Source organism: Paenarthrobacter sp. NCHU4564 (genome assembly GCF_052156435.1).
In the GTDB taxonomy this organism is placed as follows: domain Bacteria; phylum Actinomycetota; class Actinomycetes; order Actinomycetales; family Micrococcaceae; genus Arthrobacter.
Window position 1 is genome coordinate 1 of sequence record NZ_JBQLIS010000009.1, and the last position, 57,671, is coordinate 57,671.

General features: G+C 64.2%; 50 protein-coding genes (1 of these 50 running past the window's edge). 21 read left to right on the top strand and 29 right to left on the bottom strand.

All coding sequences use genetic code 11. The features are described 5' to 3' along the window. Positions 1-129: 129 nt before the first annotated feature. Positions 130-2,547, bottom strand: a complete 2,418-nt coding sequence (locus ACSVIE_RS11020; protein WP_442423842.1) for a Tex family protein — start codon at positions 2,545-2,547, stop codon at positions 130-132. An 87-nt stretch (positions 2,548-2,634) separates the two neighbouring features. Here ACSVIE_RS11020 and ACSVIE_RS11025 point away from each other — a divergent pair, with 87 nt between their 5' ends. Next, a complete protein-coding gene (locus tag ACSVIE_RS11025) occupies positions 2,635-2,931 on the top strand; it encodes a hypothetical protein (protein ID WP_426006298.1) in 297 nt (98 codons plus the stop codon). An 82-nt stretch (positions 2,932-3,013) separates the two neighbouring features. Here ACSVIE_RS11025 and ACSVIE_RS11030 read toward each other — a convergent pair whose 3' ends face one another. Next, complete coding sequence (locus ACSVIE_RS11030) at positions 3,014-3,445, bottom strand: CBS domain-containing protein (protein ID WP_426006297.1); 432 nt, start codon at positions 3,443-3,445, stop codon at positions 3,014-3,016. Between the two features lie 316 nt (positions 3,446-3,761). On the opposite strand from ACSVIE_RS11030, the gene ACSVIE_RS11035 reads away from it, so the two are divergent. Beyond that, positions 3,762-6,038 carry a hypothetical protein gene (locus ACSVIE_RS11035; RefSeq protein ID WP_442423843.1) on the top strand — a complete coding sequence of 759 codons (2,277 nt, stop codon included), beginning with the start codon at positions 3,762-3,764 and terminating at the stop codon, positions 6,036-6,038. A gap of 107 nt (positions 6,039-6,145) precedes the next feature. Here ACSVIE_RS11035 and ACSVIE_RS11040 read toward each other — a convergent pair whose 3' ends face one another. Further along, a complete protein-coding gene (locus ACSVIE_RS11040; protein WP_426006295.1) occupies positions 6,146-6,610 on the bottom strand; it encodes a nucleoside deaminase in 465 nt (154 codons plus the stop codon). 98 nt (positions 6,611-6,708) lie between these two features. On the opposite strand from ACSVIE_RS11040, the gene ACSVIE_RS11045 reads away from it, so the two are divergent. Then, positions 6,709-10,272: a TM0106 family RecB-like putative nuclease gene (locus tag ACSVIE_RS11045; RefSeq protein ID WP_442423844.1), complete on the top strand. Its 3,564-nt coding sequence runs from the start codon at positions 6,709-6,711 to the stop codon at positions 10,270-10,272. Between the two features lie 102 nt (positions 10,273-10,374). On the opposite strand, the gene ACSVIE_RS11050 is transcribed toward ACSVIE_RS11045, so the two are convergent. From ACSVIE_RS11050 to ACSVIE_RS11095, 10 genes are all read right to left on the bottom strand, one after another. Further along, positions 10,375-11,142: a triose-phosphate isomerase family protein gene (locus tag ACSVIE_RS11050; protein WP_442423845.1), complete on the bottom strand. Its 768-nt coding sequence runs from the start codon at positions 11,140-11,142 to the stop codon at positions 10,375-10,377. Continuing rightward, entirely contained in the window at positions 11,139-12,488 is a 1,350-nt protein-coding gene (locus ACSVIE_RS11055) for an MFS transporter (RefSeq protein WP_442423846.1), read from the bottom strand. Before ACSVIE_RS11055 ends, ACSVIE_RS11050 begins: the two co-directional genes overlap by 4 nt. Before the next feature lie 201 nt (positions 12,489-12,689). Next, positions 12,690-13,454, bottom strand: a complete 765-nt coding sequence (locus ACSVIE_RS11060; protein ID WP_442423847.1) for an SDR family NAD(P)-dependent oxidoreductase — start codon at positions 13,452-13,454, stop codon at positions 12,690-12,692. A 19-nt stretch (positions 13,455-13,473) separates the two neighbouring features. Then, complete coding sequence (locus ACSVIE_RS11065; protein WP_442423848.1) at positions 13,474-14,442, bottom strand: 3-hydroxyacyl-CoA dehydrogenase family protein; 969 nt, start codon at positions 14,440-14,442, stop codon at positions 13,474-13,476. 2 nt (positions 14,443-14,444) lie between these two features. After that, positions 14,445-14,927, bottom strand: a complete 483-nt coding sequence (locus ACSVIE_RS11070; RefSeq protein ID WP_426006288.1) for a ribose-5-phosphate isomerase — start codon at positions 14,925-14,927, stop codon at positions 14,445-14,447. Beyond that, positions 14,924-16,678 (bottom strand): dihydroxyacetone kinase subunit DhaL, encoded by a 1,755-nt coding sequence (gene dhaL / locus ACSVIE_RS11075; RefSeq protein ID WP_442423849.1) that lies wholly within the window; start codon positions 16,676-16,678, stop codon positions 14,924-14,926. The genes ACSVIE_RS11070 and dhaL overlap by 4 nt, the downstream gene beginning before the upstream one ends. 5 nt (positions 16,679-16,683) lie before the next feature. Further along, positions 16,684-17,688 (bottom strand): sugar phosphate isomerase/epimerase family protein, encoded by a 1,005-nt coding sequence (locus ACSVIE_RS11080; protein WP_442423850.1) that lies wholly within the window; start codon positions 17,686-17,688, stop codon positions 16,684-16,686. A gap of 265 nt (positions 17,689-17,953) precedes the next feature. Further along, positions 17,954-18,652, bottom strand: a complete 699-nt coding sequence (locus ACSVIE_RS11085) for a GntR family transcriptional regulator (RefSeq protein ID WP_426006283.1) — start codon at positions 18,650-18,652, stop codon at positions 17,954-17,956. Between the two features lie 225 nt (positions 18,653-18,877). Beyond that, positions 18,878-19,948: an alkene reductase gene (locus tag ACSVIE_RS11090; protein ID WP_442423851.1), complete on the bottom strand. Its 1,071-nt coding sequence runs from the start codon at positions 19,946-19,948 to the stop codon at positions 18,878-18,880. Between the two features lie 78 nt (positions 19,949-20,026). Beyond that, positions 20,027-20,632: a PadR family transcriptional regulator gene (locus ACSVIE_RS11095; protein WP_442423852.1), complete on the bottom strand. Its 606-nt coding sequence runs from the start codon at positions 20,630-20,632 to the stop codon at positions 20,027-20,029. Between the two features lie 164 nt (positions 20,633-20,796). Between ACSVIE_RS11095 and ACSVIE_RS11100 the strand changes: the two genes are divergently transcribed. From ACSVIE_RS11100 to ACSVIE_RS11110, 3 genes are read left to right on the top strand one after another with little or no spacing between them, the layout of a single operon-like run. Further along, entirely contained in the window at positions 20,797-21,900 is a 1,104-nt protein-coding gene (locus tag ACSVIE_RS11100; protein WP_426006279.1) for an aromatic ring-hydroxylating dioxygenase subunit alpha, read from the top strand. Positions 21,901-21,917: 17 nt separating this feature from the next. Continuing rightward, complete coding sequence (locus ACSVIE_RS11105; protein WP_426006277.1) at positions 21,918-22,919, top strand: PDR/VanB family oxidoreductase; 1,002 nt, start codon at positions 21,918-21,920, stop codon at positions 22,917-22,919. A gap of 14 nt (positions 22,920-22,933) precedes the next feature. Beyond that, entirely contained in the window at positions 22,934-24,280 is a 1,347-nt protein-coding gene (locus ACSVIE_RS11110; protein WP_426006276.1) for an MFS transporter, read from the top strand. Between the two features lie 80 nt (positions 24,281-24,360). Here the strand turns inward: ACSVIE_RS11110 and ACSVIE_RS11115 are convergent, their stop codons facing one another. The 4 genes from ACSVIE_RS11115 to ACSVIE_RS11130 all read right to left on the bottom strand — a co-directional run bounded on the left by ACSVIE_RS11115 (position 24,361) and on the right by ACSVIE_RS11130 (position 26,535). Continuing rightward, positions 24,361-24,981, bottom strand: coding sequence for an SIS domain-containing protein (locus tag ACSVIE_RS11115; RefSeq protein WP_426006274.1), 621 nt, complete (start codon positions 24,979-24,981; stop codon positions 24,361-24,363). Positions 24,982-25,009: 28 nt separating this feature from the next. Further along, positions 25,010-25,639 (bottom strand): hypothetical protein, encoded by a 630-nt coding sequence (locus ACSVIE_RS11120; protein ID WP_442423853.1) that lies wholly within the window; start codon positions 25,637-25,639, stop codon positions 25,010-25,012. A 108-nt stretch (positions 25,640-25,747) separates the two neighbouring features. Next, positions 25,748-26,179: a hypothetical protein gene (locus tag ACSVIE_RS11125; protein ID WP_442423854.1), complete on the bottom strand. Its 432-nt coding sequence runs from the start codon at positions 26,177-26,179 to the stop codon at positions 25,748-25,750. 152 nt (positions 26,180-26,331) lie between these two features. Next, a complete protein-coding gene (locus ACSVIE_RS11130; RefSeq protein ID WP_442423855.1) occupies positions 26,332-26,535 on the bottom strand; it encodes a hypothetical protein in 204 nt (67 codons plus the stop codon). A 130-nt stretch (positions 26,536-26,665) separates the two neighbouring features. Between ACSVIE_RS11130 and ACSVIE_RS11135 the strand changes: the two genes are divergently transcribed. Continuing rightward, on the top strand, positions 26,666-27,841 hold the full coding sequence (locus ACSVIE_RS11135) for a zinc-dependent alcohol dehydrogenase (RefSeq protein ID WP_442423856.1): 1,176 nt from the start codon (positions 26,666-26,668) through the stop codon (positions 27,839-27,841). 71 nt (positions 27,842-27,912) lie between these two features. On the opposite strand, the gene ACSVIE_RS11140 is transcribed toward ACSVIE_RS11135, so the two are convergent. Next, the gene (locus ACSVIE_RS11140; protein ID WP_442423857.1) at positions 27,913-29,589 is read right to left on the bottom strand and encodes a purine-cytosine permease family protein; all 1,677 of its coding nucleotides are present in this window, start codon (positions 29,587-29,589) and stop codon (positions 27,913-27,915) included. A 232-nt stretch (positions 29,590-29,821) separates the two neighbouring features. Here ACSVIE_RS11140 and bioB point away from each other — a divergent pair, with 232 nt between their 5' ends. From bioB to ACSVIE_RS11155, 3 genes are read left to right on the top strand one after another with little or no spacing between them, the layout of a single operon-like run. Next, positions 29,822-30,847, top strand: a complete 1,026-nt coding sequence (bioB, locus tag ACSVIE_RS11145; RefSeq protein WP_442423858.1) for a biotin synthase BioB — start codon at positions 29,822-29,824, stop codon at positions 30,845-30,847. Further along, the gene (gene bsaP, locus ACSVIE_RS11150) at positions 30,844-31,053 is read left to right on the top strand and encodes a biotin synthase auxiliary protein BsaP (RefSeq protein ID WP_442423859.1); all 210 of its coding nucleotides are present in this window, start codon (positions 30,844-30,846) and stop codon (positions 31,051-31,053) included. Before bioB ends, bsaP begins: the two co-directional genes overlap by 4 nt. Before the next feature lie 9 nt (positions 31,054-31,062). Beyond that, on the top strand, positions 31,063-31,542 hold the full coding sequence (locus ACSVIE_RS11155) for a very short patch repair endonuclease (protein ID WP_426006265.1): 480 nt from the start codon (positions 31,063-31,065) through the stop codon (positions 31,540-31,542). Here ACSVIE_RS11155 and ACSVIE_RS11160 read toward each other — a convergent pair. Then, positions 31,512-31,694, bottom strand: a complete 183-nt coding sequence (locus ACSVIE_RS11160) for a hypothetical protein (RefSeq protein ID WP_426006263.1) — start codon at positions 31,692-31,694, stop codon at positions 31,512-31,514. The genes ACSVIE_RS11155 and ACSVIE_RS11160 overlap by 31 nt on opposite strands. 180 nt (positions 31,695-31,874) lie before the next feature. Here ACSVIE_RS11160 and ACSVIE_RS11165 point away from each other — a divergent pair, with 180 nt between their 5' ends. The 10 genes from ACSVIE_RS11165 (at position 31,875) to fdxA (ending at position 41,473) form a co-directional block, all read left to right on the top strand. Continuing rightward, positions 31,875-32,255 (top strand): Hpt domain-containing protein, encoded by a 381-nt coding sequence (locus ACSVIE_RS11165; protein ID WP_442423860.1) that lies wholly within the window; start codon positions 31,875-31,877, stop codon positions 32,253-32,255. A 90-nt stretch (positions 32,256-32,345) separates the two neighbouring features. Then, the gene (locus ACSVIE_RS11170; protein WP_442423861.1) at positions 32,346-32,945 is read left to right on the top strand and encodes a helix-turn-helix domain-containing protein; all 600 of its coding nucleotides are present in this window, start codon (positions 32,346-32,348) and stop codon (positions 32,943-32,945) included. A 164-nt stretch (positions 32,946-33,109) separates the two neighbouring features. Then, positions 33,110-34,438, top strand: coding sequence for an MFS transporter (locus ACSVIE_RS11175; RefSeq protein WP_442423862.1), 1,329 nt, complete (start codon positions 33,110-33,112; stop codon positions 34,436-34,438). Between the two features lie 11 nt (positions 34,439-34,449). After that, positions 34,450-35,814, top strand: a complete 1,365-nt coding sequence (locus ACSVIE_RS11180) for an FAD-dependent oxidoreductase (protein WP_442423863.1) — start codon at positions 34,450-34,452, stop codon at positions 35,812-35,814. Between the two features lie 5 nt (positions 35,815-35,819). Then, positions 35,820-37,061, top strand: coding sequence for a CaiB/BaiF CoA transferase family protein (locus ACSVIE_RS11185; RefSeq protein ID WP_442423931.1), 1,242 nt, complete (start codon positions 35,820-35,822; stop codon positions 37,059-37,061). Next, entirely contained in the window at positions 37,058-37,864 is an 807-nt protein-coding gene (locus ACSVIE_RS11190; RefSeq protein WP_442423864.1) for an enoyl-CoA hydratase-related protein, read from the top strand. Before ACSVIE_RS11185 ends, ACSVIE_RS11190 begins: the two co-directional genes overlap by 4 nt. A gap of 53 nt (positions 37,865-37,917) precedes the next feature. After that, the gene (locus ACSVIE_RS11195; RefSeq protein ID WP_442423865.1) at positions 37,918-38,859 is read left to right on the top strand and encodes a dihydrodipicolinate synthase family protein; all 942 of its coding nucleotides are present in this window, start codon (positions 37,918-37,920) and stop codon (positions 38,857-38,859) included. Then, on the top strand, positions 38,859-39,686 hold the full coding sequence (locus ACSVIE_RS11200) for an SDR family oxidoreductase (protein ID WP_442423866.1): 828 nt from the start codon (positions 38,859-38,861) through the stop codon (positions 39,684-39,686). Before ACSVIE_RS11195 ends, ACSVIE_RS11200 begins: the two co-directional genes overlap by 1 nt. 19 nt (positions 39,687-39,705) lie before the next feature. Next, positions 39,706-41,181 carry an aldehyde dehydrogenase family protein gene (locus ACSVIE_RS11205; RefSeq protein ID WP_442423867.1) on the top strand — a complete coding sequence of 492 codons (1,476 nt, stop codon included), beginning with the start codon at positions 39,706-39,708 and terminating at the stop codon, positions 41,179-41,181. A 7-nt stretch (positions 41,182-41,188) separates the two neighbouring features. Further along, the gene (gene fdxA / locus ACSVIE_RS11210) at positions 41,189-41,473 is read left to right on the top strand and encodes a ferredoxin (RefSeq protein WP_442423868.1); all 285 of its coding nucleotides are present in this window, start codon (positions 41,189-41,191) and stop codon (positions 41,471-41,473) included. A gap of 96 nt (positions 41,474-41,569) precedes the next feature. Here the strand turns inward: fdxA and ACSVIE_RS11215 are convergent, their stop codons facing one another. Beyond that, a complete protein-coding gene (locus tag ACSVIE_RS11215) occupies positions 41,570-42,316 on the bottom strand; it encodes a response regulator transcription factor (protein WP_426006259.1) in 747 nt (248 codons plus the stop codon). A 100-nt stretch (positions 42,317-42,416) separates the two neighbouring features. Here ACSVIE_RS11215 and ACSVIE_RS11220 point away from each other — a divergent pair, with 100 nt between their 5' ends. Beyond that, positions 42,417-44,087, top strand: coding sequence for a sensor histidine kinase (locus ACSVIE_RS11220; protein ID WP_426006258.1), 1,671 nt, complete (start codon positions 42,417-42,419; stop codon positions 44,085-44,087). On the opposite strand, the gene ACSVIE_RS11225 is transcribed toward ACSVIE_RS11220, so the two are convergent. The 9 genes from ACSVIE_RS11225 to ACSVIE_RS11265 form a co-directional block, all read right to left on the bottom strand. Continuing rightward, a complete protein-coding gene (locus ACSVIE_RS11225) occupies positions 44,088-44,336 on the bottom strand; it encodes a PLD nuclease N-terminal domain-containing protein (protein WP_426006257.1) in 249 nt (82 codons plus the stop codon). Between the two features lie 33 nt (positions 44,337-44,369). Further along, complete coding sequence (locus tag ACSVIE_RS11230; protein ID WP_426006256.1) at positions 44,370-45,578, bottom strand: 5-methylcytosine restriction system specificity protein McrC; 1,209 nt, start codon at positions 45,576-45,578, stop codon at positions 44,370-44,372. Positions 45,579-45,660: 82 nt separating this feature from the next. After that, complete coding sequence (locus ACSVIE_RS11235; protein WP_442423869.1) at positions 45,661-47,889, bottom strand: McrB family protein; 2,229 nt, start codon at positions 47,887-47,889, stop codon at positions 45,661-45,663. Positions 47,890-47,909: 20 nt separating this feature from the next. Further along, complete coding sequence (locus tag ACSVIE_RS11240) at positions 47,910-49,868, bottom strand: DUF5107 domain-containing protein (RefSeq protein ID WP_442423870.1); 1,959 nt, start codon at positions 49,866-49,868, stop codon at positions 47,910-47,912. Position 49,869: 1 nt separating this feature from the next. Continuing rightward, complete coding sequence (locus ACSVIE_RS11245) at positions 49,870-52,809, bottom strand: glycoside hydrolase domain-containing protein (RefSeq protein WP_442423871.1); 2,940 nt, start codon at positions 52,807-52,809, stop codon at positions 49,870-49,872. A gap of 230 nt (positions 52,810-53,039) precedes the next feature. Beyond that, positions 53,040-53,804, bottom strand: coding sequence for a copper homeostasis protein CutC (locus ACSVIE_RS11250; protein WP_442423872.1), 765 nt, complete (start codon positions 53,802-53,804; stop codon positions 53,040-53,042). Between the two features lie 85 nt (positions 53,805-53,889). Then, positions 53,890-54,306, bottom strand: a complete 417-nt coding sequence (locus ACSVIE_RS11255) for an acyl-CoA thioesterase (protein WP_426007493.1) — start codon at positions 54,304-54,306, stop codon at positions 53,890-53,892. A 38-nt stretch (positions 54,307-54,344) separates the two neighbouring features. After that, on the bottom strand, positions 54,345-56,429 hold the full coding sequence (locus ACSVIE_RS11260) for an ABC transporter ATP-binding protein (protein ID WP_442423873.1): 2,085 nt from the start codon (positions 56,427-56,429) through the stop codon (positions 54,345-54,347). Then, positions 56,426-57,671 carry the 3' portion of an ABC transporter ATP-binding protein gene (locus ACSVIE_RS11265; RefSeq protein WP_442423874.1) on the bottom strand. It continues 488 nt past the right edge of the window, so only the last 1,246 of its 1,734 coding nucleotides appear in the window; the start codon falls outside the window, past its right edge; it ends in the stop codon at positions 56,426-56,428. Before ACSVIE_RS11265 ends, ACSVIE_RS11260 begins: the two co-directional genes overlap by 4 nt.

Here is a 57,671-nt window from a genome sequence, read left to right on the forward strand (position 1 = left end):
GGCATTTCAGGGCCACTAAGCCCCGGGCTTCCCCAACTGGGTCGCAGTTAAGCGCGTTATGAGCCCTCAAAACGCGCACAACTGCGACCTACTTGGGTGAGGGGTGGGTATCTGTGGGCTGGGGCGGTGTTATTTGCCGAGGCCGGCGCGTCGGAGGGCTTCGGCCATGGCCGTGTCCGCCGGCGCGGGACTGCCTTGGCGGGGGCTACCGGTGCGCGGGTTGCCCTGGCCCTGCCGACGGTCGCCCTGCCTGTTATCACCCTGCTTGCGCTGGCCCTGCCCACGCTGGCCATTCCCGCGCTGGCCGCTGTCACGTTCGCCTGCGCTCCGTCCACCCGCACCACGCCCGGCGGTACCGGGTTCGTCGTCGAGCCTCAACGTCAACGAGATGCGCTTGCGCTCCGGATCGGCTTCGAGCACCTTGACCCTTACCACCTGGCCGGACTTCACGATCTCGCGTGGATCGGAGACGAACTTGTTGGACAGGGCAGAAACGTGGACGAGTCCGTCCTGGTGTACGCCGACATCCACAAAGGCACCGAACGCGGCAACGTTGGTCACCGTACCTTCCAGGATCATGCCGGGCACCAGGTCCGAGATCTTCTCGATCCCCTCGGAGAACGAGGCTGCCTTGAAGGCAGGACGGGGGTCACGGCCGGGCTTTTCGAGCTCGGACATGATGTCCTTGACCGTCGGCAACCCGAAGGTTCCATCAACAAAAGCCTGCGGATCCAGGGACGTGGCTGGACCACCGCCGGCAGCAACCAGGATTTTTCGAGCGACTGAGTAGGCTTCCGGGTGAACGCTGGAGGCATCGAGCGGCTCTGCCCCGCCAGTGATCCGGAGGAATCCCGCGCACTGTTCAAACGCCTTGGCCCCCAGCCGGGGTACCTTCTTCAGGTCGCTGCGCTTGCCGAAGGGACCGTTCTCATTCCGGTAGGCCACGATGTTCTCGCTGAGCAGCGGACCAACACCTGCCACGCGGCTCAGGAGCGCCGGGGAGGCGGTGTTGACGTCCACGCCCACGGCATTCACGCAGTCTTCCACCACGGCATCGAGCGAACGGTCGAGCTTGGCCGCCGTGACATCGTGCTGGTACTGCCCCACGCCGATCGACTTGGGTTCGATCTTGACCAGTTCCGCCAAGGGATCCTGCAGGCGGCGCGCAATGGAAACCGCGCCGCGGAGCGAAACGTCCATGCCCGGAAGCTCGGAGGCAGCCAGTGCCGACGCGGAATACACAGATGCGCCGGCCTCCGAGACCACCAGCTTCTGCACCCCTGGCATGCCTGCGGCATCGAGGGACTTGATGAGCTCCGTTGCCAGCTTGTCCGTTTCCCGCGAAGCTGTGCCGTTGCCGATGGCCACCAGTTCCACGCTGTGCTGCCTGGCCAAGCGTGCCAACGTGGCCAAAGCCTCGTCCCACTTCTTCGCCGGCGCGTGCGGATAGATGGTGTCCGTGGCAACCACTTTGCCCGTGCCGTCCACCACAGCCACCTTGACGCCGGTCCGGAGCCCGGGGTCGAGCCCCAGCGTGGCCCGGTTGCCGGCGGGAGCGGCCAACAGGACGTCCCGGAGGTTGGCAGCGAAGACACGGACGGCCTCATCCTCGGCGTCGGCGAAGAGACGACCGCGAAGGTCGGTGGTGAGCCGGTCCAGAATGCGTCCGCGCCACGCGAGCTGTGCCGTCTGTGTCAGCCACAGGTCAGCGGGGCGGCCCTGGTTGGCGACTCCAAGGCACTTGGCCACAGCGTTCTCGTACCTGGTGCGGGCGGCGGCCAGGGCGTCGTCGTCCGCGGGATCTGCCTCGGCGAGGTCCAACTCCAGGACACCGTCCTTTTCGCCGCGCAAGAGGGCAAGCACGCGGTGCGACGGCATTCCGGACGGGACCTGGGTGAAGTCGAAGTAGTCCTTGAACTTCTGGCCTTCGCTTTCCATCCCCTTCTTGACGCGGGACACCATGCGTCCCTGCTTCCACAGGCGTTCACGCAGGTCCTCAGCGAGGTCGGGATCCTGGGCCACGCGCTCCACCAGGATTGCCCGGGCACCGGCGAGCGCTGCCGCAGAGTCCTCCACCGCGTGCTCTGCGTTGAGGTACTTGGCGGCTTCCGTCACGGGGTCCAGCCGGGGGTTTGCCAGCAGCGCGTCGGCCAGCGGCTCCAGCCCGGCTTCGCGGGCTATCTGCGCTTTGGTGCGTCGCTTGGACTTGAAGGGCAGGTAAATGTCTTCCAGCCGCGCCTTGGTGTCTGCGCCCACGACGGCGGCACGCAGTTCCGGGGTCAGCTTGCCTTGGGCTTCGATCGCTTCGAGGACGCTCTTGCGGCGTTCTTCAAGCTCCCGCAGGTAGCGGAGCCGTTCTTCCAGGTCCCGCAGTTGGGTGTCATCCAGCGTCCCGGTGGCTTCCTTACGGTAGCGGGCGATGAACGGAACGGTGGATCCGGCGTCGAGCAGTTCCACGGCGGCCTTGACCTGCCAGGCTTTGACACCAAGTTCCTTGGCGATCAGTTCATAGATGGCAGCGTCTGTGTGGAGTAGTTCAGTCACCATGACAGTTTGCCTTACCCGGCTGACAGTTTTCAGGTCGGGGCAGCACAGGGCCTATCCGGAACGGGGTCTTGGTGCTGTAGTTGGAGCATGCAGGAACTGCTGATCATCCTCCAGGACGGGTTCGAGTCCGATGACGTGTCGGTGACCGTCAACGGCAAGGAAGCCGTGTCCCAGCGGAACGTTTCCACCAAGATGCTGCTGGGCATGGCCGATGAATTGACAGTGGAGCTGCCGGCCAAGGGCGCCACCGTGGGCGTGGAGGTCAGCAGCAGGAATCTCAGCGCCACCAGGAAGCTGGCGGGAAAACCCAAGAGCCTGATCGTCTCCATCGAGGAGGGCGGGCTGGTGTTGCGTGAAGGAACGGGCCGCGAGGCGTTCCTCTGACGGGGAGCGCTTCGCGGCGGCTGGATTCATGGGTTTGGGCCGGATGGTTGACTGCCCCAGGGCCTCAACGACGGCGGACGCCTCAGTGGTGCATGTGCTCCTTGGCGGAGATGTGCTCCACCATTTCGCCCACGCGCTGTTCCGAGTAGTTCCTGGCGATGTCGCCCTGGCTGATGATGCCTACCAGCTTGTGGTCGCTGATGACAGGAAGCCGGCGCACCTGGTGCTCCTCCATCATGGAGATGGCCTCGTCAACGTTGGCGTCCGCGTCGATCCAGTAGGGCTTGCCGGTAGCGAGTTCGCTGGCACGGACTTCGCGTGCATCCTTGCCCTCGGCCAGGCACTTGACCACGATGTCGCGGTCGGTGATGAAGCCGGTGAGCTTGCCGTCCATGCCGCAGATCGGGAGTGAACCGCAGTCCAGATCCCTCATCATGCGGGCGGCTTCCTGGAGAGTCCTGTCTTCCGGGATACATTGGGCATCCGTTGTCATGAATTCGCGTACGACACTCATGGGTCCTCCTTCATCGATTGGGATTCATCGACGCGGGGTCCTTCGGCTCCTGCGCCGATACATGCCAGCCTACGCTTGGCTGCTACCGCTGACCAGCGGCCGGAACATCCCGGAGGGGAGAAAATTCCGCAACCCCTCTGGATATATTCCATTCGCTGGAGTATCCTCATTTTCGGGTTACGCACGGCTTCTGGGCACTGGCCATCCTTGACTCGTAAGGGCTTCCACATTCGCACCCCCTGCCCGGAACCGGCATGCCGCCTGAGCGAACTCCCAGGCGAACGCACATGTGATTCCAGCGCGAGAAAGAACCCCCATGGACTCCCCCAACGTCCCCGGATCCCAATTCACACCTGTCCCCGACGGCCCCCTTCCCGTACCGCCGCTCCCGCCGGTCCCACCGGGCCCTGGCCCCTTTCCCCTTCCTGATCCTTCGCCCCTGCCGCACGGTCCTGTTCCGTGGCCACCGGAAGACTGGTGGCGGTGCTGGCGGTCCACAGCAATCAGCGGCAGGTACGAAGGCCGCCAGGGAGGTGCTGCCCTGATCGGCAGTTCCCTGGATTTGCGCCTGGATATCGATCCACGAAGGAACCTGGAGGGCCCTGTCCTGAACAAAGTCAGCGGCGACTTCTACAGCACCCGGTTCGTCCGTGTGGGTGGACGGTTCCAGCTGGTGAAGACGTATGTGGAATCGTGGATCGTGGACAGGCCGACGGTCAGCATCACCAGGTGCAACGCCCACATCACCGGAACTGTCCGCTACTGGAAAGGAACCCATCCGGCCACCACTGTGAAGATCGTGGTGTCCTGGTCGCAAGGCGCGATCACCGGGGCTGTGGCAACCTTCACCAGCGGGGGCACAGCGGGCCAGCCATACGCCTGCGAGTACCGCTCGGACTGCTTCCGCGATATCAATCTTGAGTTGGATTACTGCGCCTCGGTGGATTCCGAGCCCAAGGTCCCCGTGTACAACACGCACCTCCACAACAACAGGCCGGCCGACCTTTCCAACCGCACCATCACGATCGAGTCCGCCTACCGCGACGCCGGAGTGGCGGTCACGGTGGATCCCGTCCACACGGTGATTGATGACAGTGCTGCCGGCTTCTCGTCCTGGAGCGTCGGTGAACTGCACGACGCCATGGAAACCTCGTTCGGCAAGTTCACCTCCGGCTGGCCGGCGTGGAACATGTGGGGCATCCAGGCCGGCATCTTTGACAATGCCGGGGTGGGTGGCATCATGTTCGACGCCGCCGCCGGTTTTGGCGGTGCCGGCCGCGGACCGGACAGGCAGGGCTTCGCAGTGTTCCGCAACCATTCGTGGTTCACCAACCTGGTGATCACCCCCACCACCCAGGACCAGGCATGGGCAATGCGCCACTTCCTGTACACCTGGGTCCACGAGGCCGGCCACGCTTTCAACTACCTGCACGCCTGGGACAAGGCGCGGCCCGATTCCCTCTCCTGGATGAACTACGACTGGAAGTACGACCAGCGCAACGGCGCAGATACCTTCTGGGGCAACTTCAGGTTCCGCTTCGACGACGACGAGTTGCTCCACCTGCGCCACGGGGATCGAGCCGCCGTGATCATGGGCGGCGATCCATGGGCGTCCGGCGGCCACCTGGAATCCCCGGCCGGGTCCATGACGGTCTCCGGTCCCGGCAGCGATGTGGAACTGATGCTGTCCTCCAAGCCCCATTTCGACTACATGGAGCCGGTGGCGATCGAATTCCGACTGAGGAACACCAGCGACGCTCCACTGCTGGTGGACGGGCGGCTTGATCCGCGTTTTGGAAATACCACCGTGTACGTGCAGAAGCCCAATGGCACCGTGGTGCTCCACGAATCCGTGGTGTGCTTCTACGGCCTTCCGGAACCGGTGACCCTGGCACCGGCGGGTGGGGACAGCGACGGCAGCGACCGGTACAGCGAATTGGTCCAGCTGGCTTTTGGCGTTGAAGGATTCGCCTTCGACGAGCCGGGCCAGTACCTGGTCCGGGCCGTGTACTCCACTGACGGCATCGTCCAGGCGTCGAACACCTTGCCGCTGCGCGTTGGTTTCCCTGTCACCCGGGAAGAGGACCGCTTCGCTCCTGTATTCTTCACCCGCGAGGTCGGTCTCACCCTCGCTTTCGAAGGGTCCATGTCCCCGTACCTGAGCAAGGGCCTGGATACCCTGACCGAGGCAGCCGAGCGTTTCGGCGGCGAGCCTTTGGGCGTCAAGGCCGCGACCGCCGTCGCGCAGTCCGTGGGAGACGACTTCTACCGCCGGAAGGAAGCAAAGCTTGTCAAGCACCACAGCGCCGACCCGGAACGGGCACTCGCCCTGACCGACCCGGGGCTTGCCAGCTACCGGGAAGGCGGAGGCGCGGCGAACAACATCGCCTACCGGAACCTGGTGGAGCTGCGGACCGGATTGCATGTCATGGCGGACGATGCTGCTGCAGCGAAGTCCGAGGTGGAGAAACTGGCCAAGGACCTGGGCAGCCGGGGTGCCAACCCCACCGTGGTGGCCCAGGTCAAAGAACTGATCCCTTCCACTCCGGCGGCCCGTTCCCGCCGGTCGGCTCCAGGGAAGCCTGCCAAATAGTCGTCGGATGACTCTTTGACATGTGGCTCCCAGCAGCCGGCGACGGCGGCACCCCGCCCTTGGTGCCGCCGTCGCACCTTTACCACTGGTCTTCCACGCGATGGCCGCTACTCGGCGATGTCCTCCGCCCACAGTTCGGGGCGTTCGCGCTGGAAGGTCCGCATCATGTCCACGCACCGGGGGTCGTTGAGGACCAGCACCTCAACGCCTCTGGAGCGCAGGAGGTCGAATTCGCCGGGGAAGGTCTCAGCCTCCCCCACCACGACGCGCGGGATCTTGAACTGGATAATGGTCCCGGTACACATGGCACAGGGAGCCAGCGTGGTGTAAAGGGTGGTGTCCCTGTAGCTCTTTTGACGCCCTGCTGCCCGCAGGGCTGACATCTCGCCGTGGGCGATCGGGTCGCCGTTCTGTACCCGCTCGTTGTGGCCGCTGGCGATAATTTCACCGCCTCGCGCCAAAGCGGCTCCGATCGGGATGCCGCCTTCCCGCAGGCTCTTCTGTGCTGCCTCAAAAGCTGCCTCGAAAGCTGCTTCGAAGGCGGGGTCCGTAGTGTGGGTTCCTTGCGTCATGGGGGCAGTCTAGAGGCACCGCACGCTAAATACGTCGGTGGCCGCTGATAGCTTGGCTGCAAGGGTTTCAGCTTTGCTTGGATAAGGAGTAGGTCACCGTGTTCTTCCTCGATCCGGAAGCGGCGGACGCACCGCAGGACCTAGTCTATTCGGCCAGCGACCTCGTCATAGCTGCCACCTGCGAGTACCAGCTGCTGCGCACACTGGACGTGAAACTGGGACGCTCGCCAGCCCCGGATTTCGCCAAGGACGCCATGCTGGAACGCACCGCCAAGCTGGGCGATCTTCACGAACACCGTGTTTTGGACGACTTCATCGCCGAGTTCGGGCCTTGGGATGCGGCTACTGGAAAAGGCGTGTACGACGTCGAACCCGCCACCGCGATGGACCGCGCCAGCCTTTCGGCCAAGCACGCGGAATCCATCGACGCCCTGCGGTCCGGGGCGGACATCGTATTCCAGGCTGCGTTCTTCGACGGACAATTCCACGGACGCTCCGACTTCCTGGTCAGGAAACCGGGCGGCACATACGCTGTGTTCGACACCAAACTGGCCCGGCACGCCAAGGTCACTGCGTTGCTGCAGTTGGCAGCTTATGGCGATCAGCTCCTCAAGGCCGGGATCATGCCTGACCCGACCGTGACGTTGGTCCTGGGCAACCGGGTCCACTCGGACCACCCTTTGTTGGAGATCCTGCCTGTTTTCCGGGAACGCCGGGACCGGTTCCTCAGAATGACGGTAGAGCATGTTGCCGCATCCGGCCCGGTCCAGTGGGGAGATCCCCGCTATACCGCGTGCGGCCGCTGCGATTTCTGTGCCGAGCAGGTCCTGCTGCATCGAGACCTTCTGATGGTGGCGGGCATGCGCCTGAGCCGGAGGAAGAAGCTGATCGAGTCCGGCGTCACCACCATCGACCAACTGGCGGCCCTTCCCCAGGAGGGTGACCACACCCTCCTGCGGCTCCGCGAACAGGCCCAGCTCCAGACCGGCACCGGGAATCCGGACGGAACGGTCAACTACACGGACAAAGCGGGTACGGCCAAGACCGTGAGCTACAAGATCCTGCCGGACAACACCCTGGGCAGGCTGCCCGATCCTGATCCGGGAGATATCTTCTTCGATTTTGAAGGCGACCCCCTCTGGCAGGACCCGGTAACCGGCAAATGGGGACTGGAGTACTTGTTCGGGATCATCGAAAACCCCGCCGAACCCGGGGCAATACCAGTGTTCCGGCCGTTCTGGGCGCACTCCCGGCCTGAAGAGGGGCAAGCCTTCGTCGACTTCCTGGACTACGTTGCCAAGCGCCGGGCGCAGTACCCTGGCATGCACATCTACCACTACGCCGCCTACGAGAAAACCGCCCTTCGGAACCTGTCACTGACACATGTGGTGGGTGAGGCCGCCGTCGACGACCTCCTGCGCCAGGGCGTCCTGGTGGACCTGTATGACACCGTCCGGCACAGCCTCCGGGTGTCGGAGAACTCCTACAGCATCAAGAAACTCGAGCCCCTGTACATGGGCCGGCACTTGCGGTCCGGTGACGTGACCGACGCCGGCGCCTCCGTGGTTGCCTACGCCGACTACTGCACGGCACGGGACACCGGACAAGCGGAGCAGGCAGCAGCCATCCTGGAAAGCATCCGCGACTACAACGAGTACGACTGCCTCTCCACCCTGGAACTGCGCAACTGGCTTCTGGCCCGGGCCGCGGAGCGGGGCATTGTTCCCGGTGGGGCTGATGCCGCGTCGGAGGATTCCGGGCCCCCACCGGAGGAGGACAAGTACCAAGCCGCACCGGAGGAACAGGCGCTGTTCCACTACCTTGACGGGTTGCCGGAGGACCAGCGTGCCTCAACGGATGCGCGGGCCATTGCCATCGTGGCAGCAGGAGTTGGGTATCACCGCCGGGAGGACAAACAGTACTGGTGGGGCCATTTTGATCGCCTTGAGAAACCCACCTCGCAGTGGGAGGACGGGCGGGATTTGTTCATTGTGGACCACGCTGAGGTAGCGAAGGACTGGGCCAAGCCAAGCCCCCGCAAACAGCCGGCAAGGATCGTCAAACTCGTTGGCCGTTCCGGGGACGGTGCCGGGCTGGAGCCGGGCAAGACCTACTTCCGCATGTACGGCCCTCCCCTGCCCGACGCTTTGGCGGCCAAGGAATCCGCAGCGCTCGGCAGGGCGGGGTGGAACAACACAGAGGTCCTCGACGTAGGCGACGAAGGGGACCTGGAGTCGGTCACCATCTGCGAGCCCCTCCGCAAAGACTCAGCAGAATTCAACCAGCTTCCCATGGCACTGACGCCGGACAGTCCCATACCCACCACCGGCCAAAAGGCCGCGTTGGCCGCTCTGGCCACCCGCCTACGTAGCACCCTGCCGGAGTGGCCGGACCACCCTGCGCTGGATCTGGTCCGTAGGAAGCCACCCAGGCTGCGCACGCTAAGCGAGTTGCCGCCCGTACCATCCGGACCGGACGGCTACATCGAAGCGATCACGGCAGCCGTCAAGGATTTGGACAACTCCTACCTTGCCGTCCAGGGACCTCCGGGCAGCGGGAAGACCTACGTGGGGGCCCACGTTTTGGCCCGGCTGGTGGCCGAGGGCTGGAAGGTGGGCGTCGTGGCGCAATCACACGCCGTGGTGGAACATATGCTCTGCGCTGCCGTGGAGAAAGCCGGAGTCGATCCGCAGAGGGTGGCCAAGGAAGTCAAACACAACGACCCCCTGCCGTGGAAGCAATGCGCCAAGGCAGATGTCGAAAGCGTCCTTGCCAAACCCGGGGGTGCCCTGATCGGTGGAACCGCGTGGACCATGGTGGGCGCCACCGTGCCGGAGGGATCACTGGATCTGCTGGTCATCGACGAGGCCGGGCAGTTCTCGCTCGCCAATACCATGGCCGTGAGCCGCGCCGCCAAGCGCCTCCTGCTGTTGGGCGATCCCCAGCAACTGCCACAGGTTACCCAGGGAACACATCCCGAGCCGGTTGATGAATCCGCTTTGGGCTGGCTCTCGGACGGCTACAACACCCTGCCACCGGAGCTCGGCTACTTCCTGGCACTCTCGTGGCGGATGCATCCTGCGCTGTGCGATGCCGTGTCCGCCCTGTCCTACGATGGCCGGCTCGAGGCGGCACCGGCTGCGTCAAAGCGACACCTCGACGCTGCACAGCCCGGGGTTTCGTGCGTCTATGTACACCACACCGGCAACTCCACGTCATCCCCGGAAGAGGCCGCAGAGGTGGTGCGCCAGGTGCAAGCCCATGTGGGCCTCACGTGGCTGGATCCCTCCGAAGAGGAAGCCGCCCCACGCCCCCTCTCCGAGACTGACATTCTGGTGGTCGCGGCCTACAACGCCCAGGTACAACTCATCAAGCACCAGCTCCGTGCCGCCGGGCTCGGCGCAGTCCGGGTGGGAACGGTGGACAAATTCCAGGGCCAGGAGGCTCCGGTGGTCATCGCGTCCATGGCCGCTTCGGCGGCCGACGAAGTTCCGCGGGGCATGGAATTTCTTCTCTCCCGCAACCGGATCAACGTGGCGGTGTCGCGCGGGAAGTGGCGTGCCGTCGTCGTGCGTTCACCCGAACTGACCAACTACCTGCCCACACATCCCGAAGGCCTGGAGAATCTGGGCGGCTTCATCGCCCTCTGCCAGCGCGCCTAAGTACCCAAGTAGGTCGCACTTGTGCGCGTTATGAGCGCTGAAAACGCGCACAAGTGCGACCCAGTTGGGAGAACGGGGGGCTAGCTTGGGGAAACGCGAGGCCTAGCTGGGGAGGGCCAGGGCTTCGTCCAGCACACGGCCGAAGTTCACGGGATCGTGCGCGAAGCGGCCCAGGAACAGCCCGGAAACCCCGTCCAGCTGAGGAAGGAGCCCAGGCTTGGCAGAGCCCCCATAGATGATGGGCAGCCCGGCCAGGTCCTGCGGGGCCAGCAGGCCACGCAGCCGCGACACCACATCAGAGACGAACTGCGCCGAGGCAGGTTCCGCAGCACCGATGGCCCATACAGGTTCGTAGGCAACAGCCAGTTTCCCGGCGAGGGACCAGTCGCCGGACACTGCCGATTCAATCTGCCCGAACACAAAGGCCGCGGCTTCAGCCGGAGGCACCCGTTCGGTCTCCCCGACGCACAGCAAGGGAGTGAGACCATGCTCGACGGCGGCACGCACCTTGAGTGCGATCATCGCCTCGGACTCGCCGAACCAGCGCCGCCGCTCGGCATGCCCGATTTCAACAAGGCCCACCCCCAGCTCGGCCAGCATCGACGGGGAGACCTCGCCTGTCCAGGGCCCGTCCTCCCACCCGCAGTTCTGCGCACCGAGCACCAGGGGCGTACCGGCCACCACGTCGGACGCGTCCGGCAGCACGGGGAAGGACGGGATGACAAACGGGACTACCCGTCCGGCCGCGAGGGCCGGACGGGCGTCCACTTCTTTCACCAGGTGTCGCAACCACGCCAGGGATTGCGCGTAGCCGAGGTACATCTTGGTGCTGACCCCGATGTACTGGGTCCCGCTTTTGAGGAATGTCACTTGCCCAGCAGCTCGTCGGCCTTGTTGCTGAACGCGCGCGTTCCGAACATCATCACTGCGGCGACGAACGGCAGGATACCCAGCGCGTAGACGCCCATGGTTCCTGTGTCTGAGGCCGTGACCTGGTTGACCGTGGTCCGGAGGATCGGAGCCACGAAACCGCCCAGGTTGCCCAGGGAGTTGATCAGGCCGATGCCCGCAGCGGCGGCAGTACCGGTGAGGAACGCTGTCGGGTAGGACCAGCAGATGGGGCCGGTGGACAGGAAGCTGCACACGGCGAGGGTGATGAAGATGATGCCCACCGCCGGGAGGTGGTTGGCGCCGGCCCACGCGGAACCGAAGATGCAGATTCCGGTGGAGACGAAGAGTGCCGTGCCCCAGCGGCGGCGCCGCGCCACAGTGTTGGCGGCCTTGCCGATGAAGTAGCAGGCAAAGATGCCAAAGAACCACGGGATGGCGGCCAGGAGCCCGACGGCGAGCCCCACCTTTTGTCCCGTCAGCTGGGCGACCTGCTGCGGAAGGTAGAACGTGACACCGTACACCGCAACCTGCAGGCAGAAGTAGATCACGGTGAAGTACCAGACGCGGCCGTTCCGCATGGACGCCAGGACGCCGCGCGGGCCGGATTCTTCCTTGACGGTGTCTTCCAGCGCCATGACGTCGGTCAGGGCTTTCTTCTCTTCCTTGCTGAGGAACTTTGCGTCCTGCGGGCTGTTGATGAGGAAGAAGTAGGCGGCGACGCCGGCAACGACAGCCAGCATGCCTTCAACGAAGAACATGACCTGCCATCCGGCGACGCCGGGCACCTGGTCGCCGATGTTGATCAGCCATCCGGACAGCGGTGCACCCATCATCTGGGAGAAGGGCTGTGCCAGGTAGAAGATGGCGAACATCTTGACGCGGACCTTGTTGGGGAACCAGGCAGCAAGGAACATGATGACGCCGGGGAACAGTCCGGCCTCGGTGACACCGAGCAGGAAACGCAGGATCACGAAGGACGTCTCACCCTGGACGAACGCGAAGCAGGCAGAAACAATGCCCCAGGTCACGGCGATGCGGGCAAGCCACACCTTGGCGCCGAACTTGGTGAGCAGCAGGTTGCTGGGAATCTCGAACAGGGCATACCCGATGAAGAAGATCCCGGCACCCAGGGCGTAGGCGCCCGCTGTGATGCCCCGGTCTACTTCCAGCGCGGCCTCCGCGAAGCCAACGTTGGTGCGGTCAAGGAAGGCCACGATGTACAGGATGACAAGCATGGGCATCAGCCGCAGCGATGCCTTGGAAATGGCCGATTTCAGGACCGGCGTTTCCAGCAACTCCTTGGTGGAATTGGTGGCAACAGACATTGAAACTCCTCTTTGAGTAACCACAGGGGTAGTCAGTTTGTGGTGAAGCTGCCGCGCCAGGGCAGCACAAAGCCAGGCAGGGCCTTTGGCAGGGGTGAATCAGCGCGGGAAGAAAATGAGCACGAGGCCCACGGCGCAGGCAAGGACGCCCACGGCAAGGTAGATCTTGCGTTCTCTTGTCCAGGTCCGCATGGTCTGCGCCTAGTGCATGTACAGACCGCCATCCACATTCAGCGTCTGGCCGGAGATGTATCCGGCGTCCTCGCTGATGAGGAAGGCGATGGCTGCGGCGATGTCACGGGTGGAACCGACCCGGTTCACCACGAGGTCCTTGACGAGTTCGTCCTTGCGTTCCTCGCTCAAGGTTCCGCCCATGATGTCGGTATCGATCGGGCCGGGTGAGATCGCGTTGACGGTGATGTCGTACTCTCCCAGTTCCCGTGCCGTTGCGCGGGTCAGGCCGATGACGCCTGCCTTCGCCACTGAGTACGGGGTCTTGGAGAACGTGCCACCGCCGCGCTGCGCGGAGACGGAGGAGATGTTGACGATGCGGCCGATGCCGTTCTTGACCATGGATTCGGCTGCGCGCCGGGTAGCGAAGTGCACGCCGTTGAGGTTGATGCTGAGCACGCGGTCCCATTCGGCGGGTTCGAGTTCCAGGTAGCCGATGGGCGAGCTGACGCCGGCAACGTTGGCCAACGCCACGATCTGCGGCAGTTCGGCTTCCAGTTCGTCGATGGCGGCGCGGACCTCGGCTTCACTGGCCACGTTGGCCCCCACGCCGTGCGCCTGGACACCGTACTCGGCGGCGATTTCCTTGGCTGCAGCCTTGCATGCGGCGTCGTCAAGGTCGATGATGCCGATGTTCCAGCCCTGCGCGGCAAGGTAGTTGACGGTTGCGCGGCCGATGCCACGCTCCGAGACAGCTCCCGTAACGACAGCTGTCCGTGATGCGGGGAAAGTCATGCGTTTTCTCCTGTAAGTGTTAGTTGATCGGTGCCGGGCCAAGCTCTTCAATGAGCTTCTGCATGGCCACATACGCCTTGTTGCGGTAAGCGATAAGTTCCGGCGTGCGCTCGGCCGGAACGTTGAGGAATCCAGCGCCGGTCTTGGTGCCGAGCTTGCCGGCTTCCACCAGGTCGGACAGGATCTTCGGCGTCGCAAAGCGTTCCGGGAACCCGGTCTGCAGCGACTTGTAGCAGAAGTTGTAGACATCCAGGCCGGCCATGTCCGCGATGGCGAACGGACCAAAGAACGGCAGGCGGAAGCCGAACGTCGTACGGACCAGGGTGTCGACGTCGTCCGCTGTTGCGATCCCCTGCTCCACCAGCTGCGCCGCTTCGTGGAACAGCGCGTACTGCAGCCGGTTCAGGACGAATCCGGTGACGTCCTTCACGACGGCGGTCTGCTTGCCGGCCGCGTGCACCAGGTCCCGCGATGCGGACACTGTTTCCACGGAGGTTCCGGCGTGCGGAATGATTTCGACGCCGGGGATGAACGGCGACGGATTGGAGAAGTGAACGCCCAGGAACCGTTCCGGACCCGTGACTGCCTCAGCCAGAGCGGCAATGGAGATCGTGGACGTATTGGAACCGATCAGCGCGTCCGGCTTGGCCGCAGCGCTGATCCTGGCCAGGGTGGCGTGCTTGATCTCAAGCACCTCTGGAACGGCTTCCTCAATGAAGTCGGCGTCGGCAACGGCTTCTTCGATATCTTTGGCGGCCCACAGGTTCTGCTTCAGGATCTCGGTGGAGCCCGCCGGGAACAAACCGTCGGCAATGAACTGGTCGGACTCTTCCAACAAGCGGTCGTAGTTCTTCTGCGCTACTTCGGCGGACACGTCTGCCAGCGCCACGCGCGCGCCACCGAGCGCCAGCACCTGGGCGATGCCGCCGCCCATGTAGCCGGATCCTACGACGGCGATCTTCCGGGCTTGGTTTTCTGTTGACGTCATGGTCAGACTGCCTTCGTGTAGTCGGGTTCGTAGGAGCAGATCGCGTCTACCTTCGCGGCGGACGCAGAGTTCTGGTCGAAGCGGTGATCGAGCCATTCACCCACGAGCTTCTTGGCCAGTTCAAGGCCAATCACCCGCTGGCCGAGGGTAAGGACTTGGGCGTTGTTGCTCAGTACGGAGCGTTCCACAGAGTAGCTGTCGTGGGCTGTCACCGCACGGATGCCAGGGACCTTGTTGGCCGCGATGGCCACACCCAGGCCGGTACCGCAAATCAACAAGGCACGGTCGGCTTCTCCTTCGGCCACCTTGCGTGCGGCATCGACGGCGACGTGCGGGTAGGCGGTGGAGTCATTCGCCCCAACGCCCACGTCCGTCACGGAAGCTACGCGGGGATCGGCTTCAAGCAACGCTTTCAAGGCGTTCTTGTACTCGACGCCTGCCTCGTCATTGCCGACGACGATCCGCCAGCCTTCGGTTGTACTCATGCTTCTGCTCCGTTTCCGGCCGGTGCCGTGAAGGCGGCAGGGGCCAGTTGTGAATCGATGAATTGCGAGATACGTGCCGCGATCAGTCCAAAGGAAACCGCTCCGGGGTCCGGGTGTCCGAGGCTCTTCTCCGCCAGTGGACGGGCGCGGCCCTTGAGGGGCCGCAGGTCCGCGGTTGCCGCGGCAGCGGACTCAGCCGCAGCGGCGGCCACTGCCAGGGCCCGATCAACCGGGGCACCGCCGTCGAGCTCTGCCAGGAAGGTGTCGCGGAACGGCAGCAGGGCGTCCACCATGGTCTTGTCCCCGGTGTCAGCCTTGCCCAGTTCGGTGATGGCGTTGGCGAATGCGGATACGGCTGCCCGGGCGTCGGCTGCTGCGTAGGACTCCCGGTTGCCGAGCGCCTGCCCCGCAGCGATGACGGCCGAACCCCACAGCGCACCGGACGTTCCGCCGGCCCTTTCGCTCCAGGCTTCACCGGCCTCCAGAAGGACCCGCGCGACCGACGCACCGGATGCTGCGTGAGCGGCAGCGGCCGCAGCGTCCACGCCCCGGCGCATGCCGATGCCGTGGTCACCGTCGCCGGCGATCGCGTCCAGCTTGCCGAGTTCGTCCTCATGTTCGACGACGACGTCCCTCACCTGCGCGAGCACGGCCACCGCCTGCCGCCCGAGGTCAGCCGCGGCTTCGGTGGGCTGTTCGCTCTCGGAGGTTTCGGCGTCGTCCGCCAACGCAGCGGTGCGGGGTGCGCGAGGTGCCATGCTTCCCTTGCGGAAGGCGGGCGTGTCGGCGGGCGCGGACCAGTACTGCTCCAGTTCGTCATCCAGCCACAACAGCGTCAGCGACAAACCGGACATGTCCAGGCTCGTTACCAGCTCGCCGCACTCAGGCTCCACAACCTTGAGGCCGGCTGCGGTGAGGAGCTTCTCGATCTTGCCGAACAGCAGGAAGAGTTCGTCGTACTTGACCGTGCCCAGGCCGTTGACGATCGCCACCACACGGTCGCCTGCGTCGTCCGGCTTGTCCGCGAGGAGCCTGGACACCAGGAGATCAGCAAGCTCGGAAGCTGTGGGCATGGGGTGCTCGGAGATGCCGGGTTCGCCGTGGATCCCCAGGCCGAGCGACATCTGGCCCGCGGGAACGTGGAACAGCGGGTCCTTGGCGCCCGGCAACGTGCAGCCGTCAAAGGCCACACCGAGCGAGCGCGTGCGGTAGTTGGTCTTGATGGCCAAACGCTCGACGTCGTCGAGGTTCAGTCCCGCTTCTGCTGCGGCTCCGGCAATCTTGAACACGGTGAGGTCGCCAGCGATGCCGCGGCGCTTCTCGATCTGGTCGAGGGGTGCGCTGGCGATGTCATCAGTAACAAGGACGGTACGGGTTTCGATTCCCTCGGCATTCAGCCGCAACTGGGCCTGGCCAAAGTGGAGGACGTCGCCGGCGTAGTTGCCGTAGCTCAGCAGCACTCCCCCGCCTGCATTGGACGCCTTGGCCACGCGGTACACCTGGCCGGCTGCGGGAGAGGCGAACATGTTGCCGCACGCCGAGCCTGCCGCGATACCAGGGCCCACCAAGCCGGCGAAGGCCGGGTAGTGTCCCGAACCGCCGCCGATCACCAACGCGACCTGGCCTGCGGGGATTTCCGTCGAGCGGACCACGCCGCCGTCAACACGGGCAACGTAGCTGCGGTTGGCGGCCACGAAGCCGTCCAGTGCCTCATCGGCGAAGTCCGCCGGGTTGTCGAAGATCTGAGTCATGGCGGTCAGACTCCGGCGAACTCGGAGGTGGCGGGCTGCTGGCGTCCTTGGGCCACCTTGCTCTGGCCCAGCGCGTACCCGTCCTTCTTGGGGAGGATGTGGCGGCGCAGGTAGTCCTGGTTGCTGGCCGTGACGCTGAGACCGTCGCCGCCGTAGTGCTCTACGCAGAGGATGCCTTGGAAGCCCACGGAGAGAGCGAACTTGAACGCCTCGCGGTAGTTGATCAGGCCGCTCTCCATGGGGGACGGCATGGCGATGTAGCTGTCGCGGGCCACGTCTTCGTCGCGGACGTAGTTCTTCATGTGCCAGTAGTTGGAGTACGGCAGGGTCTTGTGGACCAGTTCACGCCAGTCCTCGATGGGCCGGTGCAAACGGATCAGGTTGCCGAGGTCCGGGTTGAGGCCCACATTGTCAAGGCCAATGTCCTGAACGAGCTGCACGGACGAGTCGCCGGTGCCCAGGAAGGTGTCCTCGTACATCTCCAGGGAAACCAGGATGCCGGCCTCGGCTGCGTGCCGGCCAAGTTCGCGGATGCGGGTGACGGCGTTGTTCCAGGCTTCCTTGTCTCCGACCGGATCCTTGTAGCCCTCAACGGTCCAGAACCACAGCTGCTTCTGCTGTTCCGGCGTGATGGCCTGGTGCAGGCCGAAAGAGACGACTTCGCAGCCAAGTTCCGCAGCGGCATCGATGGTGCGGTGGCTATAGGCAAGGTTGTCAGCCCAGTCCTGCTGGTGGATGACGCTGCGGCGGATCGCCGAGATGACGGGAACGCCGATGCCCACCTCTTTTGCCGTGTGCTTGAACTCTGCGAGGCGCTCCTTGCTGAGGTCGCCTGGGCGGACCCAGCTGTCGGTGAGGTCTGCGTTTGCGAAACCTGCGTCCTTGACTTCCTGGAGGACTGCGGCCCAAACGGAAGCATCGGCGTCGTTGACCTGCTGGCCCGAGGCATCCGTGCCCGGGAACTGCAGGAGGGCCGCGGTGATGGGCCAGTTTTCGGCGGTGTACGCCATGAGTAATCACTCCTTCGTGCAATCCTGTTTCCTATAGGATTTACGAATCAAGGCAAGCTGTCAACCCTTTGCTGGAAACTTCCTAGATCCTATATGTCATACATATGCTTGTGAAGAGGGTCACGGCGTGGGGTCGTTTGCTGCGCATCTCCTACCGCCGATCGCACCTGTACCCACCTATGCGCCGGGCGCGAAAGGGTGCGCTACCGGTTCATATCCGGTGCGTTTGGCGTAAAGGGGTGCGCAATCAATGCGCTCGAGCTTGTCAGTCCTGCGGCGCGTCCGCCATCGCGCGACCCCGGACTTGCTCCACGTGGTCAATCATCGCTTGGGCTGCTTTCTCGGGATCCCCGCCGATCATGGCATCAAGCACGGCCTGGTGTTCCGCGATGGCCTGCTCAGCATCAGTGATGCCAACTCCCCCGAACAATCTGAAACGCTGGATCTGCCCGCCGAGCGTGTTGTACGCGGCAAGGAGGAACTGGTTGCTGGCCTGGGCAGCGATGAGTTGGTGGAACCGCTCGTCGGCTTCAAGGTAGCTGCGATACTCGGCAAAGGTCCCACCACGGGGAGCCGTCTTCAGGTCCTCGACCGCCTGCTTCAGCGCGTCCAGGCCCTCGGGCGTCATCCGTGAGCACGCCAGGCGCGCGTTGACCGGCTCGATCGAAAGCCGTGCTTCCATCAGCTCCGCGAAGTCTTCACGGGTGAACACCGGGGCTACGCGATATCCCTTGAGGGCCACCCGGCGGACCATGCCGGTGTGCTCAAGCCGGGCCAGCGCTTCCCGGACGGGCGTCGGTGAAACCTCGAGTTCCCGCGCCATGCCATCGATGCTGACGGCAGCTCCCGGCTCGAGCCTCCCGTCCATCAGCCACTCAAGAAGTGCCTCATAGACGTGGTCGGCAAGGACTTGGCGGCTCACGGGAAAGCCGGCACGGACGGAGCTCGGGGAAGCTTCAGGCATGCACAAATCCTATAGGAACGTGCACTTCCTGGGCCCGACCCCGCCCAAACTGCCCCCTCCCGGGCGTCACATTCCGCCCCTCCCCCAACTGGGTCGCAGCAGAGCGCGTTTTGGGCGCTCAAAACGCGCTCTGCTGCGACCTAGTTGGGTGCTCGGGGGGGTAACGTACGACGCCGGCACCTCAGGTGGGTGCCGGCGTCGTGGTTTCGCTGGGGTGCTTCGCGCCTAGTTGGCGTAGAAGGGGTAATCCGTATAGCCCTCGGCACCATCGGCGTAGAACGTCGCGGCGTTGGGCTCGTTGAGCGGAAGCCCCTCGCGCCAGCGGCGGGCCAGATCGGGATTCGCGATAGCCGGCCGGCCTACAACTACGCCGTCGGCCAGGCCATCTGCCACCAGGGCGATGGCTTCCTCACGCGTGGTGATCTCGCTGAATCCCGTGTTCACCAGGAACGTGCCGTTGAAGCGCTTGCGGAGGTCCTGGACCAGGGATCCCTTGGGTTCGTGGTGCAGGATGCTCAGATAGGCCAGGTTGAGCGGCGCGATGGTGTCCACCAGGACTTCGTAGGTGGCGCGGACGTCTGCGGCGTCCACCTCGGCAATGCCCTGCACGTTGTGTTCGGGCGAGATACGGATACCCACGCGGTTGGAACCGAGCGCCTCAACCACGGCATTCACGGTCTCGATGACAAAGCGGGCGCGGTTTTCCGGAGAACCGCCGTAGCTGTCAGTGCGGACATTCGAATTCGGCGCGAGGAACTCGTGCAGGAGGTAGCCGTTGGCGGAGTGCAGTTCCACGCCGTCGAAACCGGCCTCGATGGCGTTGCGGGAAGCGGTAACGATCTCCTGGATGACGGCCGGCAACTCATCGGTACGGAGTTCGCGAGGGACCGGGTAGGCCTGCTTGCCGTTCGGCGTGCGGACTTCACCTTCGATGGCGACGGCGCTAGGGCCAACAATCTCGTGACCACCTGTGATGTCTGCGTGGGAAACGCGGCCACCGTGCATGATTTGCGCGAAGATCCGGCCGCCTTCTGCGTGGACCGCGTCAGTGACCTTCTTCCAGCCGGCGATCTGCTCCTCCGTGACCAGGCCGGGCTGGCCCGGGTAGGACTGGCCAGCAGGAGTCGGGTACGTGCCTTCACTGACGATCAGTCCCAGCGATGCGCGCTGGCTGTAGTGCTCGGCGATGAGATCGTTAGGCACTCCATCCAGCCCTGCACGCAGGCGCGTCAACGGCGCCATGACCAGTCGGTTGGGGAGTTCGAGTTCACCGAGTGCCAGCGGAGAAAACAGCATGCGCAGTTCCTTTCAGAATGATCAGGTTCACCCTGAGCAACTGTGCAGCGTCTGCAACTATTCCGATTGAGGTGCAGATCACAACGGATCGGGGCTTTCGGGCCGCTCCGCCTCCCCAAGTATTTGCAGGCCTCTCTTGGCCCAGGCGATTTCCTGCTCGGCACGGGCGAGCTGCCCTTCATATGCGAAGACCTTGAAGCGGACCACCTGCTCCCGCTCCTCTTCGGCATATCGGCCAAGGCGACGGGCAAGAGTGGGATGGACGCGCCGCTCGAGGGCCTCGATCATGTGAAGCGTTTGGAGGCGCTGCTCCTCGTAATGGGCAATGTGGGCCCGCAACTGTTGGGCCGCTACGCCCGGGGGTGCCCACTCGAAGTAGGCAGCTTTGAGGCGTGCAGGATCCCGGTCACGGACGTAGGCCAGGGGCTGACTCTGCCACTCCCGCAGGGCGTCCTCGCCGTCCGGCGTGAGGGCATACTCGGTCTTGGTGGCTCCACGTGTCCCCCATGGCACGGACTGGCCGGAGAGGAGACCCTCGGCGAGCATCTTCCGCAACTCCGGATAGATCTGCGAATCGGGCGCATGCCAGACGTGGCCCACGGAGGAACTGAAGTGCTTGGCCACGTCATAGCCCGTCAGCGGGCCCGAGGACAGCAGCGCCAGCAAGGCCGAGCGAAGAGTCAAGGCGGGTCCTTTCAGGTCGGTATTGAACCCTCACCCAGCTTACTTCCAACAGACCTTTGCATATCACTATGAAGATAGCTAGTATGTGGTCTACCTCACCTACTAGCTATCTTCATAGTTAGTTTGGGTACTATCCGGCCCCCTCAACGATGAAGGACCGCTCCATGTCTGTCTCCGCTTCGAAGACCACAACCACAGCCAAGCTCCTGCCCTCCCCGCTCAACGCCTGGTACGTCGCCGGGTGGGACCACGAGATCACCGCCAAAGGGATCCTGGCCCGCACGGTTGCCGGTCGCCCCTTGGCCCTGTACCGCACCGGTGATGGCCGGGCCGTGGCACTGGCTGACTCCTGCTGGCACCGCCTCGCCCCGCTGTCCCAGGGAAAGCTGGTGGGCCGCGACGAGATCCAGTGCCCCTACCACGGCCTGCGCTACAACGCCGCCGGGCGCTGCACCTCCATGCCCGCGCAGGAAACCCTGAATCCATCGGCTACCGTTCCCTCCTTCCCCGTGGTTGAGCGCTACCGCTATGTGTGGGTGTGGCTCGGTGACCCTACAAAAGCGGACCCGGGCCTCGTACCCGACATGCACCAGCTGCAAAGCTCCGAATGGGCCGGAGACGGTGAGACCATCCATGCACCGTGCAACTACCAACTGGTTTTGGACAATCTCATGGACCTCACCCATGAGGAGTTCGTTCACAGCTCATCGATCGGGCAAGAGGAACTGTCCGAATCCGAGTTCGAGGTGACCCATGACGAGTCCTCAGTGACAGTCACCCGTTGGATGCGCAACATCGACGCGCCGCCGTTCTGGTTGAAGAACATGCGGGACAAGTTCCCGGACTTCGAGGGAAAGGTGGACCGGTGGCAGATCATCCACTACTACTTCCCCTCAACGATCTGCATCGATGTCGGTGTAGCGGAGGCGGGGAGCGGAGCGCCTGAGGGCGACCGCTCACGGGGAGTGAACGGCTACGTCATGAACACCATCACGCCGGAAACCGACCGTTCGTGCCACTACTTCTGGGCTTTCATGCGCAACTACCGGCTGGAGAGCCAGCTCATCACCACACAGCTGCGCAGCGGGGTGCACGGCGTCTTCGGAGAGGACGAGGCGATGCTTCTGGCCCAGCAGTCGGCGATCGACGCCAACCCGGACTACGAGTTCTACAACCTCAACATCGATATGGGCGGGATGTGGGTGCGCCGGCTCCTGGAGCGCGCGCTCGAAGCCGAGGGCCGACTCGCCGCCCTGCCGGACGCCTGAGCAGGAGGAGTTCCACCGTGGCCGATTCCCACCAGATCATCTGGCAGCAGGCAACCATCGACTCAGTGTCCGACGTCGCCGAGAACATCCGTCGCATCGTCCTGCGCCCCGAACGCCCGTGCACTGTGCGCCCGGGCGAGCACGTGGATGTCCGCACAGACATTGCAGGCGAGCAGCATGTCCGTTCGTACTCCGTGGTGGATGCGGCCGAGGACGGCACGCATCTCGCCCTCAGCGTCTTCCAAACCCCTGCTTCCCGGGGAGGCTCCGTGTTCATGCACTCGCTCCGGCCCGGGGACGTCCTGGAGGTTACCCAGCCGCTGCAGAACTTCCCGCTTCGGGTCGGGGCGCCCTCCTATGTCCTGCTCGCCGGCGGCATCGGCATCACCGCTATCGCCGGAATGGCCGCGCTGCTGCGCCGCCTGGGCGCCGACTATCGCCTCGTCTACGTGGCCCGCTCCCGGGAGTCGATGGCCTACCTCGACGACCTTGCCGCCCTCCACGGGGACCGCCTCGAGCCACATATCGACGCCGAGGGCACCTCCCTCGATGTCCGCGCCCTCGTGGGTTCAGTACCGGACGGCGCGGAACTCTACATGTGCGGTCCCATCCGGCTCATGGACGCCGTACGCCGCGGATGGACTGAACGCGAGCTCGACCCCACAAACCTGCGCTACGAGACCTTCGGCAACAGCGGCTGGTACGAGGCTGAACCATTCACTGTCCGCATCCCCCGGCTGGGGATAGCGACAATTGTCGGCCCGGACGAGTCCGTGCTGGATGCCCTCCAGCGCGAGGGCGTGGACATGATGTCCGACTGCCGCAAGGGCGAGTGTGGCCTGTGCCAGGTCAAGGTGCTTGAGCTCAGCGGGCGGATCGACCACCGGGACGTCTTCTACTCGGACCGGCAGAAGGAACCCAACACCAGGATGTGCTGCTGCGTCTCGCGTGCGGTCGCTGCAGAGGCTTCCGCCGCGCCGACGCCCCGCCCCGCCATCCTTACCATCGACGTCCCCTGAGAGGCATCAGCAGCATGGATATCCGACACCAAATCGACGCATCCAGGATGTCGTCGTACCAGTGGATCATCATCGCGGTGACCACCTTCCTCAACGCCCTCGACGGTTATGACGTCCTGGCCATGGCCTTCACAGCAACCTCCGTGACCAAGGAGTTCGGACTCTCCGGCGCCCAGCTCGGCTGGCTGCTCAGCACCGGTCTCATCGGCATGGCTGTAGGCTCCCTGGTCCTCGGACCGTTTGCGGACCGCTACGGACGGCGCAAGATCCTCATCGTGGCCTTGGCGATCAACGCCCTGGGCTTGTTCCTCTCCAGCACGGCGAATTCCGCTTTCGAGCTCGGCCTGTGGCGGGTCCTTACCGGCCTGGGCGTTGGGGGCATCCTCGCCTCGGCTACCGTAATCACGAGCGAGTACGCCAACACCCGCCGCCGCGGCATGGCCGTCAGCATCTTCACGGCCGGCTACGGTGTGGGCGCCACACTCGGCGGCATGGGCGCCACCAACCTGATCCCCGCCTTCGGGTGGCGCTCCGTGTTCCTCACCGGTGGCCTGCTGACCCTGCTGGCGATCGCCCTCACCGCGGCCCTCCTGCCCGAGTCGGTCGACTACCTCCGCACTCGGCGGCCGCAGAACGCCGTCGCGAAACTCCAGCACATTGCCCGCCGCCTGCGGCTCGAAGGCAGCGTCACCCTCGGTCCCGCTGCTGCGGGCAGTGGAAAACAGCAGGGCAGCGTGGCTACACTGCTGAACTCCCGCTACCGCAAAGCCAGCATCCTGCTCTGGATCTCCTTCTTCGTGACCATGTTTGGCTTCTACTTCGCCAACTCCTGGACGCCCCGCCTGCTGGTGGAATCCGGGATGACCGAGCAACAGGGCATCATCGGCGGACTCATGCTCACCATGGGCGGTACCTTCGGCTCGCTGCTCTATGGCGCGCTCACTATCAAGTGGGACGAGCGGCGGACCCTGATGGCCTTTACGGTGCTCTGTGCCGTGACCCTGGTCCTCTTCATTACCACCACCGCTGTTCCCCTGCTGGCGTTCTCGTCAGGTGTGGTGGTGGGCATGCTCGTCAATGGCTGCATCGCCGGTCTCTACACGGTGGCTCCCATGGCCTACGAGCCCGGCGTCCGCACCACAGGGGTGGGGTGGGGCATCGGCGTCGGACGGGCCGGTGCGATCCTCGCCCCTATTGCGGTCGGTGGCATGCTCGACAGCGGCTGGACCCCCACGCAGCTCTATATCGGCGTTGCGGTGGTAGTCCTCCTCGCGGCCGTCGCCCTGTTCCGGCTGCGCCCGTACGAAGAGGCCCAGGACCCCGTAACCGAGGACTCCGCTTCAGCAGCCAGCACCCGATAGAGGCAGGGCTGGGTGCTTTCCCGGGTCGGGAGGGCACCCAGCCTGAAGCCCTGTGCAGTCGGAGGGGAAGAGCGGCTGAGCTAGTTCTTCCCCAATTCCCGCATCGACTCATCGAAGCATTCGCACAGCGCCAGGACTGCAACGAGGTGCGCTTCCTCGGCGTGCGGCGGATCTGTGTTGATATTGATGGCTTCATTGACGGCCTGGGCCAGGTCACGGGACTCCCTTCCGGTGAGAGCCCACACCTTGGCTCCCGCCGACTTCGCGGCCGAAGCGGCATCGCGGAGATCCTCCGTTATGCCTTTGGCAGCCAGGAGCACCACAATGTCACCGCGCCGGACCACGCCCGGGATCTGGCCACTGATGGTCTGCCCTTGGTCCTTGTTTGCGACGATGGCAACAAAGGAACCGTCAGATCCGCCTCCGTTGTGTGCGGCATCGTGGGCCGTGAGCTCGGAGGCAAAGCGCTGGGCTTCATGGGCTGAACCATCGCTGCCGGCGGCGAACACTTTGCCGCCGCGGAGCCTCGCCCTGGCCAACTCTTCACCCCACTCGGCAAGCCGTGACGATTCCCGCCGCAACGCCGCCACGGCCGGACCGATTTCGCCCAAGTGGCCGAGAACCACGTCCACAGCGTGCCGGTTACGCTTCGGATCCGCCGCACGCACCCCTTGGCCGGTCCGCCTCACCACGATGCTCATCTCCTGCCTCCGCTTCTTTCCACAAAAACTAAAGGTTTCTGCCGCCGTCCCGCCGCCCGTCACGGGCAGCACCGTCCCGAACGGAGTCATCACGCGTGGATCCCTCGCCCGCTGCGGTGCCGTTCGGGGAGGCGTCCCGCACTGAGGCGTCCCGGTGCGTGCCGTCCCGGTGGGACCGGTCCCGCAGGAGTCGCTGACCGCCGTCGTGAACGCCGTCCCGGTCCTCCGACCGGCCACGGTCCCCGTTCGAGCGGTCGCGGTCAGAGCGGTCGTGGTCCGAGCGGTCGTGCTCAGAGCGGTCCCCCTCGGAGCGGCCGTCCCGCCCGGTGTTGACGTCGGGGTCGAGCTTGTCCGCGTGGCGCAGGTGCTCCTGGACGCGGCCGTGCGCTTCGTCGGCCTTTTCTGCGTGGCGGTCGGCCTCGCGGCGCAGCCGGTTGGCTTCGACCTCGGCCTGCACTGCGGCTGCCTCGGCCTGGGCCGACTGCGCCTTGGCCTGATGCGCGCCAACGGCTTCCTGCTCGGCCTTCTCACGCAGTTCTTCGGCGCGGTGTCGGTTGGCTTCCGCCTTCTTGCGCCGGCCTACCAGCACGGCGATGATAATGGCGGCCACCACAACCACGGCCACAATGATGATGGTCACCAACAGTCCGGTATCCATGTGGATTACCTCCCTCGTGAACGGCTTTGTTGGGCGCCGTTGCCAGCCCACGTCCGGTTCCCCGTCATGTACCCCATGTCCACTGCGCCCAAACGGTACGCCGGTTGCTCACGCCGGCAGTTCCATACGGAAGCCGCACCTGCATTCCAGGACCCGGGTCTTGAGATATACGTCCATCAGCGGATCATCGTTGTCTTCGGTGGTGATGGGTACGTAAACGCTCTTCGCGGACGACGCGGCAAACTGCATCGGCTCGCCGCAGTGGAAGTACTCCCCGCCAAATTGCAGGAGGCCGGAGATCGCACTCCGGCTGTTGAGGACTGCGGCCACTTCGTGGAACGTGGCGGTATGGGAGAAAGAAGCCTCGCACCGGGTGCACGTGTAGGAGACGGCAACCAGGAGTTCGCCCGTGTGGGGCTCGATGGATTCGATGGTTTCCAGGTCCAGGTTCTCACTTGAGCCACAGTTGGTGCACTTCAGTGGCTGCACGGCGGGACGTGATGTATTTTCCGGAACCGGTGGGTTCTGTATGGTCGACAACCTGCTCACTCCTCGGTCAACTTTGTCCGACAGATGCTCTGCTTGCCAACATCTTAACTAATAATCAGATTGCTTACTAGTTTTTGAACGGCACTCTCCAGAGCAGCGGCGCGGAAGCCGCCGTCGTCATTCCGGGAGCCGGGCGTGACGCGTCAGCTGCCAGTGGCCTCAGGATGCTCCCGCGCCCGCTTCTCCTCCGGCGTCTCGCCGCTGTCATCCGGGATGAACGCAGGGTCCACCTCCGTGGTGAAGTCACCTGTTCCGGGATCGCCTTCAGCCTGCCCGACGTCGGCAGGAACCTCTGTGGCGGACGTTCCGTCAGGTGTTTTGTCCGGTCTGCGCGCTTGGTCACCCATAGCCCCAATCTAGGCCGGGAGACAGCGCGAGTCGAGGCTTCGCCGCCTTGTGCGCCGCCCCCGACTCTGCTTCGCTGGGAGGGTCTCCTGCAGCGCGGGACACCTCCAGCTATGGGCAGGGAGAACAATTGTGAAAGCAGTGACATGGCAAGGCCGGCGCTCGCTGAGCGTCACGGAAGTCCCGGATCCCACCATCCAGGAACCCACGGACGTGATCGTGCGGATCACGTCCACAGCTATCTGCGGTTCGGACCTGCACCTCTACGAAGTCCTCGGCCCTTACATGCACAAGGGCGACGTGATCGGACACGAGCCCATGGGCATTGTGGAAGAGGTGGGCCCGGAAGTCCACCGTCTCAAGAAGGGCGACCGCGTGGTGGTGCCCTTCAACATCTCCTGCGGCCACTGCTACATGTGCAACCAGGGACTGCAGTCGCAGTGCGAGACCACGCAGGTCAAGGAAAAGGGTTCGGGTGCTGCCCTCTTTGGCTACTCCGAGCTCTATGGTTCCGTTCCCGGCGGGCAGGCCCAGTACCTGCGCGTGCCCTTTGGAGACTATGGGCCGGTGAAGATCGACTCCGACCTTCCGGACGAACGGTACCTGTTCCTCTCCGATATCCTTCCCACCGCGTGGCAGGCCGTTGAGTACGCCAATGTGCCGGAGGGCGGCACCCTGGCCGTGCTGGGCCTGGGCCCAGTAGGCCAGTTCGCCGCAAGGATCGGCAAGCACAAAGGCTTTCGTGTCATCGGCGTGGATCCTGTCCCCGAACGCCGAGCCATGGCCGAACAGCACGGCGTCCAAACCATGGATTACAGTCCGGACGTGGCAGGCATGGTCAAGGAGGAGACACTGGGACGCGGCCCCGATGCCGTGGTCGATGCCGTGGGCATGGAAGCGCACGGCTCGCCCGTGGCTTCCTTCCTCCACCGGGCTGTTTCGCTGCTGCCGGACAAGCCGGCCCAAGTGGCCATGGAAACCATCAGCGTGGACCGGCTCGCGGCCCTCCATACAGCCGTGGACATGGTGCGGCGCGGAGGCACGGTCTCCCTCAGCGGCGTCTATGGTGGCCAAGCTGACCCCATGCCCATGCTCACGATGTTCGACAAGCAGATCCAGCTGCGCATGGGCCAATGCAATGTGCGCAGCTGGACTGACCAGTTGCTTCCGCTGGTGGAGGACGACGCCGATCCGCTGGGGGTCATGCACCTGGTCACCCACACCGGCGGTCTGGATGACGCTCCGGAGCTGTACGAGAAATTCCAGAAGAAGCAGGATGGCTGCATCAAGGTCGTCCTGAAACCCTGATCCTGCCGATAAACAGGTAAGCCCCCGGCCCCGGCCTGAACCGGACCGGCCGGGGGCTTCACTGTGCGTGGTTAGTTCTTTTGCGCAGGCAACACGAACGCGCCCGACTTGTCCGTGGATAAGGCGAGTGAGGAGATGAACCGCGGCTCGCCGTCGGGTCCGTCCTGACCCGAGCGGAGCATGTCCGGACGTTCGAACTCCAAACCAGTGACGTGGCAGAGGAGCTTTTGGTCGCTGGGGTTGCCGTCGGAATCGAACATGGGCAGGTCGATACCGTCATCGGTGCGCCGCAGGTAGAAGCGGCCGCGGGTGGCGATCGCCAGGACCGGCGGGAGGATCAGGGCCAGAAGCACCGCGAAGATCGGAGAGTAGGGCTGGACGGACGCACCGAACGCTCCGAAGAAGACGGCGATGGAGACTCCAGCCGAGACCAGCATCGATACAAAGCCCACGGGGTTGACGGCGTGCAACATGCCGCGGCGGAATTCAGGCACCTTCGGCGAGATCTTCAAAAGGTACTTGTTGATGGCGATGTCGGAAGCCACGGTGACCACCCAGGCCATGGCGCAGTTGGCGTAGAAACCGAGGATCGTGTTCAGGAAGTCGAACATGTTCGCTTCCATAAGCACCAGGGCAATCACCAGGTTCACCACCACGAACACCATGCGGCCGGGGTAGGTCTTGGTGATGCGGGTGAACGAATTGGTCCATGCCAGGGAGCCGGAGTAGGCGTTGGTGACGTTGATCTTGATCTGCGAGATGACCACCAGCACCACGGCAAGGGTCATGGCCAGCCATGCCGGCATCATCTCCTGGTACACGCCCAGGAACTGGTGGACCGGCTCATTGGCGTGCACTGAAGCCGCCGGGTCGAGAGTGGCGATCAGGTAGATGGCAATGAACAGCCCGACGACCTGCTTGATCGCCCCGAACAGCACCCATCCCGGGCCGGCCAGGATCACTGCGCGCCACCACGCACCCTTGTTGGCTGCTGTCTTGGGAGGCATGAACCTGAGGTAGTCGATCTGTTCGGCAATTTGTGCCATGAGGGAAAGACAAACTCCTGCGGCCAGCATCACCGAGGCAAGGTTCGGCCCACCATTACCGGATGCACCGGAGTAGGCGAAGAAGGAGTCGATGCTTTCAGGGTGCGAAACCACCAGGTAACCCACCGGGATGACCATGAGCAGCAGCCACAGCGGGGTCGTCCACACCTGCAGGGTGGCGAGGGTCTTCATCCCGTAAACAACCAACGGAATGATGATGACCGTGGACACCGCGTAACCCAGCCATTGCGGGACCCCAAGGCCGAGCTCCAGCCCCTGGGCCATGATGGAGCCTTCCAGCGCGAAAAAGATAAAGGTGAAGGTTGCAAAGATCACGTTGGTCACCACGGATCCGTAGTAACCGAAACCGGATCCACGCGTAATGAGATCGAGGTCGATGTTGTACCGCGCGGCGTAATAGGCGAGCGGGAAGCCGGTCACGAAGATGATGACCGCCGCCACAATGATGCCGAGGACGGCGTTGGCCGTGCCGTAAGCGATGCCGATGTTTGCGCCGATGGAAAAGTCGGCCAGGTAGGCGATGCCTCCCAGCGCACTTGTGGCCACCACCCCAGCGCTCCACTTGCGATAGGACCTGGGTGCAAACCGGAGGGTGTAGTCCTCCAGGCTCTCTTTGGCCGCGCTGATCGCATCGGCATTGGGTGTGGCTTGTCTTTGGCTTTGGGTCAGGACGTCGCTCATCCTTGCTCTCTTTCGCTCATGGGGGTTCTCAGGGGCACCGCTGGAACCCTGGTGCTGCCCACGACGCTAGTCACGCTGGTTGTCCGCACGGTCACGGCGGTGTTTCACAGGTGTAACTTCTGCATCAGCGGTCACGGGCTATGGCGGGTCACGGAAGCGCCCAAAAACGGCCGCGGCCCTTTGTGACTACTCTCCAAAATCAACTGTCACCGCCCCCGATAGCGTCATGTCCATGACCGCAGACACAGCTACTGACGCCACTGCCCATGCCATTCTGGACCTCGCAAGGGAGCAGGTCCTGGGACGGGGCGAGGGCCTCACTGAACCCCAGCTTGTTGACATCCTCCGACTGCCCGACGAGGCAATCCCGGCAGCCCTGCAACTGGCCCATGAGGTCCGGCTGAAGCACTGCGGCGAGGACGTCGAGGTGGAGGGGATCATCTCCATCAAGACCGGCGGGTGCCCCGAAGACTGCCATTTCTGCAGCCAGTCGGGGGTGTTCGATTCACCCGTCCGCGGCGTGTGGCTGGACATTCCGGAACTGGTCAAGGCAGCCAAGGAAACCGCCGCCACCGGAGCCACCGAGTTCTGCATTGTTGCAGCAGTCCGTGGCCCGGACATCAAGCTGATGAACCAGATCAAGTTCGCCATCGACCGCATCAATGAGGAAGTGGACATCAACATCGCCTGCTCGCTGGGCATGCTGACCCAGCGCCAGGTGGACCAATTGGCCGCCTGGGGCGTCCACCGCTACAACCACAACCTGGAAACCGCCCGCAGCTACTTTCCGCAGGTAGTGACCACCCACAGCTACGAGGAACGGCTGGAGACGTGTGCCATGGTCAAGGCTGCCGGCATGGAGCTGTGCTGTGGTGCCTTGATCGGCATGGGCGAGACCTTGGAACAGCGCGCGGAACTCGCAGCGCAGCTGGCCGCCCTGGACCCCCACGAAGTCCCCCTCAACTTCCTCAATCCCCGTCCCGGAACACCTTTGGAGAACCAGGGCATCATGGACGGCAAGGACGCCCTTCGCGCGATCGCCGCTTTCCGCCTCGCCATGCCGCGCACCGTTCTTCGCTACGCGGGCGGCCGCGAACTGACGCTCGGCGACCTTGGGACCCGCGAAGGCCTGCTGGGCGGAATCAACGCCGTGATCGTGGGGAACTACCTCACCACGCTGGGCCGTCCGGCGACTGCCGACCTCAGTCTCCTGGTCGAGCTGAACATGCCCATGAAGGAGCTCCAGAAGTCACTGTGAGCAGCTACTGCAGCCACTGCGGCGGTGCGGTGGGAACCAAAGGCGAGGGCCCGACGTCGGACGCCCACCAGAGCTGCCAACAGCAGCTGTTGATGGAGCCGCCCAGGTTTTGCCCGCACTGTGGCCGGCGCATGAAAGTCCAGGTCACGCCCACGGGATGGACGGCGGAGTGTTCCCGCCACGGCGCCTCCGTCTCCCCTGGGTAGGCTTGTTGCATGGGCGAAAGCCGGGATCTCCTGACGCCGGAACAGCGCAGCCGGAACATGTCCCGGATCCGGGGCAAGAACACCAAACCCGAGTTGTTGGTGCGGAAGTTGCTGCACGCCAAGGGCTACAGGTACAGGCTCCACGGCCAGGCGGGCGGGTCCAAACTGCCGGGGCGGCCGGACCTGGTGTTTGCCGGGCGGCGCAAGGTCATCTTTGTTAACGGCTGCTTCTGGCATTTTCATGACTGCAGGGCAGGACTCCACGCGCCCGCCGCCAACGCGGAGTTCTGGGAGGCCAAACGCGCCCGAACCCGGGAACGCGATGCCCTGCAGCGCCGGCAACTCGACGCTGAGGGGTGGAGGGTGCTTACGGTCTGGGAATGCGAACTGAAAGACCGGGCGGGTTTGGAAAGGCGCCTGACAGGATTCCTGGACAGCGGCTTCGGTACAGCCCGCGACTACGGTGAGGACACTGAATCGGCGGACTGATGGGCCGGGCTGCCGTGGCCCTGCTCCCACAGTGCGAAGGCTGCTGTTCCTCCGATACCCAGCAAAACGGCCAGGCAAAAGACGATCACTGCCATCAGTGCGGCAGAGGGTCGGGCACCACCGTCCATGAGGTTTTCCGTTCCTTCAAACATGCCCGGACTCCCCCATTCCGCGATCATTCGGCTGACCAACCTAACTGTCAGGCCCTCCGATCAAGACTCCCGCGGGGTCCGCTCAAGATTGGATCAAGCTTTCGTTTTGGGGCAGTACGGCTGTTCCGGGACACCTAATGTTGAATCGTGAATCCATTGTTCGGAGGCGGGAGGGGTTTGGTGTCTGACTATGACGAGTGCACAGACTCCCTGGTGGATCCCGCTGTCCTCCTTGGACTCCAGGCCGAACTTGGCGGGGACGCGTCCATCGTCACCACATTCGTCAAGAACTATGTGGAACTGCTTCCCTGGCGCGTAGCACGGCTCCATCAATCCTTGGTCAACCTGGACATGGAAGATGCCATGGACGCGGTCCTGAGCTTGAAGACTTCCAGCCATATGGTGGGGGCCGTCTGCATTGAACGGCTCGCCGCGGAGCTGGAAGTCAGCATGAAGCTGCTGCCCGGTGGTGACCATCTGATGCAGCTCAGCCCACAGCTGGAGGAGATCGACCGCTTCGTCTTCGGGACGATCTGCGAGCTTGGATCACCACTTTCCTAAAAATCTTTACTTAATTGAAAAAAATCATTGACCGGCTAAAAATCTTCACTATAGTTGTGTGAGTTAGCTCATCCAGCAAAGGACCCGGCAATGACCACCGAGACTCCTGCCCCACTGGCCACCAGCGAACTGTTGGCGACCGTCGGGAACAAGGTGCGCACCATGCGCAAGGCAAAGGGCATGACCCTGGCCCAACTCTCGGACATCACCGGCCTCAGCCAAGCGATCGTCAGCCAAATCGAACGCGGCATGGCCAACCCTTCCTTCACCACGTTGGCGCAGTTGGCCCACGGTCTGGACATCCCCGTAGGGAGGTTCTTCATAGGCCAGGACGAGTCCAGGTCACCCGTGGTCAGAAGGTCCGAACGGCGTAACTTGAAAAACGTCACCCGGGAATCCGTGGGCGAGGCAGTCCATGAACTGCTCACCCCCAACCGGGACGGAAGCATCGAAGCGCAATGGATCAGTACGCCCCCAGGGCACGACACCAGCGCAACACCTTTTACCCACAGCGGTGAAGAGTTCTGCTACATCATCTCCGGCCGTAAGGACGTCTACTTGGACGGCGTCTGCTACAGCCTTGAAGAGGGCGACTCGATCACCTACTCCTCAGAGATCCCCCACTGGTACAAGAACAGCTACGAAGAGGTATGCGTAGCCATCTGGGTCAACGCACCACACGCGTGGTAACGCACCCGCCCTCAGGCGGCCTGGGCGTTCTCCCTTAACTGTCCGGACACGATCCCGTGGCCGCTGACACTCCTTGCCACTTTCGCATCAGACGCCTCGTTCAACAGGCGTTCCTGCGTCATACCCTCCCACGCCCTCCGGGGCGTCAGCGTAAGGAAACTTCCATGCTCGACATCCAAACGGACAACGCCGTCCCCACGCCAAAACCAACTACCCACTCCCCCGGCAAGAACGCGAAGTTCACGCCCGAAGTCCGCAAGGGACTCCTCGGCCTTGGCCTCGGCAACGCCCTGGAGTGGTACGACTGGATGGTCTTCGGCCTCCTGTCAGCCTTCATTGGACCGAACTTCTTCCCCAACACCGATCCCCTCTCGGCAACGCTGAACGCCCTGGCCGTGTTCGCCGTCGGGTTCGCTTTCCGTCCCCTGGGCGGCATACTGCTCGGAACGCTCGCTGACCGCATTGGCCGCCGACGCGTCATGCTGCTGTCCATCATGCTCATGGCCGGCACCACCCTGGTCATCGCCATCACCCCGAACTACACCACCATCGGCGCCTGGGCCGGCATCATTTTGGTGGTGTGCCGCATCCTGCAGGGCATCTCCACCGGTATTGAAGCTCCCCTCTCCACCTCCCACGCCGTAGAGCTGGCGCCCGAAGGCCGTGAAGGCTACGTCGCAGGCATCATGTCCTTCTACGTCAACATCGGCATTCTCATGGCCTCCCTGGTGAGCTTCCTGTGCAGCCTGGTGATCGGGGGCGCGGCAATGGGCGAATGGGGCTGGCGCGTCCCGTTCATCATCGGCGCCCTCTTCGGCTTCGTGGTCCTCTACCTGCGGCGGGCCCTCCCGGAGACCCTCAAGAAAGAGGAAATGGCCACCAACACGCCCCGTGCAGTCTGGAAGGGCGTCAGCAAGCACTGGCTGTCCGTCTTGGCCATCATCTTCGTCGTCGGCGCTGCACAGGCCTACAACTACGCCTGGAACGTCGGCCTCCCCAGTGCCGCACGCAGCGGCTTCAAGGAAGACCCCACGGCCGTCTTCGCCCTCACCACTATCCTGGGCGTCATCCTCGTCATCGGTTCCTGGGTCGTCGGCAAGCTGGCAGACGGCAAGGCGATGTCCAAGTGGTTCCTGGTCACCCGCGTCCTCGCCATCCCGGCCGTGTTCCTGATGCTGCTCTACGTACAGCCGGGCATCGGCGGCTTCGCAGCAGTCCTGCTGGGCGGCTCCATTGTCCTGGTACTCAACATGACCCTCTACAACGTGGTCAGCTCCTCCCTGATGCCCAAGAACATCCGCGGCACCGGTGTAGCCCTCGGCTACGGAATCGGCGTAGCGATCTTCGGCGGCACCGCCTCCTACCTCCTGGTCTGGTTCCAGTCGCTGAACCTCACCTGGGTCTTCCCGGTCTACGTGGCCGTCCTGTCCATCCTCAGCATCGTTTTCTACATAGCCGCACGCCGCACCAACGGCATCCACGTCGGCAAGTAAGGACCAAGAACATGAACTCCCTCGAACTCGCTACCACCACCGCAGACCTCAAAGCCCCCGTGATCTCCCACTCCGACGTGCTGGTGGTTGGCGGTGGCCCAGCAGGTGTGGCCGCTGCCGTCACCGCAGCCCGCTCCGGCGCGAAAGTCACGCTGCTGGAACGCTACTCGTCCCTGGGCGGGCTGGCCTCCGGCGGCATGGTCCTGGTGCTCGATGACATGATCAACGGCCAGGAAATCACCGTCACCGGCATTGTCTCCGAGTACGTCGAACGCCTCCAGAAGCTGGGCCTGGCCATCGTTCCGCCCGCCGATGACCGCAGGACCTCCGAGGAACTTTGGAACAAGTGGGGACGCTACGGCACCTTCGATTTCCACTCCCACACCAACCCCAAGCCCATCTGCTACGCCGCAGCGTTCGACCCCGATGGCTGGAAGCGCGTGTCCAACGACCTCGTCCGCGAGGCCGGGGTGGACCTCCGCCTGCACTCGTGGTTCTCACGTCCGATCGTGGACAACGGGGTCATCAAGGGCGTCATCTGCGAAACGAAACTGGGCCCGCAGGCCTTCCTGGCCGACATCGTCATCGACACCACCGGCGATATTGATGTCGCTTCGCGTGCCGGCGCCAGCTACGCAAAGGACAACTACCTCACCACCCTCGTCTTCCGCCTCGGCAACGTGGACACCAACGCAGCCGAAGCCTTCGAACAGGCCAACCCCAAGGAAGCCCGAGCCATCAACCGCAAGATCAAGCGCATCCTCGGCGGCGCTTGGGAACTTTGGTGGCTCAAGACGCCCATTGAAGGCGTCGTGTGGTGCAACGCCCCGCACATGACCGGCTTCGACGGCGTGGACCCTGCAGACATGACCGCGGCCGAGTTCGCCGCCCGCGACCGGATCTCCGAGGCCGTGGATTACGTCCGGGCCAACCTCCCCGGCTTCGAAAACGCGTACATGTTGGATGTCGCCTCCCAGATGGGCGTCCGCCAGACCCGCCTCCTGCAGGGCGAGTACATCATGACCAAGGACGACGTCACCCAGCGCCGCCACTTTGCCGATACCGTGGCCCGCGGCCGCGACTACTACTACCCGTACCGCTCGCTGCTGCCCAAGGAAGTCGACCAGCTCCTGGTGGCCGGCCGCCACTACTCCGCCACCCCAGAAGCCCAGAAGATGTCGCGCGAAATTCCGCCCTGCATGGCCATGGGCCAGGCTGTCGGTGTGGCAGCGGCCCTCGCCGTCGAGAACAACATCCTGGTCCGCGATGTCGCGGCAGCGGACATCCAATTGGGCATGCGCCGGCACGGTGCCGACCCGGGTGACATCCCGTCGTCGAACGCCACCATCGATGCGGATGCTGTGGTGCCGGCATGAGCCTCATGACTGCAGAAAATACGGAAAGCACGACGGCGGCCCGCGCCGCCGCGGCTCCGGAACCAACAGCCCTCCCGCTGGAGGGCATCAAGATCGTCGACTTCACCCAGGTGTTCATGGGTCCGTCCTGCACCCAACTCCTGGGCGACTACGGCGCGGACATCATCAAGGTGGAACGTCCTGGCGCCGGCGACATCTCCCGTAATTCCTTCCCGGACCAGGACGGCCAGGACAACCCGATCTTCCTCTCCATCAACCGCAACAAGCGCAGCGTCTCCGTTGACACCCGAACCGAGGAAGGCCGCGAAGTCCTCCACCGGCTCATGGCCGACGCCGACGTCGTGGTCAGCAACTTCCGCTCCGGCGTCATGGAACGCATGGGCTTCGGCTATGAGGACCTGCGCGCAAAGAACCCTGGCATCATCTGGGCTTCCGGCACAGGCTTCGGCCCTGAAGGACCCTACTCCCACAAAGGCGGACAGGACGCGATCGCCCAGGCCTACTCCGGCGTGATGTGGCGGCGCGAGTCCGAGGACACCAAGCCTGCCATCTACCCCACCACCCTGTGCGACTACATCACCGGCATGCACCTCATGCAGGGCATCCTACTGGCCCTGCGCACCCGCGAATCCTCCGGCCTCGGCCAGAAGGTGGAAGTGACCATGTACGACTCCATGCTGCACCTGCAGATGCAGGAAGCATGCATGCAGCTCAACCGCGGCTACGAGGTCAACTGGGGAGCCATGCCGCTCAGCGGCGTCTTCGAAACCACCGACGGCGCCGTGTGCATGGTGGGTGGATTCACCCCGGACCCGCTCGCCCGGATCTCCGAGGCGCTGGAACTGGACGAAGACCTGACCGAGCGCCCGGGCTTCGCCACGCTGGAGCAACAGTTCAAGAACAAACCCGCCCTGCAAGCCATCTTCCGCGAGCAGTTCGCCACCAACACCACCGAGTACTGGACCGGCAAACTCGAGGAACAGGGTTTGCTCAACGCTCCCGTACACACCCTGGAACAGGCCCTCGCCGACGCTCAGACCGAGGCCAACGGCATGATCGTGGAGGCCGACCATCCCTCGGTCGGCACTGTGAAAATGCTGAATGCCCCCATCCGGCTCTCGGCCACTCCCCCCTCGATCCGCCGCGCAGCCCCACGCCTGGGCGAGCACAACGTTGAGGTCCTGCTCGAGAACGGCTTCGACGCCGAAACCATAGAGCGCCTCCAGCAGTTGGGGGTCCTGCGATGAGCGTTGCCGCAGAGGAACGCGTGGACGAGGTTACCCTGGACATCAAGGACGGCGTGGCAACCGTGACGATCGACCGCCAGCATGTCCTGAACGCCGTGGATGCCGCCACGCACGAGCGGCTCAACGGGATCTGGTCGCTGCTGGAAGGCGATGCATCCGTACGCGCCGTGGTGGTCACCGGAGCCGGCGCCCGTGCCTTCTGCGTCGGCGCCGACATGTCCGCCGATGCCGTGGACAAGACCGGACTGGAATATTGGGCCGGACTTGATCCCAACGGCTTCGGCGGCCTGAGCCTCCGCACCAGCCTGGACGTTCCCGTGATCGCCCGGGTCAACGGCTACGCATTGGGCGGCGGCATGGAAATCGTCCTCGGCGCCGACATCGTGGTGGCAGCTTCAAGCGCGAAGTTCGGCCTGACGGAGCCCCGGGTCGGGCGGTTGGCGCTCGACGGCGGCATCCACCAACTGGTGCGACGGGTCCCGTACACGCAGGCCATGGGGATGCTGCTCACCGGACGCAAAGCCGATGCTGCGGAAATGCACTCCATGGGCTTGGTCAACGAAGTAGTGCCCGCTGACGAGCTGGACTCAGCCGTACAACGCTGGGTGGACCAGATCCTGGCGTGCGCCCCCACCTCCGTGCGCGCCGTGAAGCAGATGGTCACGCAGACCTCTCATCTCACGGCCAAGGAAGCCCGCGGCCTCAGGCTGCCGGCCCTCATGGCCGCGCTGGACAGCGAAGACTCAGCCGAAGGTGTGCGGGCGTTCCAGGAAAAGCGCCCGCCCGTGTGGCCGGGACGCTAGGCATCCCGGCACAAGCCACTCCATCCAGCAGACCGCATTGAAAAGGAACCACCATGCCTCACCCTTCTGCGCCCAAAAACCGTGAATCCCTTCCCGCAGGCGTCTGGGGTGTTGTCGCCACCCCCTTCCAAGGCAGCACCTTGGACGTCGACCTGGACAGCCTCGCCGAACTCGTGGAGCACTACGAAAAAATCGGAACAACCGGCCTCACGGTGCTTGGCGTGTTCGGCGAAGCAGCCGCCCTCACTCCGCAGGAACGCCGCGATGTCCTCGAAACCGTGATCGAATCCACCACCCTCCCCCTGGTAGTGGGAGTGACCGCACTGGCCACCCGGCCCGCCATCGAAGAGGTCATGGCAGCGCAGGAAGTTGCGGGGCCACGCCTCTCGGCCGTCATGGTGCAGGCCAACTCGGCCCGGGCAGAAGCGGTGACCTCCCACTTCGATGCCATCCACCGGGCAACCGGCGCCAAGGTGGTCCTCCAGGACTACCCGCTGGCCAGCGGAGTCAGCATCCCCACACCGGCACTGATCTCCGTGGTCAACGCCTGCGACTACGTCATCGCCGTCAAAGCCGAGGCCCCGCCCACCAGCGTGGCCATCGCAGACCTGAATGCCGCCGTCGGGGTTTCCATCTTCGGTGGGCTCGGCGGACAAGGCCTCCTGGACGAACTCATGGCAGGCGCCTCCGGTGCCATGACGGGCTTCTCCTATCCCGAAGCCCTGATCGCCTGCGTGAAGGCGTGGCAGGACGGCGGATACCAAGCCGCCGAACGCGAACTGCAGCCCTACCTGCCGCTCATCAACTTCGAACAACAGGCAAAGGTGGCGCTGGCCATCCGCAAGGAATGCCTCCGCGAGCGCAGACTCATCAAGGACTCAGGGGTCCGGGCACCGGCTGCCCTGTTCCCCGAAACTCTGCGGGACTCCATGGCAGTCCACTTGAAAGAAGCGGCGTCTGCGTTGGATGCCCGTGTAACGATAGGGAGTTTCTGATGGACCTCGGAATCGGAGGAAAGACAGCACTCGTAGCCGCCTCCACCGGCGGGCTCGGGCTTGCCGTGGCCAGGGCGCTCGCTGCCGAGGGTGTCCGGGTGGCGGTGGTGGGGCGTCGCCGGGACCGCGCCAAGGAAATTGTTGCCGAACTGCAGGCAGCCTACGGAACCGGCGTGTTGGGCAGCGGTTCTTTGGGAACCAGCGGCTTCGACGCAGTCGCCATCGAAGCCGACCTCGGCACTCCGGAGGGCATCGAATCCGCAGTGGACCAGACCGTGGCCAACCTCGGGCCGATCGACATCCTGGTGCTCAACGGACCCGGACCCAAACCGGGTGCCGCCGCAACCCTGACCTCCGAGGACATGGCTGCTGCGTTCGACCTTTTGGTCAAGCCGCATCATGCCTTGGTCTCACAGGTCCTGCCCGGCATGCGTGAACGCCGTTGGGGCCGCATCCTGGCGATCGGTTCCAGCGGAGTGACCGCTCCCCTGCCCAACCTGGCTGTTTCCAATACCGGCAGGGCTGCCTTGGCCGGTTACCTCAAGACCCTTGCGGCCGAGGTCGCGCTGGATGAGGTCACCGTGAACCTGCTCCTTCCTGGCCGGATCGCCACCGACCGCGTCACGCAACTGGACCAAGCCGCAGCCAAGCGCCGCGGCACCACCCTGGTGGAAATCCAGCTGGAGTCCCGCAAGACCATCCCTGCCCGCCGTTACGGAGAACCCGCCGAGTTCGGTGCCGCCGCCGCCTTCCTGTGCAGCGCACCGGCGTCGTACATCACAGGGGTCGCACTCAGGTGCGACGGCGGCCTGATCCGCAGCCTCTGAACCCCTCGAAAGGACCACCATGACTTCCACCGCACTGGATACCGCCCTCACCGCTGAGGACACCCTTACCGCCCAACACCTCATTAACGGCCAATGGCTTGGTTCGGCTGACACGAAACGGATGAACCCCGCACGCCCCGATGAGCTCGCAGCCCTGTCTCCCAGCGGCACCGCCGCGGATGTGGACGCCGCCATTACCGCCGCCGCCGCTGCCCAGCCCGGGTGGGCTGCACTCCCTGCCCCGTCCCGCGGCGCCATCCTGATTACTGCCGGGAACCTGTTGATCGAACGGCAGGGGGCAATCGCCGAGGACCTGGTCCGTGAAGAAGGCAAGACTTTGGCAGAGGCCAAGGGCGAAGTGAAGCGGGCCTCGGACGTCCTGCGCTTCTTCGGCTCCCTCGGTTGGGCCGCCACCGGCGAAGTCCTGCCCAGTGGGCTGCCGGACACCACCATCACTACCCGCCGCGAGGCACTGGGCGTTGTTGGCCTGATTACCCCGTGGAACTTCCCTATCGCCATCCCCGCGTGGAAAACGGCACCCGCCTTGATCAGCGGCAACACCGTGGTCATCAAACCGGCCGAGCTCACCCCGCTCTCCGCAACCCACCTTGCCCGGGCGTTGCAGGACGCCGGCCTCCCCTCCGGTGTGTTCAACGTGGTCCATGGCAAGGGCCGGGTTGTTGGTGACGCCTTGGCCCGCGATCCCCGCATCGCCGGGCTCTCCTTCACCGGTTCCACCAACGTGGGCCTGGGGCTGCAAGAGATCCTCAACTCCCGGCGCGCCCGGGTGCAGCTGGAAATGGGCGGAAAGAACGGCGTCCTGGTCCTGGACGACGCCGATCCCGGCAAGGCCGCGCAGGTGGTTGCCGCCGGAGCTTTTGGGCTGACTGGCCAAGCCTGCACCGCAACCTCGCGGGTGTACGTGACCCCCGGAATCCATGCAGCGTTCCTGGAAGCGCTGGTGGCCGAAGCCGCCGCGTACAGCACCGGCGACGGCCTCACGGAAGGTACCCGGATGGGCGCCGTGGTGAGCAGGCAGCAATTCGAGCAGGACCAAGCGGCGGTGCGTACCGCCGTCGAACGCGGTGCCACGCTGCTGCACGGAAGCTACGACGGCGATCCCTCCGGCGCGCTGTTCTTCCCGGCGGTGGTCCTCACCGACTTGCCCTTTGACGACGCAGCGGTGACCGAGGAAATATTTGGACCGGTTGTGGCCGTGCTCGAAGTTTCCGACTACGAGGCAGGCCTGGCCGCCGTCAACAATTCCCGTTACGGACTGACCGCCGGCATCTGCACCGATTCCCTCGCCCTCGCCACGGACTTTTCCGCCCGGGTGCAGGCTGGCGTGGTCAAGGTCAACCGGCCCACCGCGGGCCTGGACCTCAACGTCCCGTTCGGCGGGGTCAAGGACTCCTCCACCAACACGTTCCGCGAACAAGGACGGTCCGCCGTGGACTTCTTCACGTGGGGCAAGACCGTCTACACGGGCGTGTAGGCCCGCCATGAGTTACGTGATCGCGCAGCCCTGCGTGGATGTGAAAGACAAAGCGTGCATCAACGAATGCCCTGTCGATTGCATCTACGAGGGCGCGCGTTCCCTCTACATCCACCCTTCCGAATGCGTTGACTGCGGGGCGTGCGATCCCGTGTGCCCCGTGGAAGCCATCTACTTTTCCGAGGATGTCCCGGACGAATGGGCAGATTATGTCCGGGCCAACGCGGAATTTTTCGACAACGGCCCCGGGCGTTCGCTGCCGGAGACGGACCACCCAGTGATAGAGGCGTAACCCCTCCGCCGTCCCGCTCACTTATCCCAACGAGGTCGCATTTGTGCGCGTTTTGACGGCTCAAAACGCGCACAAATGCGACCTAGTTGGGTGAGGTTAGTTGTTCTGGATCGCCGGGGCCAGGCGGTACCCGACGCCGCGGACGGTTTCCAGCCAGCGCGGGTTCTGGATGCTGTCGCCGAGCTTCTTGCGCAGGTTGCCCATGTGGACTTCAACGGCGCGTTCGTCGGCGTCGCTGACGTAACTTCCGACGTCGTAGGGCTCGTTGCGGAGGCGGCGCGCCAGGTCGGCCTTGGTGCGGACAATGCGACCGGTCTCCAACAGCGCCACCAGGAGGTCGAACTCCGTGCGGGTCAGCTTCACTTCGGTTCCGTTGAGGACCGCCGTGCGGGACCCTGCGGACACCGCCAGTCCGTTATGGACAAGTTCCGGGTCCGTGTCTGCCCCGGCGGGGCGGGATTCCGACGACGACGCGCGCGGCCTGCGCATCATGGCCTCCACCCGGGCACGCAGCTCGCGGGGACGGAAAGGCTTGGTGAGGTAATCGTCGCCACCGGCCTCGAGGCCCATGAGCGTATCCAGCTCCTCCGCACGCGCGGTCAGCATGATGATGTAGGCGTCCGATGACTTCCGGATCTGCCGGGCGACTTCGAAACCGTCAATGTCGGGGAGTCCGAGGTCCAGGGTGATGACGTCAGGGTTCAGTTCACGGGCGGAGAGGACGCCGGCGGATCCGGTGGAAGCGACATGGACGTCGAACCCGGCCTGGGAGAGGACCACGCGTACCAATTCGCGAATATCCTGGTCATCTTCGATGACCAGCCCCACACGTACTTCACTCATTGCTACCCCTCAGCCCCTTTGATAACCCTTCGAAGTATAACCATTATGGTTAGGCTGATCTCATGAACCGACTCGGTCCCCCGTCCCTGGTGGTTGTGCCATGACCCCTCCCGCCACCTGGGACCTTGGAGAGAAGAAGAAGCTGTTCTTCTTCCAACGCTCCTTCCACGAGCACACCTTGCGCATGCGCGTGGTCCTGAGCCAGCTTCCGCTGTCTGTTTGTGTCTGCATCTCCGCCATCCTGGTTTGGTTGTTTTTCCCGGCCACGCTGGAGAATCCGCTCTTCCTGGTGTTCCTGTTGAGCCAGGCTTTCCTGCTGGCACTGTGCATCGCGGTGCCGTGGCACCGGCTGCCGTTCCCCAGCTTCCTGGCCATCCCCATCCTGGACATGATCTCCATCGGTTTCGGACGGGAAGGCGGGCAGGAAGCCCTGACCGGCCTCAGCGTGCTGGTGGTCCTGCCCGTCATCTGGTTGTGCGCCTCAGGGCTCTTTCCCCGCACTGCCATGGCCCTGTCCTTCGTGGGACCACTGGGCATTGTGTGGGTTCCCTTGTTCATCAATGGCAGGCTCACGGAACAGGACCTGACCAAGCCCTTGCTGTTCCCCATCCTCATGCTGGGCATCGGCGTCTCCGTCAGTGTGCTGACCCTGAGCATGGTGCGGCAGCAGCGTGCCCTCGAACAGAAAGACGAGGCCTTGAAGGAGGCCCTCGAGGCCAGCACCAAGCAGGAGCGGCTGCTGAATACCGTCATGGAAGCGCTCCCGCTGGGCGTCGTCGCCGTGGACGGAGACGGCCATGACATCCTCATGAACCGCCGCCAACGGCAGACCCACACCCTGGCCAGTCCCGAGGACAACGACGACCCCAACGAATCCCAACTCCTGGTCTTCGACACGGACAGGACCACCCCGCTTCCGCCGGACATCCGACCCGTACGGCGTGCTGTGCTGGGCGAACGTTTCACGGACCAGTTGGTGTGGCTCGGAACGGGACCGGAGCAACGGGCCTTCACCACCAGTGCCCGGCCCATGCTGGATGATGAAGGTAAGTTTGCCGGCTCCGTGGTGGTGTTCAGCGATGTCACGGACCTGGTCAATGCACTGGCCGCCAAGGACGATTTCGTGGCCAGTGTCTCCCACGAATTCCGAACTCCGCTGACCTCCATCCTGGGTTACGTGGAACTTATCCTGGACGACCCCACCGGACTCGATCCGAAATACCGCAAGCAGCTGGACATTGTGCGCAGGAATGCCGAGCGCCTGCTCACGTTGGTATCCGATCTTCTGTCCGTCCGGTCCGGCCAGATCGTGGTGCAGCCGCACACCGTGGACGTGGCCGAACTAGTGCGCGGCAGTGTGAACTCTGCGGAGCCACGGGCTGCCAAGGCCGGAATCCGCCTGTCCGTGGATGCTCCCCCGGCCCTGCTCGCGCGGGTGGACTCCTCGCGGTTGTCGCAGGTCCTGGACAACCTGGTCTCCAACGCCATCAAGTACTCCCCCGACGGCGGCGACGTGGTGGTGGCGGCCTGGGAGGACGAGGACCACATCTACTGCCGCGTCTCGGACACCGGCATGGGCATGTCGGAGGACGAGCAGGCAGAAGCCTTCACCAAGTTCTTCCGTGCCGGAGCGGTGCGCAACAGCGCCATACCGGGAGTGGGCCTGGGCCTTCCCATCAGCAAGGCAATCGTGGAGGCGCACGGCGGCACCATCACCTTGGAAAGCGAGCCCGGGCAGGGCACCACGTTTACGGTGAAGGTCCCGGCCTGATCAGCGTTTGATGGTCGCCTTGCCGGCAGCTTCCCGACGGCGGCCGAACAGGAAGTAGCTCAGCGGACCAAAGAAGTTGATGAAGGATGCCAGGCGCCACAGCACCTTGTTACCCCTGATCTGCGAGTCCGGTGTCTTGGCGATGCTCCTTTGCGCGGCGCCCAGCAACGCCATGTTCAGCGCTCCGCTGCCCATGAGCATGACCCTTTGGCCTTTGCTCATATCGCGCCACGATTTCCTGCGGGCCATGATGCCTCCTTGGCGGTGGGTTACCTTTTCAGGCTAGTCCGACGCCGTTCGTCCCGCCACAGCTTGGCGAAGCACCTCTCCCCAGGACTGTTCCGCGAGGTCGGCCACTGCGGCCAGAATCCGGCCGGGCGGCAATGAGAGGTCCAGCGGATACTCCACGATGTCGATATCGGTATTGAGGATCCTCCGGAGCTTCACTTCCCCGGCACCGGCATAGACGAGCCAGGCCGTGGGGACGCGCAGGGCTGTGCAGTAGGCCAGCAGCTGGTAGTGGTCGGCGTTCAGCGAAGCGCCGATGTCTCCGGCTGCGGTGTATTTTGAGTCGTACACCACCACCGGGCGGCCGCCCAGGAAATGAACGGCATCCGGCCGAACCGTCAATCGGTCGGTGTCCCGCACGGCCTCATTCAGCAGGGCCCCGTACTGCAGCCGCATCTCTCCCGGGTACGCGCCCATGGCATGGCGCAGAGCCCTGCCCACGAATTCCTCGAAGACCTGGGCCATGTCCACCACGAACGAGGCCGTCTGCTGCGTACCCACCCCTGCTTCTGCGGAGCCGTTGCGGAGGATCACCTCGGCCAGCCTGAGGGCGGCGTGGTAACGGAGGTTCATGCGCGTGGCCTGCCACGGCGGGAGCGGAGCGCCGGACGCCAGGCGGGTAACGGCGTCGAGCTTTCCCTTGAGCTGCCGCAAGCGGCTGAGGACGTCGGGACGGACGCCGGGCACCTTGCCCATGCGTTCCAGCGCGGCACGCAGAATGCGGTTTTCCGCAATGTCCTCGGTGAACTCGTCATAGGACACTTCCAGCGGGACCAGCATCCCCGGCCGGCGGGAGATCTGGTCGGAAATGCGGATGCGCCCCTTGACCGTCCGGAGCGACTCATCCACTGTCAGGTAACCCTGAAGTACCCCACGGTTCAGTGCCCGCTCAGCCAATTGGGCCAGGGACTCCGCCAACGCGCTCCACAGATCGGGGTGCTCCACGGCTTCCACGGAGTGGTCGCCGAATCCTTGGTCTCCGGCGTAGCTCAGGAGGAACAGCAGCCGGCTCAGGCCCAAACGGTCCTTGGGCCGGACTTCCAACTGGACCGTCCCGGTGCGGACCGACCCCACCTTGCCCACCGGTTCAATTCTGTAGAGTCCCATTCCCAGCGGCGATGCCTTGGCCAGCCCGCTGGAGTTGATGAACGCAGCCGACTCCGGATCAAGCTTGTCCACTACCCCGCGAGAGAGCTCGTCCATCACCACGTGCCGCAGGCCAGTGGTCCGCCCCGGGCCGGATTTCGCGCTGGATGGCGCCCTGGTGGGCCTGGGCGGGATGGCCTTACCGGGCAGCAAGACGTCCCAACAACTGGTCGAGGCCGAACCGTTCCTCCAACTGGGCACGGTTCAACTGGCCGTGATAGTGCTCTTCGAGCAACGGCATGAGCTCGTACTTCCAGATCCTGCGGAGGCCCGTGGGGGTCTGGGCGGCGGTCTTCATGAAGTAGGACGGCCCGATCATGAGGTCGCGGTCCCAGTCGTCCATGGCGTCGTTCAGCGCATCCAGCAGGTCGGCATTGAGGGTGTCCAGTCCCCGCGCCTCCAGGAACCGGCGCAGTGAACCGCGCACGGGTTCTTCCTTAGGGTGCAGCTCGATGAAGGCAAACCGACGCCGGATGGCCGCGTCCATCATGGCGATGGACCGGTCGGCCGTGTTCATGGTGCCGATGATGTAGAGATTGTCCGGCAGGCTGAAGGGCTCGTTGGGGCTGTATTGCAGGTAGATCCGGTCGTCCCGGTATTCCAGCAGGAAGTACAGCTCACCGAAGACCTTGGCCAGGTTGGCGCGGTTCATCTCGTCGATGATGAGGAAGTACGGTTTGTGGGCGTTCTCAGGCTTGGCGGCTTCCTCCGCCAACCTGCGCAAAGGTCCGGCCACAAGTTTGAAGGAAACCTGGCCGTCGTCGGTCTTGTCCGGACGGTAGCCCTCAAAGAAGTCCTCGTAGGCGTACGACGGGTGGAACTGCACCAGCTTGACGCGTTCATCCGTGCTGTCGCCGGCGAGCTCGGCGGCGAGGTTCTTGGCAAGGTAGGTTTTGCCCGTGCCGGGAGGGCCGTAGAGGACCAGTTGGCGGTTGTCCTCCAGCAGCTCCGCGATCTCCTTCAACGGCTCCAGCTCCATGTGCAGGGATGCTGCGAACTCTTCCGTCAGCGGGCGGAAACCCTGCTGGACGACCTCGACGGCGACCGTGGGCGGGGCTTCGTCCTCGCCGTCGGTTTCGGCTTCTCCAGGGAGCAGTTCCTGGAGTGCCTGGATGACCCTGGTGACGTCCACGATGATGCCCGGCGTGGAAAGCTGGCGTTGCGCGTGGCGCGGCAGTTCGGTGATGGCGTAGCTGTCGTCGAACCAGCGGACCTTGCGGCGGATCCTGCGGCTGTCCTCGTCCGGTTCGCCCAGAACCACGCCCACGCGGACGCGGCCCGCGTGCTGGTACAGGGTGAGGTCACCGGGTTTCATGACGGTGAGGAAGGCAAACACCGCGGTTTTGGTGTCCTCGCGCTCAACGTAGCCCAGGTGCTTGTAGTCCTCGTCCACGGCGTGCTGGACCACTCCGGCGGTGACGCCGGCGGTGAGTGGGCGCAGGTGTTCGACGTCCAGCGTCGCCTTCTCCTCCGCCACCCAGGAGGCCAGGAGGTCGGCGTTGTCATGATGGGTACGCAGCAACCAGGAGCGGCGGCCCGGGTCTCCCACCTTTCGCCACTGGCTGACCAACTGGCGTGAGTACCAATCGATCCGCTGGCCTGCCTGCTCATCCAGATGCAGCCTGATCCGGTGGATGTCCGCGGTGATGTCTTCTTCCGTGTCGCCCTTGGCGCCACCCACGAGAGAGGCGAAGGCGTCACGGATTTCGCGGCGTTCGACGTCGGCCACCACGGGTTCGAAATAGCTGGGCCAGACCAGGTACTCGATGCTGCGCCGGAGGGCGGGCTGGTCGTCCGGTGTGCCGGCAGCCAGTTCGTGGAACTTGTGGGGATCCGCGAGCGCCTGGTTGATGGCCTCGGTGCTCTGGCTGTCCAGGTGGGCGACGAACCGGCAGAGCCATTTCAGGTGGTCCCAGATAGTCCAGTTGAATTCGGCGGTGCGGTCCCGGATCACCCCGTGGTCCGTCATGCCGCCGTAGAGTTCCTCCGGCAGTTCGATGGCCGGTTCCACCCATGACGCTGCCTCGGCGACCCGGGCGCGTTTGACCCGCAGGGACTTGACCTCGTGGGCCAAGGGCAGCGACTGCAGATACAGGAGTTCAACGGCGAGCAGCTTGGCTTCCCGGGATGCGCCATCAAGGTTCTGCCGCAGGTTGGTCATCATGGGCGCCTTGGAGTCGGCAACTCCCCGCTCCAGCCGTTCCAGGAGTTCGCCGGCGGCATCTGCCGTCCAGGTGAGTGTCCTGCCGTCCAGCGCCGATGGCTTGCCGTGGAGTGCCGGATCGAGCACATACCAGGCAGCGTCCTCGATCTCCTTGGAGATTCCGGGAGCACGGTCAAGGGCTGTTTTCACGGAGGGGGTCACCATGCCAACTTACCTTGTTTGGTTTAACCAAGCATCTGGATATCCACACCCTGGTGCATGCCGAATTGGTATTCCCTGGGGACGGGTTCACCGGGACAGACTTCCTGCCACAGGGCCGAGATCGCGTCCTCACCTTCGCGGAGGTCGGGAATTTCCACGCCTTGTCGAAGGATTGCTGCGGCGGCTGCCTGATCGCCGGTACGCGCCAGAGCGAGCGACTTAAGGAACGTCAAACGCCCGACGGCGGCGCCCTGCGTGGGTGCCGATTCTGCCAGTTCCAGCGTCATGGCCGGGTCGCCGTGACGGACGGCCAAGGTGGCCGCCTCGACCACCAGCGATGTGCTGGATGGGTCGTTCCGGACAGCCGTCCCGAGTTCAGCCAGGCCTTCCTGGTCCGCCCCCTCCGCCAGCAGCACCAAGCCGAGACCGCGATGGGCCAGGGCCCGGGTCTGCGGACGCACACCGTCGGCGGCCAGGACCAGCCGGTACCCTTCCTTGGCCCCCTCGAGGTCCTGCCTGGCGTGGCGCATGGTGGCCAGCTGGAAGCCTGCTTCCGGGCTTTCCTGAGCGCCAAGCAGTTCCTCCCAGTCCGCCCCGGCAACAAAGGAGGGTGCGCCGTCGAACGGTTGCCCCTTCAGCAGCCCAAGCCAGGGCTCCTGTTCCGCAGTGACGCTTTCACTGACGAACGGCGTGCCGCTCTCGTCTATCCACCCCTTGCCGGCACGGCGCCGCCGGGCCCGTTCCACAACGCCCCACCCTCTGCCCGTCAAGAGCATTTTCGACGGCGGGACATCGGCATTGCTGATTGCTGCGGGGAGAAGGGCTTCCAGTTGGTCGTGCGGCTGCAGTTCTTCGAGCCGCCGGCCAGCGTGCTCCACGGCTGCGTCCCAGTCCTGGCCGTGCGAAATGCCCGGGTCGAGGTGACCATTGCCGTAGGCCTCAACCCAGGACCAGACCGCACCGGCCGGCATCATCAGGTGCTCGAACTGCGTCTGTGCCAGCCCGGCCTGGATCTCGGCATAGGGGCCGGCACCCGGGCTCAGCCACTCCTGCCACCGCTTGCCGCCCTGGCCTTGGCCCCACACAAAGAGCTTCTTCCCGCGCAACAGGCCGGTGGAGAGCATCGCCAGCCCGTCGCCGTCGTCATCCGCTGCCACCACCCAACGACGCTCGGCCGGATCGATATCGAAGAAGAAGTCCGCCGCGTGCGGGCTGTTCACCAGCCACGTGCCGTCGTAGCCTTCATGGGCGGTGGGCCGCACCCGGGTGATGTCCGTGGCGTAGTCGCTGCCGAACGCCTCGTCGGCGGGCGCGATCACGCGGGTCCTTGCCGTCTCCGGAATGGCGGCGTTGCTCCACCAGTACATGGGGATATCCTGGTCATTGGGGTTCCGGATCCGGACCGCGGCGAACAATACTGCCGAATCCTCCGGCAGCCAGATGTCCACCTGGAACACCACTTCACGGAGCCGTTCGAACTCCCACATGCGCAGGATGTGCTTGCCGTCCGGCGTATGGACGATCGCTGTGTGGAGCGGATCGCAGCTGGTTGGCGAGTGGCCACGCGTGCCAATGTTCCACTCCAGGCCGCCGGCGAACCATGCCTTGCGCAGGGCAATATTGGCAAGCTGCGGCGCCCCGTGAGTATGCAGCAGCTGCTTGCCGGTCGTCTTGTCGAACAGCTCCCAGATCCGGCCGCCCAGCGACGGCAGCACCGTGGCGCGCAGCTTGCTGTTTTCAAGCACGACGGCGGGCAGCTCCTTAGGTGCCGCCGCCCGGCTGTACCCGTCCTGCATGAGATACGGGTACACGTTGGGCACCAGTCCGTACCGGGCGGACGCCTGGAGTTCCTCGGGGACACCCTCGCCCACGGTGTAGGGCTGGTCCAGTTCGGAGGCCACCACGGGCAAGGGGTTCAGCGGGCCCACATCGGCCATGCTCAGCGTCAGGGTGGTCACTGTGAGGTTGGATGGTGTTGCCACGTCAGTATCCAATCGTGAGGAGGAGCCCGCGGTTCGGCTCGATGGTCAGAGTTTGGCCGGGTTTGAAATGCGCGGCGGTTTGGAAGCCATGGATGGCCGGGGCTTCCAAACCGGCAGACGCAAGGTGGGCGAGACCGGCGTCGAACATCAACTGCACGTCCACAGTCTCCCCGGCCCAGGAGGCGAGCGCCACCACTGCCTTGTCCCCCTTGGCCCACGTGGTTGCGAGGATGTCCGGGCGGCTGGTTCTCACTGGAGCCCGGGGATCCCAGTGGCCGATCATGTCCAGGTGTTCCAGGCCGGTTCGTGCCCAAAATTCCCAGAGGGGGCGGTTATCCACCCGCGGAGCCCTGCCGGTCATGCCAAAGACCATGCCGCGCCAGGGGTTGCCGCCGCCCTCCAGCATCTCGCCCATGAGGCCGAACGGTATGCCGGAGAGCTCCACCAGCCAGTAGTCCGGGTCGCTGCGTTCGTAGTCGAAGTACTCCCCCAGCCAGAGCCGGTCCACATAGGGCAACTGCTCCATGTACAAGTTGGCCGACGATGCGTACCCGTCGTGGGCCGTGAACTGGTTTGCCGAATGAAGGTCGATCTCCGGACCTTCCACGCCGCGTTGACTGCAGGCCCTTTCCAGCACTTTCCGGACCCGCAGCATGGCGTGGCGGTCGTAGGCGATGTCGTCCAGGTAGATACCGTCGATTCCGTCTTCGCCTTCGGCGAGCTCAGCGAGGCTGCGCACATAGAAGTTCTCCAGCCGCGAGCCTCCCGTGGTGACCACGGCGATGTCCTCCACATTCGGCGCGAACCATGCCGAGACGTAGCCGCTTCCCGCATGTTCCTGCAGCCAGATGTGGCCCTTGCCCGGGCCGTCGCTGAAGACCTCGTGGTCCAGTTGGAGCATTGGCAACAGTTCGGGGCTGTGGAACGTGAGTTCACGGACGGTGTTGTAGATCTTGGCCTTGAGCCCGTGCTTGTGGCACGCGGCTATGTAGCTGCGCAGTCTGTCCTCATGCAGCAGAGGATCGTTGATGTAGGGAGCCGGTGCTGTGGCATGGTGGATGTTCACCACCGTGGCGCCCGCGGCCTTTATCAGCTCAGGGTCCGCCGGCTCATGGAAGTACCGCTTGGACAGGTGCTTGCCGGGTTCGATCGGCTTGAACGGAGTCAGGAGCAGGCGGAAGTCGAAGTCCAGGGGTTGCCCGGGGTACAGGGTGCGGGGACCGCTGGAGGCTTTCAATGTGACGGCCTCGTCTGCTGTTCGAAGCATCACTCCCCCGGTTCCCCAAGAGCGAGGTTCCAGCAACGGCTTCTCTCGGTAGAAATTCGTGTTCAGCGGGCGTTCGTAGTTCGAATCCCGCAGCGCCAATTGAACGCCCGCGTTGACGCCGCCCAACCACAGCGCATCCTGGTTCTTCGACGCCACGTCCCACGACCAGTCCAGCTCCGTGGGTCGCCGGCCTCCGGGGACACCCAGACCCATGGCGAGCGGAACCGCAGCCTCATCGAACCCAAGGTGCAGCCCGACGTCGGGCACGTCCACCGTCTCCCACGGCGTGAGCCGAAGCGAGTACGAAACTGCCCCATCGGCGTCGAGCACGCCGGTCAAGTCCAGCGTCACCACCGCGTTTCCCTTGGCGTGGCCGGTCCACTGGCACCGCCACGCCACCCTCGCCGGGCCTTCCACCGTGTACGTGATGGGGCCGTAGGTCCAGTCGGTGTTTTCCATCTGGAAACCCATGGGCTGCTTGAAAAGCCCGACGGCGGGACCGTCCGTTGCGGTCACAGCCGCGGCGAAGGTGGACGTCACCTGCTCCGGCAGGCCTGAGTCGGCCAACGTCACTGTCCGGCTGAGGATCCCGAGCGTCTTGCTTCCCTCATCGAGAGTGATGGCGGTGAATGGCGCCACAAGTTCAGCGTCCTGGGCGATGGTCGAGTCGAGCCACGCGAGCCGCCGCAGCAAACGTGGATCGTTGCTTGCCTCAGATGGCTCTTTGACATCCAGCACCACGTTCACTCGTTGGATTGCGCCGCCGCCCGTTCGGACCGTGATATCCGCCGTGACCTTGGTCCCCGCTGCTTGGGCCGGAACCGGAAGCACCACGTAGAGAGCCTGCACCGTGCCCGCGCTGATGCTCAAGGTCTTCCGCAAGGGCTTGCCCAAGCGATCCGTTCCTTCGGTGTTGATGCAATGGCCGTTGGTTACCTCAACCGTGATGTCGCTGAGGTCCTGCAGGGCGTACACACCGACTTGGACCACATAGTCCTCACCAGGCTCTGCTGTTCCGCGGAACCCGCCCGCAGGACCGTTGATGGCCCAATGCGCCGGCAACGTCCCCCGCAAGGAGGTTGGATTGAGCCGGTCCTCGGGAAACAGGAGGAATGTCTCGCCGGGGTGATCGGCATGAAGTCGGTCCAGTTCCACTGACGTGGCAGTGAAGTTCATCGGCGCGAACGAGTCACGCTCGCTGGCCGCTTCATAGCGGAGAACCCGCGCTCCGGGCAGCTGTCCTTGCTTACTCGCCCACGGCGAGTCCACGACGGCGGCAGCCCACGCCGGTTCCGCAGCCGACCGACGTGGGAGGTACTGCGCCTGCGGATAGTGGGCCTTGCCCACCATCGCGTAGGGCAAGTAGTAGACGAAGTAGTTTCCGGGCCCGTCGATGGCCTCGAAAATCAGGGCGCCGGACTCCTGTGTGGCCTCCTCGACGATGACGTTCGCGGTTCTCCCGCCGGATGCGTCAGAGACGACGATGACTTCGACGCCGGCGGGGTCCTGGTCTTGCCGACGCCACGGAATGGTCATACGCCTGTTCTTGCCCAGGCCATCGTCCGGCACCTCCACAACGAAGCGATGGTTGCCGTAAAGGAGTTTGTCCCATGTTCCGATTCCACACTCGACGTCGGGGTGTCCTGTGGCGGCTTTTGTTTCCTGGGCCTGCACGCTTTCTGGCTCCTGTCCGGCGCGGCCGGATCGTGTGTTTTGGGTGGTTGTTCCGGAGTCGGCAGAACGGATAGTGGCCGGTGTGAGCGGCTCGGGCAGCGGCATCGCTGGGGCTCCTGAGGGTAGCTTTGGGGCGGATTCATCATGTTGGTGAATCCTTACATCATCCGGGTATTTTGCGGAGACTGTAAAGGGTATTGCGATGCGCGATGAGTGGGATTGGGGGGTTCCTAGATCCTCGACTCCAGGTTGACGGCATTCACCGCAGCCCTCGCTGCGCGAACGGTCTCACGGTCAGTCACCGTGTACGCCGTGGGGTCTTCGCCGTCCTGGGTGCCAAGGGAAACCGCCTGATCGGCAAGTGTGGACACAGTCCTCTTGGCGGACAGATGAACAGCGGCGAGCCCGGCGGCGTGCATGTCCGGGATGTCAGAGAGCTTCAGTCCTCCCCCGGCCATGATCTCGATCTTCCCGGCTGAGCGCTCAACCAGCCGGGACAGCGTGGCCAGGCCTGCTCCTGCTGTTGCTTCGTGGCCGGAAGTGAGGACGCGAGTGAAACCGAGCTCCAGAAGTTGTTCGAGCGCCCGCAGGGGGTCCTGAGACTGATCGATGGCACGATGGAACGTCACGTGCGCATCCGGACGGGTCTGCCTGGCACTGTCCACGAGCCGCCGAATGACCGGCACATCCACGTCGCCGGCACGGGTCAGAGCTCCCACCACTACCCCGTCGGCTCCCAGCGCCAGCACATGGCGTACCTCGTGAACCATGGTGTCCACATCCGAGGCCGAATAGTGGAAGTCCCCGGGGCGGCACCGGACCAGGGCATGAATGCCCAAGCGGCCGTCAACGTGCTCCATGCTCGCTTCAAGGAGGCCTTGGCTGGGTGTGATGCCGCCGAGCTCCAAAGCACCGCAGAGTTCGATCCTGTTGGCGCCCTCTGCAGCAGAGGTTCCGGCGCCCGCAGCGCTCGTTACGGCGATCTCGAGGTCCATGGTCAAACTCTACGTGCGCCGGACTCTGTACACACGTGCGGCCCGGAGGATGAAACCCTCCGGGCCGCACATCCGGAAGCCTGGCTCACGCCTGGTAGGCAACCAGCTTTTCTTTTTGCTCCGGGGTAAGCCGCAAGACCCGTCCCGTGTCCTCGGCAACGAAAGCGAGGTGGGTGCTGGCCTTGACGCAGTCCTCCAAGGTCACAGGATCCTTGATGACGTAGTGGAGGTCGAAGCTGGCACCTTTGATGGCGCCCACCCAAATCTCCACGACGGCTGGGATGTTGCGGTAATCAAGGGTGCGCACGTACCGCACCTTGTGTTCGACAACCAGGGTCATGACCCCCTCGCCAACGTCGTTGAACAACGCGGCAGGTGGCTCTATGCCGGGTAAACCGGCGCCCGCGGGCGGCCCGAAGGCTGCGATACGTGCTTCCTCCAACATGCGCACGATCTGCACGTTGTTGATGTGTCCATAAGCGTCCATGTCACCCCAGCGCATGGGCACGTGGACCTCTATGCGCCGGGGTGCCTTGTCGTTCAGCTGTGCACCGCCGTTGAATCGTCGACCGCGGTTTCCCCGGCGTTCTCACCCGCGAACTGGGACATGTACAAACGGTTGTAGGCACCCTGCAGTGCAAGCAGCTGGTTGTGGTTGCCTTGTTCCACGATTCGCCCGTTCTCCATGACGAGGATGGTATCGGCATCACGGATGGTGGAGAGGCGGTGGGCAATCACGAAGCTCGTGCGGTCTGTGCGGAGGGCGGCCATGGCCTTCTGCAGCAACAGTTCCGTACGGGTGTCCACGGAGCTGGTGGCTTCGTCGAGGATCAGCAACGAGGGATCGGACACGAACGCCCGCGCGATGGTGATCAGCTGCTTCTCACCGGCACTGACGTTGTTGCCTTCTTCGTCGATGATTGTTTGGTACCCATCGGGCAGCGCCCGGACAAACCGGTCCACGTAGGTGGCCTTGGCGGCTTCCATGATCTGTTCCTCGGTGGCGTCGAGGTTGCCGTACCGGATGTTGTCGTAGATGGTTCCGCCGAAGAGCCAGGCGTCCTGCAGCACCATCCCCACCTTCGAGCGCAGTTCGGCACGGCTGAGGTCCTTGATGTCCACGCCGTCCAGGGTGATCCGCCCCGCGTTGAGCTCGTAGAAGCGCATGACCAGATTCACGAGGGTGGTTTTCCCGGCGCCTGTAGGACCCACGATTGCCACGGTGTGGCCGGGTTCGGCGCTGAACGACAGATCCTCAATCAGCGGCTTGTCCTCGACGTAACTGAAGCTCACGTGTTCGAACTCCACATGGCCGTCCGTCTTGGCCGGCAAGTGCTTGGTGCCGGATTCCTGGACTTCCTCGTCGGCATCGAGGAACTCGAACACCCGCTCTGCCGAGGCCACACCGGACTGCAGCATGTTGGCCATGCCCGCGATTTGGCCGAGGGGCTGGGTGAATTCACGGGAGTACTGGATAAATGCCGTGGCATCGCCCAGGCTCATGGATCCTGATGCCACGCGGAGTCCACCCACCACGGCAATTCCGACGTACGACAGGTAGGACACAAAGTTCATGGCCGGGAAAATGATGCCGGACACGAATTGGGCGCCAAATGACGCCTTGTACAGTTCCTCGTTCTTCTCGTCGAATCGCACCAGCATGTCAGCGTCCCGGCCGAACACCTTGACGAGGTCGTGACCGGAGAAGGACTCCTCGATCTGGCCATTCAGTGCGCCCGTGTTCTTCCACTGCGCGGCGAAGAGCTTCTGGCTCCTGGCACCGATGACACCGGCCATGACGCCGGAAAGCGGCAGGGCGATCAGCGCAATCAGCGCCAGCTCCCAGGACACGATGAACATCATGACGATGATGCCCAGCACAGTCAGGACAGAGCTGACGAGCTGCGCGAAGGCCTGCTGGAGGCCCTGCTGGACGTTGTCGACATCGTTGGTGACGCGTGAAAGGATGTCGCCGCGCTGGCGGGTATCGAAGTAGTTCAGCGGGAGGCGGTTCAGCTTGGCCTGGACATCGTCACGGAGCTTCTTGATGACGCGCATGACGATCCTGTTCAGAAGCCAGCCCTGGGCCCACAGGAAAATGTTGGCAACAAAATACATCAGCAACACGATCGAGATCAGGAACGTCAGCTTGGGGAAGTCGATCCCGTTGGTGAGTTCCATCTTGGAGACCATGTCCGCGAAATTGTCCTGGCCTTGCTGGCGCATAAGCTCTGCGAACTGCTCCGGCGTAACACCGGGGGGAAGCTGCTTGCCGATGACACCACCGAAGATGACGTCCATGGCACTGCCCAGGACCTTGGGGGCGATGACGTTCAGGACCACCGAGACCACCACAAGGCCGATCACGATGTACACCCCAACGCTCTCGGGCTTGAGCAACCCCATCAGCCGTTTGGCTGACGGCCAGAACGCCTTGGCCTTCTTGGCCGGAACATCGCCGAACATGCCACCGTCGGCTTCAGTCGGAACGTACTCCTCCTCGACGAAATCCTCGTCCTCGACGACGTCGGTGGCCACCTCGGCCTCGGTGTTGGCACGAGCGGCTTTGGCGGCCTCAGCTTTGGCAGCCCAACCGCGCTTCTTTTGCTGGTCCTGCCCGCTCATGCCACTTCCTCCACGCTCAACTGGGATTCAACGATTTCCTGGTAAGTGGGCGAAGTTTCCAGAAGTTCCTCATGGGTCCCACGGTCCACGATCCGTCCGTTGTCCAGGACCAGGATCTGGTCGGCCTCGGCAATCGTGGACACCCGCTGCGCCACGATGATCACCGTGGCGTCCTGTGTCTTGGCCTTCAGTGCCTTGCGCAGGCGGGCATCCGTGGCGACATCGAGGGCGGAGAACGAATCATCAAAGAGGTACACGTTGGGCTTGGTAACCAAAGCCCTCGCTATGGACAGCCGCTGCCGCTGACCGCCGGACACGTTGGTGCCGCCCTGCGCAATGCGCCGGTCCAGCCCGGATGCCTTCTCCATGACGAAGTCCTTGGCCTGCGCGGTTTCCAGCGCGTCCCACAGTTCCTCGTCAGTAGCGTTTGGTTTGCCAAAACGGAGGTTGTGTTCGATGGTCCCGGAGAACAGGTATGGCTTTTGTGGAACTGCCGCGACACGGCTGGTGATTTCGGAGGCATCCAGCTTGGTGACCGGAACGCCGTCGAGCAGTACATCGCCGGACGCGACGTCATAGAGCCGCGGCAGCAGGGAGATCAGCGTGGTCTTGCCGGCCCCGGTGGATCCGATGATGGCCAGCGTCTGGCCTGGCTCGGCAGTGAACGAGACGTTGCTCAGCACGGGCGCCTCAGCGCCCGGGTACTTGAAGGTGACGTTGCGGAATTCGACATGGCCCTTCTTCTGGGCGGGCACCACCGGCGAGCTGGGGTTGTGGATGGAAGGTTCGACGTCGAGAACCTCGCCGATGCGGTCCGCACACACCGAGGCGCGCGGAATCATCATGGCCATGAAGGTGCCCATCATGACGGCGATCAGGATCTGCAGGAGGTATTGCAGGAAAGCGGTCAGGGCACCGACCTGCATTTCGCCGGAGTCCACCCGCTGGCCGCCAAACCACAGCACCGCCGCAGTGGACAGGTGCAGGATCATGCCGATGGCCGGGAACATGAGGACAAAAAGGTTGCCGATCTTGACGGATACTGCAGTGAGATCCTGGTTGGCCTCACCAAAACGCTTGGCCTCGTAGGGCTCGCGGACGAAGGCCCGGACCACGCGGATACCAATGATCTGCTCACGCAGCACACCATTAATGGAGTCGATCTTGGCCTGCATGGAACGGAACAGGGGCATCAGGCGCACCACCAAGTAGCCAACCACGGCCACCAGCACTGGAACCGAG

Bases quoted from the DNA above. Each gene is read 5' to 3' on its own strand.
- ACSVIE_RS11020 (WP_442423842.1), bottom strand. From the start codon at position 2,547: ATGGTGACTGAACTACTCCACACAGACGCTGCCATCTATGAACTGATC.
- ACSVIE_RS11025 (WP_426006298.1), top strand. From the start codon at position 2,635: ATGCAGGAACTGCTGATCATCCTCCAGGACGGGTTCGAGTCCGATGAC.
- ACSVIE_RS11030 (WP_426006297.1), bottom strand. From the start codon at position 3,445: ATGAGTGTCGTACGCGAATTCATGACAACGGATGCCCAATGTATCCCG.
- ACSVIE_RS11035 (WP_442423843.1), top strand. From the start codon at position 3,762: ATGGACTCCCCCAACGTCCCCGGATCCCAATTCACACCTGTCCCCGAC.
- ACSVIE_RS11040 (WP_426006295.1), bottom strand. From the start codon at position 6,610: ATGACGCAAGGAACCCACACTACGGACCCCGCCTTCGAAGCAGCTTTC.
- ACSVIE_RS11055 (WP_442423846.1), bottom strand. From the start codon at position 12,488: ATGTCTGTTGCCACCAATTCCACCAAGGAGTTGCTGGAAACGCCGGTC.
- ACSVIE_RS11060 (WP_442423847.1), bottom strand. From the start codon at position 13,454: ATGACTTTCCCCGCATCACGGACAGCTGTCGTTACGGGAGCTGTCTCG.
- ACSVIE_RS11065 (WP_442423848.1), bottom strand. From the start codon at position 14,442: ATGACGTCAACAGAAAACCAAGCCCGGAAGATCGCCGTCGTAGGATCC.
- ACSVIE_RS11070 (WP_426006288.1), bottom strand. From the start codon at position 14,927: ATGAGTACAACCGAAGGCTGGCGGATCGTCGTCGGCAATGACGAGGCA.
- dhaL (WP_442423849.1), bottom strand. From the start codon at position 16,678: ATGACTCAGATCTTCGACAACCCGGCGGACTTCGCCGATGAGGCACTG.
- ACSVIE_RS11080 (WP_442423850.1), bottom strand. From the start codon at position 17,688: ATGGCGTACACCGCCGAAAACTGGCCCATCACCGCGGCCCTCCTGCAG.
- ACSVIE_RS11085 (WP_426006283.1), bottom strand. From the start codon at position 18,652: ATGCCTGAAGCTTCCCCGAGCTCCGTCCGTGCCGGCTTTCCCGTGAGC.
- ACSVIE_RS11090 (WP_442423851.1), bottom strand. From the start codon at position 19,948: ATGCTGTTTTCTCCGCTGGCACTCGGTGAACTCGAACTCCCCAACCGA.
- ACSVIE_RS11100 (WP_426006279.1), top strand. From the start codon at position 20,797: ATGTCTGTCTCCGCTTCGAAGACCACAACCACAGCCAAGCTCCTGCCC.
- ACSVIE_RS11110 (WP_426006276.1), top strand. From the start codon at position 22,934: ATGGATATCCGACACCAAATCGACGCATCCAGGATGTCGTCGTACCAG.
- ACSVIE_RS11115 (WP_426006274.1), bottom strand. From the start codon at position 24,981: ATGAGCATCGTGGTGAGGCGGACCGGCCAAGGGGTGCGTGCGGCGGAT.
- ACSVIE_RS11120 (WP_442423853.1), bottom strand. From the start codon at position 25,639: ATGGATACCGGACTGTTGGTGACCATCATCATTGTGGCCGTGGTTGTG.
- ACSVIE_RS11130 (WP_442423855.1), bottom strand. From the start codon at position 26,535: ATGGGTGACCAAGCGCGCAGACCGGACAAAACACCTGACGGAACGTCC.
- ACSVIE_RS11140 (WP_442423857.1), bottom strand. From the start codon at position 29,589: ATGAGCGACGTCCTGACCCAAAGCCAAAGACAAGCCACACCCAATGCC.
- bioB (WP_442423858.1), top strand. From the start codon at position 29,822: ATGACCGCAGACACAGCTACTGACGCCACTGCCCATGCCATTCTGGAC.
- ACSVIE_RS11155 (WP_426006265.1), top strand. From the start codon at position 31,063: ATGGGCGAAAGCCGGGATCTCCTGACGCCGGAACAGCGCAGCCGGAAC.
- ACSVIE_RS11160 (WP_426006263.1), bottom strand. From the start codon at position 31,694: ATGTTTGAAGGAACGGAAAACCTCATGGACGGTGGTGCCCGACCCTCT.
- ACSVIE_RS11170 (WP_442423861.1), top strand. From the start codon at position 32,346: ATGACCACCGAGACTCCTGCCCCACTGGCCACCAGCGAACTGTTGGCG.
- ACSVIE_RS11175 (WP_442423862.1), top strand. From the start codon at position 33,110: ATGCTCGACATCCAAACGGACAACGCCGTCCCCACGCCAAAACCAACT.
- ACSVIE_RS11180 (WP_442423863.1), top strand. From the start codon at position 34,450: ATGAACTCCCTCGAACTCGCTACCACCACCGCAGACCTCAAAGCCCCC.
- ACSVIE_RS11185 (WP_442423931.1), top strand. From the start codon at position 35,820: ATGACTGCAGAAAATACGGAAAGCACGACGGCGGCCCGCGCCGCCGCG.
- ACSVIE_RS11190 (WP_442423864.1), top strand. From the start codon at position 37,058: ATGAGCGTTGCCGCAGAGGAACGCGTGGACGAGGTTACCCTGGACATC.
- ACSVIE_RS11195 (WP_442423865.1), top strand. From the start codon at position 37,918: ATGCCTCACCCTTCTGCGCCCAAAAACCGTGAATCCCTTCCCGCAGGC.
- ACSVIE_RS11200 (WP_442423866.1), top strand. From the start codon at position 38,859: ATGGACCTCGGAATCGGAGGAAAGACAGCACTCGTAGCCGCCTCCACC.
- ACSVIE_RS11205 (WP_442423867.1), top strand. From the start codon at position 39,706: ATGACTTCCACCGCACTGGATACCGCCCTCACCGCTGAGGACACCCTT.
- fdxA (WP_442423868.1), top strand. From the start codon at position 41,189: ATGAGTTACGTGATCGCGCAGCCCTGCGTGGATGTGAAAGACAAAGCG.
- ACSVIE_RS11215 (WP_426006259.1), bottom strand. From the start codon at position 42,316: ATGAGTGAAGTACGTGTGGGGCTGGTCATCGAAGATGACCAGGATATT.
- ACSVIE_RS11220 (WP_426006258.1), top strand. From the start codon at position 42,417: ATGACCCCTCCCGCCACCTGGGACCTTGGAGAGAAGAAGAAGCTGTTC.
- ACSVIE_RS11225 (WP_426006257.1), bottom strand. From the start codon at position 44,336: ATGGCCCGCAGGAAATCGTGGCGCGATATGAGCAAAGGCCAAAGGGTC.
- ACSVIE_RS11230 (WP_426006256.1), bottom strand. From the start codon at position 45,578: ATGGACGAGCTCTCTCGCGGGGTAGTGGACAAGCTTGATCCGGAGTCG.
- ACSVIE_RS11235 (WP_442423869.1), bottom strand. From the start codon at position 47,889: ATGGTGACCCCCTCCGTGAAAACAGCCCTTGACCGTGCTCCCGGAATC.
- ACSVIE_RS11250 (WP_442423872.1), bottom strand. From the start codon at position 53,804: ATGGACCTCGAGATCGCCGTAACGAGCGCTGCGGGCGCCGGAACCTCT.
- ACSVIE_RS11255 (WP_426007493.1), bottom strand. From the start codon at position 54,306: ATGCGCTGGGGTGACATGGACGCTTATGGACACATCAACAACGTGCAG.
- ACSVIE_RS11260 (WP_442423873.1), bottom strand. From the start codon at position 56,429: ATGAGCGGGCAGGACCAGCAAAAGAAGCGCGGTTGGGCTGCCAAAGCT.